The 57,471-nt window shown below is 66.9% G+C and carries 48 protein-coding genes (2 of these 48 cut by a window edge); 26 read left to right on the top strand and 22 right to left on the bottom strand.

The window, feature by feature from the left end:
• Positions 1-1,106, top strand: a protein-coding gene (locus ACSYS9_RS22255) for an IS3-like element ISStma2 family transposase (protein WP_132809301.1) whose coding sequence is annotated in 2 segments (ribosomal slippage) — positions 1-202 and positions 202-1,106 — 1,353 coding nt in all; it begins 246 nt to the left of the window's first position. Because the reading frame shifts where the segments join, the coding sequence is not laid out codon by codon here.
• Positions 1,107-1,592: 486 nt separating this feature from the next.
• Here ACSYS9_RS22255 and ACSYS9_RS22250 read toward each other — a convergent pair.
• From ACSYS9_RS22250 to ACSYS9_RS22205, 10 genes are all read right to left on the bottom strand, one after another.
• Positions 1,593-2,018: a DUF2752 domain-containing protein gene (locus ACSYS9_RS22250; protein WP_071229337.1), complete on the bottom strand. Its 426-nt coding sequence runs from the start codon at positions 2,016-2,018 to the stop codon at positions 1,593-1,595.
• A gap of 43 nt (positions 2,019-2,061) precedes the next feature.
• Entirely contained in the window at positions 2,062-2,340 is a 279-nt protein-coding gene (locus tag ACSYS9_RS22245; protein WP_049401660.1) for a CD225/dispanin family protein, read from the bottom strand.
• A 34-nt stretch (positions 2,341-2,374) separates the two neighbouring features.
• Positions 2,375-2,662 (bottom strand): CD225/dispanin family protein, encoded by a 288-nt coding sequence (locus ACSYS9_RS22240; RefSeq protein WP_005419784.1) that lies wholly within the window; start codon positions 2,660-2,662, stop codon positions 2,375-2,377.
• A 181-nt stretch (positions 2,663-2,843) separates the two neighbouring features.
• Entirely contained in the window at positions 2,844-4,733 is a 1,890-nt protein-coding gene (locus ACSYS9_RS22235; protein WP_071229338.1) for an MFS transporter, read from the bottom strand.
• Between the two features lie 97 nt (positions 4,734-4,830).
• On the bottom strand, positions 4,831-5,625 hold the full coding sequence (locus tag ACSYS9_RS22230) for an SDR family NAD(P)-dependent oxidoreductase (protein WP_049461643.1): 795 nt from the start codon (positions 5,623-5,625) through the stop codon (positions 4,831-4,833).
• 140 nt (positions 5,626-5,765) lie between these two features.
• Positions 5,766-7,943 carry a YccS family putative transporter gene (yccS, locus tag ACSYS9_RS22225; RefSeq protein WP_032127180.1) on the bottom strand — a complete coding sequence of 726 codons (2,178 nt, stop codon included), beginning with the start codon at positions 7,941-7,943 and terminating at the stop codon, positions 5,766-5,768.
• A gap of 129 nt (positions 7,944-8,072) precedes the next feature.
• Positions 8,073-10,130 (bottom strand): TonB-dependent siderophore receptor, encoded by a 2,058-nt coding sequence (locus ACSYS9_RS22220; RefSeq protein WP_071229339.1) that lies wholly within the window; start codon positions 10,128-10,130, stop codon positions 8,073-8,075.
• 337 nt (positions 10,131-10,467) lie between these two features.
• Entirely contained in the window at positions 10,468-13,590 is a 3,123-nt protein-coding gene (locus ACSYS9_RS22215; RefSeq protein ID WP_071229340.1) for an efflux RND transporter permease subunit, read from the bottom strand.
• Positions 13,591-13,621: 31 nt separating this feature from the next.
• Positions 13,622-16,855, bottom strand: a complete 3,234-nt coding sequence (locus ACSYS9_RS22210; protein ID WP_071229341.1) for an efflux RND transporter permease subunit — start codon at positions 16,853-16,855, stop codon at positions 13,622-13,624.
• Positions 16,856-16,929: 74 nt separating this feature from the next.
• Positions 16,930-18,171 carry an efflux RND transporter periplasmic adaptor subunit gene (locus ACSYS9_RS22205; protein WP_032127184.1) on the bottom strand — a complete coding sequence of 414 codons (1,242 nt, stop codon included), beginning with the start codon at positions 18,169-18,171 and terminating at the stop codon, positions 16,930-16,932.
• Positions 18,172-18,357: 186 nt separating this feature from the next.
• Here ACSYS9_RS22205 and ACSYS9_RS22200 point away from each other — a divergent pair, with 186 nt between their 5' ends.
• The 11 genes from ACSYS9_RS22200 to ACSYS9_RS22150 all read left to right on the top strand — a co-directional run bounded on the left by ACSYS9_RS22200 (position 18,358) and on the right by ACSYS9_RS22150 (position 30,172).
• Entirely contained in the window at positions 18,358-19,677 is a 1,320-nt protein-coding gene (locus ACSYS9_RS22200; protein ID WP_071229371.1) for a M20 family metallopeptidase, read from the top strand.
• A gap of 554 nt (positions 19,678-20,231) precedes the next feature.
• On the top strand, positions 20,232-21,050 hold the full coding sequence (gene queF / locus ACSYS9_RS22195; RefSeq protein ID WP_071229342.1) for an NADPH-dependent 7-cyano-7-deazaguanine reductase QueF: 819 nt from the start codon (positions 20,232-20,234) through the stop codon (positions 21,048-21,050).
• Positions 21,051-21,269: 219 nt separating this feature from the next.
• Positions 21,270-21,563, top strand: coding sequence for a LysM peptidoglycan-binding domain-containing protein (locus ACSYS9_RS22190; protein WP_005419771.1), 294 nt, complete (start codon positions 21,270-21,272; stop codon positions 21,561-21,563).
• Positions 21,564-21,607: 44 nt separating this feature from the next.
• Positions 21,608-22,120 (top strand): hypothetical protein, encoded by a 513-nt coding sequence (locus tag ACSYS9_RS22185; RefSeq protein ID WP_032130280.1) that lies wholly within the window; start codon positions 21,608-21,610, stop codon positions 22,118-22,120.
• Between the two features lie 363 nt (positions 22,121-22,483).
• On the top strand, positions 22,484-24,706 hold the full coding sequence (locus ACSYS9_RS22180) for an NADP-dependent isocitrate dehydrogenase (protein WP_071229343.1): 2,223 nt from the start codon (positions 22,484-22,486) through the stop codon (positions 24,704-24,706).
• Positions 24,707-25,014: 308 nt separating this feature from the next.
• Positions 25,015-25,980 carry a hypothetical protein gene (locus tag ACSYS9_RS22175; protein WP_071229344.1) on the top strand — a complete coding sequence of 322 codons (966 nt, stop codon included), beginning with the start codon at positions 25,015-25,017 and terminating at the stop codon, positions 25,978-25,980.
• Positions 25,973-26,521 carry a GTP-binding protein gene (locus ACSYS9_RS22170; RefSeq protein WP_071229345.1) on the top strand — a complete coding sequence of 183 codons (549 nt, stop codon included), beginning with the start codon at positions 25,973-25,975 and terminating at the stop codon, positions 26,519-26,521. Before ACSYS9_RS22175 ends, ACSYS9_RS22170 begins: the two co-directional genes overlap by 8 nt.
• Positions 26,514-26,930 (top strand): roadblock/LC7 domain-containing protein, encoded by a 417-nt coding sequence (locus tag ACSYS9_RS22165; protein WP_071229346.1) that lies wholly within the window; start codon positions 26,514-26,516, stop codon positions 26,928-26,930. The genes ACSYS9_RS22170 and ACSYS9_RS22165 overlap by 8 nt, the downstream gene beginning before the upstream one ends.
• 53 nt (positions 26,931-26,983) lie before the next feature.
• Positions 26,984-27,343 (top strand): hypothetical protein, encoded by a 360-nt coding sequence (locus ACSYS9_RS22160; protein WP_005419760.1) that lies wholly within the window; start codon positions 26,984-26,986, stop codon positions 27,341-27,343.
• A gap of 146 nt (positions 27,344-27,489) precedes the next feature.
• The gene (gene aceK / locus ACSYS9_RS22155) at positions 27,490-29,220 is read left to right on the top strand and encodes a bifunctional isocitrate dehydrogenase kinase/phosphatase (RefSeq protein ID WP_071229347.1); all 1,731 of its coding nucleotides are present in this window, start codon (positions 27,490-27,492) and stop codon (positions 29,218-29,220) included.
• Positions 29,221-29,281: 61 nt separating this feature from the next.
• A complete protein-coding gene (locus tag ACSYS9_RS22150; RefSeq protein WP_032130286.1) occupies positions 29,282-30,172 on the top strand; it encodes an energy transducer TonB in 891 nt (296 codons plus the stop codon).
• 34 nt (positions 30,173-30,206) lie between these two features.
• Here ACSYS9_RS22150 and ACSYS9_RS22145 read toward each other — a convergent pair whose 3' ends face one another.
• The 3 genes from ACSYS9_RS22145 to trxA form a co-directional block, all read right to left on the bottom strand.
• A complete protein-coding gene (locus ACSYS9_RS22145) occupies positions 30,207-31,781 on the bottom strand; it encodes a sensor domain-containing diguanylate cyclase (RefSeq protein WP_071229348.1) in 1,575 nt (524 codons plus the stop codon).
• 210 nt (positions 31,782-31,991) lie between these two features.
• Positions 31,992-33,734, bottom strand: coding sequence for a transcription termination factor Rho (gene rho / locus ACSYS9_RS22140; protein ID WP_029379723.1), 1,743 nt, complete (start codon positions 33,732-33,734; stop codon positions 31,992-31,994).
• 228 nt (positions 33,735-33,962) lie between these two features.
• Positions 33,963-34,292, bottom strand: a complete 330-nt coding sequence (gene trxA, locus ACSYS9_RS22135; RefSeq protein ID WP_005411275.1) for a thioredoxin — start codon at positions 34,290-34,292, stop codon at positions 33,963-33,965.
• Between the two features lie 510 nt (positions 34,293-34,802).
• Here trxA and rhlB point away from each other — a divergent pair.
• From rhlB to ung, 5 genes are all read left to right on the top strand, one after another.
• Positions 34,803-36,527 carry an ATP-dependent RNA helicase RhlB gene (gene rhlB / locus ACSYS9_RS22130; RefSeq protein ID WP_071229349.1) on the top strand — a complete coding sequence of 575 codons (1,725 nt, stop codon included), beginning with the start codon at positions 34,803-34,805 and terminating at the stop codon, positions 36,525-36,527.
• A 132-nt stretch (positions 36,528-36,659) separates the two neighbouring features.
• A complete protein-coding gene (gene ftsE, locus ACSYS9_RS22125) occupies positions 36,660-37,346 on the top strand; it encodes a cell division ATP-binding protein FtsE (RefSeq protein ID WP_032129538.1) in 687 nt (228 codons plus the stop codon).
• Positions 37,347-37,349: 3 nt separating this feature from the next.
• Entirely contained in the window at positions 37,350-38,297 is a 948-nt protein-coding gene (gene ftsX, locus ACSYS9_RS22120; protein WP_010481047.1) for a permease-like cell division protein FtsX, read from the top strand.
• Positions 38,298-38,304: 7 nt separating this feature from the next.
• Positions 38,305-39,147, top strand: a complete 843-nt coding sequence (locus ACSYS9_RS22115) for a response regulator (protein ID WP_032129540.1) — start codon at positions 38,305-38,307, stop codon at positions 39,145-39,147.
• 9 nt (positions 39,148-39,156) lie between these two features.
• The gene (gene ung / locus ACSYS9_RS22110) at positions 39,157-39,870 is read left to right on the top strand and encodes a uracil-DNA glycosylase (RefSeq protein WP_049400766.1); all 714 of its coding nucleotides are present in this window, start codon (positions 39,157-39,159) and stop codon (positions 39,868-39,870) included.
• A 37-nt stretch (positions 39,871-39,907) separates the two neighbouring features.
• Here the strand turns inward: ung and ACSYS9_RS22105 are convergent, their stop codons facing one another.
• The 3 genes from ACSYS9_RS22105 to ACSYS9_RS22095 all read right to left on the bottom strand — a co-directional run bounded on the left by ACSYS9_RS22105 (position 39,908) and on the right by ACSYS9_RS22095 (position 43,489).
• Entirely contained in the window at positions 39,908-41,443 is a 1,536-nt protein-coding gene (locus ACSYS9_RS22105) for a serine hydrolase domain-containing protein (RefSeq protein WP_223276861.1), read from the bottom strand.
• Between the two features lie 130 nt (positions 41,444-41,573).
• The gene (locus ACSYS9_RS22100; protein WP_071229351.1) at positions 41,574-43,100 is read right to left on the bottom strand and encodes a M56 family metallopeptidase; all 1,527 of its coding nucleotides are present in this window, start codon (positions 43,098-43,100) and stop codon (positions 41,574-41,576) included.
• Entirely contained in the window at positions 43,097-43,489 is a 393-nt protein-coding gene (locus ACSYS9_RS22095) for a BlaI/MecI/CopY family transcriptional regulator (RefSeq protein ID WP_032129544.1), read from the bottom strand. The genes ACSYS9_RS22100 and ACSYS9_RS22095 overlap by 4 nt, the downstream gene beginning before the upstream one ends.
• Positions 43,490-43,846: 357 nt before the next feature.
• On the opposite strand from ACSYS9_RS22095, the gene rpoH reads away from it, so the two are divergent.
• The 3 genes from rpoH to ACSYS9_RS22080 all read left to right on the top strand — a co-directional run bounded on the left by rpoH (position 43,847) and on the right by ACSYS9_RS22080 (position 45,598).
• Positions 43,847-44,722, top strand: a complete 876-nt coding sequence (gene rpoH / locus ACSYS9_RS22090) for an RNA polymerase sigma factor RpoH (RefSeq protein ID WP_071229352.1) — start codon at positions 43,847-43,849, stop codon at positions 44,720-44,722.
• A gap of 215 nt (positions 44,723-44,937) precedes the next feature.
• On the top strand, positions 44,938-45,282 hold the full coding sequence (locus tag ACSYS9_RS22085; protein ID WP_440568582.1) for a type II toxin-antitoxin system RelE/ParE family toxin: 345 nt from the start codon (positions 44,938-44,940) through the stop codon (positions 45,280-45,282).
• Positions 45,266-45,598, top strand: coding sequence for a helix-turn-helix domain-containing protein (locus ACSYS9_RS22080; protein ID WP_071229354.1), 333 nt, complete (start codon positions 45,266-45,268; stop codon positions 45,596-45,598). Before ACSYS9_RS22085 ends, ACSYS9_RS22080 begins: the two co-directional genes overlap by 17 nt.
• Positions 45,599-45,711: 113 nt before the next feature.
• On the opposite strand, the gene purD is transcribed toward ACSYS9_RS22080, so the two are convergent.
• The 3 genes from purD to purH are packed head-to-tail and all read right to left on the bottom strand — an operon-like array spanning position 45,712 to position 49,532.
• Positions 45,712-46,995: a phosphoribosylamine--glycine ligase gene (gene purD / locus ACSYS9_RS22075; protein WP_071229355.1), complete on the bottom strand. Its 1,284-nt coding sequence runs from the start codon at positions 46,993-46,995 to the stop codon at positions 45,712-45,714.
• Positions 46,996-47,053: 58 nt separating this feature from the next.
• Positions 47,054-47,932: a hypothetical protein gene (locus ACSYS9_RS22070; RefSeq protein WP_071229356.1), complete on the bottom strand. Its 879-nt coding sequence runs from the start codon at positions 47,930-47,932 to the stop codon at positions 47,054-47,056.
• 16 nt (positions 47,933-47,948) lie between these two features.
• On the bottom strand, positions 47,949-49,532 hold the full coding sequence (purH, locus tag ACSYS9_RS22065; RefSeq protein WP_071229357.1) for a bifunctional phosphoribosylaminoimidazolecarboxamide formyltransferase/IMP cyclohydrolase: 1,584 nt from the start codon (positions 49,530-49,532) through the stop codon (positions 47,949-47,951).
• Between the two features lie 209 nt (positions 49,533-49,741).
• On the opposite strand from purH, the gene ACSYS9_RS22060 reads away from it, so the two are divergent.
• From ACSYS9_RS22060 to ACSYS9_RS22035, 6 genes are read left to right on the top strand one after another with little or no spacing between them, the layout of a single operon-like run.
• Positions 49,742-50,359, top strand: coding sequence for a CDP-alcohol phosphatidyltransferase family protein (locus tag ACSYS9_RS22060; protein ID WP_071229372.1), 618 nt, complete (start codon positions 49,742-49,744; stop codon positions 50,357-50,359).
• Positions 50,360-50,393: 34 nt separating this feature from the next.
• Positions 50,394-52,145 (top strand): bifunctional alpha/beta hydrolase/class I SAM-dependent methyltransferase, encoded by a 1,752-nt coding sequence (locus ACSYS9_RS22055; RefSeq protein WP_071229358.1) that lies wholly within the window; start codon positions 50,394-50,396, stop codon positions 52,143-52,145.
• Positions 52,145-53,473, top strand: a complete 1,329-nt coding sequence (locus ACSYS9_RS22050; protein WP_071229359.1) for a phosphatase PAP2/dual specificity phosphatase family protein — start codon at positions 52,145-52,147, stop codon at positions 53,471-53,473. Before ACSYS9_RS22055 ends, ACSYS9_RS22050 begins: the two co-directional genes overlap by 1 nt.
• Positions 53,470-53,907: a hypothetical protein gene (locus ACSYS9_RS22045; protein ID WP_071229360.1), complete on the top strand. Its 438-nt coding sequence runs from the start codon at positions 53,470-53,472 to the stop codon at positions 53,905-53,907. Before ACSYS9_RS22050 ends, ACSYS9_RS22045 begins: the two co-directional genes overlap by 4 nt.
• A gap of 13 nt (positions 53,908-53,920) precedes the next feature.
• The gene (locus ACSYS9_RS22040; RefSeq protein ID WP_071229361.1) at positions 53,921-54,550 is read left to right on the top strand and encodes a lysophospholipid acyltransferase family protein; all 630 of its coding nucleotides are present in this window, start codon (positions 53,921-53,923) and stop codon (positions 54,548-54,550) included.
• Positions 54,547-55,542, top strand: coding sequence for a phosphatidate cytidylyltransferase (locus ACSYS9_RS22035; RefSeq protein WP_071229362.1), 996 nt, complete (start codon positions 54,547-54,549; stop codon positions 55,540-55,542). Before ACSYS9_RS22040 ends, ACSYS9_RS22035 begins: the two co-directional genes overlap by 4 nt.
• A 126-nt stretch (positions 55,543-55,668) precedes the next feature.
• Here ACSYS9_RS22035 and fis read toward each other — a convergent pair whose 3' ends face one another.
• The 3 genes from fis to prmA form a co-directional block, all read right to left on the bottom strand.
• A complete protein-coding gene (fis, locus tag ACSYS9_RS22030) occupies positions 55,669-55,944 on the bottom strand; it encodes a DNA-binding transcriptional regulator Fis (RefSeq protein ID WP_005419706.1) in 276 nt (91 codons plus the stop codon).
• Positions 55,945-56,058: 114 nt separating this feature from the next.
• Positions 56,059-56,829 (bottom strand): DUF3426 domain-containing protein, encoded by a 771-nt coding sequence (locus tag ACSYS9_RS22025; protein WP_071229363.1) that lies wholly within the window; start codon positions 56,827-56,829, stop codon positions 56,059-56,061.
• Between the two features lie 42 nt (positions 56,830-56,871).
• Positions 56,872-57,471, bottom strand: the 3' portion of a protein-coding gene (gene prmA / locus ACSYS9_RS22020; RefSeq protein WP_071229373.1) for a 50S ribosomal protein L11 methyltransferase. The gene runs 321 nt beyond the window's last position; the window shows 600 of its 921 coding nt (coding positions 322-921); the start codon falls outside the window, past its right edge — the gene reads right to left on this strand; the stop codon is at positions 56,872-56,874.

The raw sequence follows: 57,471 nt of genomic DNA, 5'->3' as shown, positions 1-57,471 counted from the left end.
ACCTACTTTCAAATTGGCGATGCCGGCGCGGTGGGGCGATGGCGGCGCCTGTATGCTCAAGGCGGTGCCCAAGCGTTGGCACCCCCTCCGCCGCCGCCCCGAAAGCCGATGAAGAAGACCCGTTCGTCCAAGCCGCCTGAAGATATGAGCCGCGATGAGCTGCTCAAGGAAGTCGCCTATCTGCGTGCGGAGACCGACTACCTAAAAAAACTCGATGCCTTGATCCGGGAAGAGCAGGCGGCGCAGGACGCAAAGCGCAAGCCGTCCAAGGATTGAGGCAGGTTCATACGCTGTCGCTTCTGCTCGAAGCAGCTGAGCTGTCACGCAGTACGTTCTATTACCAGAACCATGTCCTGGCCCATCCGGATCAGGATGAGGCAGCCCTGTGCGAGCGCATCCGTGCAATCTACGATCAAAGCCAAGGGCGCTATGGCTATCGCACGGTGACGCTGGAATTAGCCAATCAGGGCCATCGGACCAATCACAAGCGGGTTCAGCGCCTGATGGGGGAGATGGGGCTGAAATCGCGGGTGCGTGTGAAGCGCTACCAGGCCTTCAAGGGGGCGGCCAATGTTGTGGTTGGCAATGACCTCAATCGCCAGTTCCATGCAGAGCGGCCCAACCAGAAGTGGGTGACTGACGTGACCGAGTTCAAGGTGCAGGGCATGAAGCTATACCTGTCGCCGATCATGGACCTCTACAACGGCGAAATCGTGGCTTATCAGATCAAGCGTCGGCCCGTATTTGATCTGGTGGGTCAAATGCTGGAGGAGGCCATCAAGAAGCTTTCCCCGGATGAGCGCCCCATGATCCACTCCGACCAGGGCTGGCAGTACCAGCATGAAAACTACCGGCACATGCTGGAAAAGCACTCGTTGAAGCAAAGCATGTCCCGGCGCGGCAACTGCCTGGACAATGCGGCGATGGAGAGCTTCTTTGGAACGCTGAAGTCGGAGTTCTTCTACCTGAACAGCTTTGACAGCCTCGAGAGTCTGGAGGCTGGGCTGGTGGAATACATCCAGTACTACAACGAAGAACGCATCAAACTGAAACTGAAAGGTCTGAGCCCGGTAAAGTACCGGGAGCAGGCCCAATCGGCCGCCTGACCCCGTCCAAGTCTCGGGGGTCACTTCATCCTTGGGGGCTCGATGGCGCCATCCATGGCGCCAACGGTCCTGCAGCCCCACACCACCCCACCCCCGACAGTTTCCCGGCGGCTGTTGGTAGGTGTCGACCTTGGTCGACACGGTAGATCCACGCCATGCGTGGATGCAGAGCGAAGCGATCCGCTTGCGCTTTTGATCTTTTTTTCTTTTCCGTGGTGGACGCACACGGAAACTGTCCGTGGCCGGGTGGGTGGGCTGCGCAGGGGCGTGAGCCGCATGGGCCCGAGGCATGCCTCGGGCGGGTTGGGCAGGACGCCCAACCCTGGCCTTGCCGTGCGTGCAGGACTGCGCGCACGAGCAAGCGGCGACCGAGCTTACATGGACGTACTTGCAGCGCCCCCTGCGCAGCCCACCCACCCGGCCAACCCCAAGGCTTCTACCTTCAAACGCCGCCCACCCCGAGGGGCTGCGCCGTTGGCTGGAAACCTAGACCGGTGCCAGTGCGGTGAACGGTGCCCACGGCAGGTTGCGCAGCAGCGCATACCCGGGCAGCACCCAGAGCCAGAACACGGGATTGGCCAGCACCCGCATCAGCGGGTCGAGCGCACGCGGGCGGATGCCGGCGATGTTCAGCAGCATCAGCAGCAGGAACGGCAGGCTGATGACCAGCAGCGGGTTCATCGCCATCGCACCGGGAAGGTCGAAATGGACCAGGGAGTACAGGCAGCGCGTGCTGCCACAGCCCGGGCAGTACAGGCCGGTCAGCGCGTACAGCGGGCAGCTCGGCAGGGGATTGCCGGCGACATACGGATTGACGTTGCGCAGCACCACCGCGGCACCCACGGCCAGGCCGGCGGAAACCAGCAGCGGTGCCCAGCGGGCGAGTCGGGAACGAGCGGGAAGCGCGGACATGCAACAACGGATCCGGCGCAGGCGCCGGATCCGTCCAGGCGTATCAGTAGTTGCCGTTGCTCATCGCGCCCATGCCGCCGAGCACAACGAAGAACAGCACGTACAGCACGACCAGCACGACCCAGGCGATGGCCGACCACATGGCCCACTTCTTGGCCTTGGCGGCGGAGTCCTGGGCGCCGGCGATGTCGCCAGCGGCCAGCTTGCCGTTGACCTGGGCGGCGTAGACGATCGACACGATGCCGGCCGGCAGGCAGCAGAACAGGGTGCTCAGGATGGCCCAGACCAGATTGTTCGGGACCTGCGGAGTGGCGGTGTTCATGGGTTCAAGCTCCTTGATGGGTGGTGGTGGTGAATCATTGGTCGGAAAGAGCGCCCAGTACGGCCAAGCCGCCGAACAGCCCGAACCACAACAGCAACAGGACCGGCAGGGCCACGGCCGAAGCCACCGCCCACCAGCCCGCCTTGCGCGACGCGCTGTAGGCCCCTGGCAGGTCGCCGGCCGCGCGGCGGCCATCGACCTGGGAGGCATAGACGATCGACACCACGCCCAACGGCAGGCAGCAGAACAGCGTCGTCAGGATCGCCCAGACCAGATGGTTGGGGATGTAGACCGGACGGCTGAGCGGTGGTGGTTGATTCAAAGCGAGACTCCATTCCTTGGTGGCCGGCCATGATGAAACGGCCGGACCTCCCCCCTGTGGGTGCGTAATCTACCTCAACCCGCGTTGCATGTATGCGTTTACAGCCATGGCATGCCGTCTCCGCCACTGGACGCTGGCGTATGTGGAGAGGTCACTCGACCCGCCAGGCGGGCCGATTCCGTCAGGCGTGATCACCGCGCAGGGCCCGCACCTGGGCCTCCAGCACCGGTGCGCTGGTGCTGTGGCCATCCACGGCCGCTGCCGCCACCACCTCGACGGTGGCGCGGAAACGGCGCGGCACGCGCATGCGGCCCAGGCGGCTGTCGCGCCGGCTCCACATGCTCGACCACATGCCGCGCAGCGCCATCGGCACCACCGGCACCGGCCGCCGTTCGAGGATCTTCTCGACGCCGGACTTGAACGGTGCCATCGCGCCATCCTTGGTCAGCGCGCCTTCCGGGAAGATGCAGACCAGCTCGCCTTCGGCCAGCGCAGCGTCGATGTCATCGAACGCGCGCTGCATCAGCGCCGGGTCTTCGCGCGCACCGGCGATCGGGATCGCCTTGGCGGTCCGGAAGATCCAGCGCATCACCGGGATGTTGAAGATCTTGTAGTACATGACGAAGCGCACCGGGCGCGGGATCGTCGCCGACAGGATCAGTGCGTCCATGTAGCTGACATGGTTGCAGACCAGCAGCGCGGCGCCCTCGTCCGGCACGTTGGCCTCGATGCCGTGCGGGCGCAGGCGGTACAGGGTGCGCACCATCAACCAGCTGAGGAAGCGCATCAGAAATTCGGGGACGATGGTGAAGATGTAGATCGCCACCAGTGCGTTGGCGATGGCCAGCGCCAGGAACTGCTGCGGGATGGTCCAGTGCAGCAGCTTGTGCGCGGCCAGCGACAGCAGGGCTGCGCCGACGATGAAGCCGGAGTTCTGGATGTTCAGCGCCGCAAACACGCGCGACATCTGCGCCTTCGGCGTGCGGCTCTGGATCAGCGCGAACAGCGGCACCACGAAGATGCCGGTGAACAGGCCGATGCCGATCAGGTCGATGACGATGCGGATGCTGCCCAGCTGCTGCAGGAACGTCCCGATGGTCAGTCCGTGCACGGTCGCTTCGCCACTGCGGGCGAAATACAGGTCGAGCAGGAACGCGGTCATGCCGAACGCACCCAGCGGCACCAGGCCGATTTCCACCGTGCGCGCCGACAGCTTCTCGCACAGCAGCGAGCCGACGCCGGTGCCGACCGAGAACAGGGCGAGGGCGAACAGATACAGCTTGGGTTCGCCGCCGAGGTTGGCCAACGCGTAATTGGGCAGCTGCGAGGTCAGCACGGTACCGACGAACCAGAACCAGGATACCCCGAGGATGGCGTTGCGCACCGCCTTCTGCTGCCGTGCCATGCGCAGCACGACCCGCGACTCCGGCAAGGGGTTCCAGTTGATCTTCAGGCTCGGATCGCCGGCGTCGACCTTGGGAATCAGGCGCGCCGCGATGTTGCCGCAGATGGCCAGAGCGATCACCGCTGTGGCTGCCACGATCGGACCGTAGCTGCCCGCAAGCAGGAATACAGAGCCGCCGATGATCATGCCGGACAGGATCGAGATCGAAGTACCCATCTCGACCAGGCCGTTGCCGCCGGTCAGTTCCTCGGGTTTCAGCACCGAGGGCAGTACCGAGTACTTTACCGGGCCGAACAGGGTCGACTGCATGCCGGTACAGAACAGGGCGACCAGCAGGAACGGCAGGTTCTCGGTGATGAAACCGACAGCCGCCATCGACATGATCACGATCTCCATGGTGGTGGTGATCACGATCAGCCGCGATTTTTCCAGTTTGTCGGCGATCTGCCCGGCCAGCGCCGAGAACAGGAAGTACGGCAGGATGAAGATGGCTGGCGCCAGCGTGGTGTAAAGCGAACGCTGCTCCTCCGAAACGCCCAGATAGAACAACAGGCCGATGATCGCCTGCCGGTACACGTTGTCGTTGAACGCTCCGAGCGCCTGGACGACGAAGAACGGCAGGAAACGGCGCTGGCGCAGCAGGGCGAACTGGTTGTGACCGGACATGGAGCCTCCTTGACCGGCGCAGCCTAGCATTCCTGCCTATCCGCTGTGGGTGCGGACCTGTGGGTGCGGACCGTTGGTCCGCACACCTTGATAGGTCTCAGACGATATCGTCGACCACGCCGCCATCCACGCGCAGCGCCGCACCCGAGGTCGCCGAGGCCTGCGGCGAGGCCAGATACACCACCATGTTGGCCACTTCCTCGACCGTGGCGGTGCGCTGGATCACCGAAGACGGCCGGTGTGCCATCACGAACTCGCGGCCGATCTGCTCCAGTGGCTTGCCGCTGCGCTGGCGTTCATCTTCGAACATCGCCGCGAAACCGTCGGACAGGGTCGGGCCGGGCAACACCGCGTTGACGGTGACGCCGCTGCCGGCCACGCGCTTGGCCAGGCCGCGCGACAGCGACAGCTGCGCGGTCTTGCTGACACCGTAGTGGATCATGTCGGCCGGAATGTTGCGTGCCGATTCGGACGAGATGAACAGGACGCGACCCCAGCCGGCATCGACCATGGCCGGCAACAGTGCCCGCGACAGGCGCACGCCGGACATCACGTTGGTCTGCCAGTAACGTTCCCAGGTCGCGTCTTCGGTCTCGAAGAAGTCCTCGGGGCCGAAAATGCCGGCGTTGTTGACCAGGATGTCGACCTTGGGCAGGCCTGCCAGCAGCGTGTCGACGCCGGCCGCATCGGAGAGGTCGGCGGCCACGCCGAGCACGTCGGCACCCGGAACGGCGGCGAGCAGGCGCTGGCGGGCGCGTTCGACGCTGTCGGTGCTGCGGCCGTTGAGAATGATCCGCGCGCCCGCGTTGGCCAGGCCCTGGGCAATCGCCAGGCCGATGCCGGCGGTGGAGGCGGTGACCAGCGCGGTACGGCCGGTGAGTTCGATCTTCATGGAGGAATCCGGGGCAGGGGATCACCCAGTATCCGCGCGGGAACGTGATCGGGATGCATCGCCATACGCAACGCACGGTTGCACGCGATGCAGTAGATCCACGCCATGCGTGGATGGAATGTCCCACCAGCGATGAGGGATCAGGTCAGGCTGGTCACCGCCTCATTCGCCGCCGCCCGCACCTTCGGCAGCATCCGCAGCACCAGCGCCATCTGCGTGCGGATCAGCTGCAGCTTCGGCGGCATCGCCTCGTCGATCTGTTCCAGTTCGGCCGCCACCGCGCGATCAGCGTCGTTGTCGTCCTCGCTGACCGGCTGCCGAGCGCTCAGGGCCGTCGCCAGTTGCTGCAGCGCCTTGCGCACGCGCTCACCGGCAGCCAGCGCCAGCGGATCGCCGGCGTAGCTGTCCACCTGGTCGCGGTGCGCACCCAGGGCCGACAGGTGCCCGAGCAGTGTGTTGGACAGCGCCAGGAAGTGGAAGCCGGCATCCAGATTGCGGCGCACATGGCCGGGCTCACGCAGCATGTTCGACAACGCGGTGGATAGCGCGGCGTCGGCGTTGTGCATGTCGCGGCGGGCGATGCGGTAGGCCAGGTCATCACGCATGCCGCTGCGGTACTGGCCCAGTACCGAATCCAGATAGCGCGCGGCGGTGTCCAGCACCCGCGCCAGCACAAGATGCAGCTGCCGGCCCTGCCAGTCGGGCAGGATCAGGAAGGCGGCCGCGGCGGCGATCGCACAACCCAGCAGCGTATCGACCATGCGCGGCACGATCAGCACGAAGCCGTCGCCGATCAGGTTGAAGCAGGTCAGGGCCATCACCGTGATCGCCGCCGACGCCACCAGGTAGCGGTCGGTGCGGGTGAAGAAGAACAGCAGCGCCGACAGCAGCGCGATCAGCAGCTGTACGTGCAGCTGTGGGAACAGCTGCAGCAGTGCCCAGGTCAGCACCAGGCCGGCCACGGTGCCGACGATGCGTTGTGCAAGGCGCTGGCGGGTCGCGCCGAAGTTGGGGCGGCACACGAACACGATGGTCAGCAGCACCCACGAGCCGTTCTGTGCATTGAACAAGCGGATTGCCGCGAAGCCGGCGATCAGAGCCAATGCCATGCGCAGGCCGTGGCGGAACAGGACCGAGCCGGGCGTGAGCTGCTGGCGCACGCGCACGCCCATCTCGCGCAGGGTGTGCGGGTTGCTGTCGCGCAGGCGGGTATCGACGTTGTCCAGGCTGGCCTCGGAGCGCTCCGCATCCAGCAGGCGGCGCTCGATGCTGCGCAGGTTGTGCACCAGCAGATCCAGCGAGCCAAGCAGTCGCTGCCACTGCGGCCGCTGCTGGTCGCGCAGATAGGCCAGCGCATCGGCCAGGTCGCGCCCGGCCTGCTGGTTGCTTTCGCCATACACGAACGGACGGCGCAGGCGGATCGCCTCGCCCAGCCGTGCGCAGGCCTGCCCCTGCAGATCGAGCAGGCGCTGGCAGCGGTACAGCACATCGCTGTGGAAGAAGGCATCGACCAGCGCACCGTACGGGTAGTGCGAGGAGCTGGCGCGCTCGTGGAAATCCTGTGCCATGTAGTAGAGGCGCAGGTACAGGCCGGAGTTCACGCCGGGCCGCCCGGAACGGCCGAAGCGGGCCAGGATCGCGGTCTTGGCTTCATTCAATGCACCAACCACGCGCCGGTTCTGTTCGGCCAGGTCGAGCTGGCGACGCTGCAGGTCGGCCTCGCGCACTGGCTCGAACAGTGTTGCCTTCAACTGCAGGTAGCGGCCCAGTTCAACGTACAGTCGCGCCACGCGTTCGCGTACCGGACGGTTGGCGAACAGTGCGGTCCACAGGATCGACAGCAGGCCGTACCAGACCGCACCGGCCAGCAGGTGGCTGACCGCGTCCAGCGCGCTGTGCAGGTCGCTGGCGCCATGCTGCTCCAGCCCGATCATGGTGTAGATCGCAAGCGTTACCGTGGCCTGGGCGATGGACGCGTAGCGCTCGCCGAGCGCACCCAGCAGGGTCAACCCGAAGGTGGACAGCGCCAGCGCGCCGATGAAGATCCACGGCCAGGGGAACAGCCAGATCACCGAGGCGGCGGCGAGGCAGAAGCACAGCAGCGACAGCAGTACCGCCTTGGTACGGCCCCACCAGTTGTCATCGGTCTCGGCGATGGCGCTGGCGATGATGCCGAGGAACACGCCGGGCAGGGCAGTGAGCGCGTCCAGCTGCCAGCACACGGCAAGCGCTGCGGTCAGGGCGATGAACACCCGAAGGCCATAACTGGCCTTTTCGTGGGCCCACAGGCGGCTGAGGCGGGATTCGCGGGCGGGCATGCAGGCTCGGTGGAAGGGTCTCCCACCATTATTGCGGGTGCGGGGTGAAATATGGAGTGCGGACCAACGGTCCGCACCCACCGTCCATGTGCGGGCCCGTCGTCCGCATGGACGGCGGGGACCGGCACCTTACATCTCCCAGCGCACGCTCACCGCGAACGTGCGCGGCAGGCCGGCGCCGGCGTTGGACCAGTACTTCCGGTTGGCCAGGTTCTCGACGCTGGCACGCAGGGTCACCGGATGGCCGGACGCCAGCAGGCGATAGCCGATGCCTGCATTCACCAGCGTGTAGTCAGGCAGCTTCAGGGTGTTGTCGGCGTCATACCAGACATCGCCGTAGTAGCGCACGGCGGCGTAGGTTTCCAAGCCGTCTACCCACGGCAGCTGGTAGGTGGCGTGCAGTACCCCGCTCCAGCGCGCAGCACCGGCGGTGCGGTTGCCTTCCTGTGCGGCGCTGCCCGGGGACAGCTTGTCGTAGGTCGGATCCAGCCAGGTGACGCCGCCGCCGACGGTCAGTGTATCGTTGAGGTGCAGGTCAGCACTGGCTTCAATGCCTTCGTACAGCGTGATGCCGTCCTGCACCAGGCGCTTGCCGGCCGGCGTGAGCTCATCGATGTTGGCACCACGTTCCAGCCGGAACGCGGCCACGTTCGCATTCCAACGCGCCGCTTCGACCTTGGCCCCGATCTCGTACTGCTTGCTGATGGTGGGATCGAGCACGTCACCGGCGTTGATGTAGCTGTTGCCTACGCGGCTGCCCGCTTCGAGCGACTCGATGTAGCTGGCGTAGAGGGTGACCGCCTCGCTGGGCTTGAACATCACAGCGTAGGTCGGGGTGACCGGGTAGGTGTGGTACCGCCCCTTGGTTTCGAAGTCGTTGTAGCGCCAGCCCGCCAGCACCGACCAGCCGCTGCCGAGGTTCACCGTATCGCTTGCGAACACCGCCTGCTGCACCGTCTCGTCGCCGCGGGTCATCACCCGCGAACCAACGGCGTCGTGGCGGATGGCATGGCGCTGGTACAGGTTGGCGCGGCCAATCAGGTTCCACTCGTAGGGGCGGTCCCAGCCCAGTCCGGTCTGGTGGCTGATGCCCGCCACCACCTGATGCTGAAGGGGGCCGGTGCGGAAGCTGCCCTGCAGCATCGCCTGGGCCAGCTTCCACTCGCTCTTGCCACCCAGTTCGTAGACGTTGACGTCGTAGTCGCCGTTGAGATCGTCGATGTAGGCGAAGATCTTGTTGACGTCATTCCACGAGGTGGTGACGCCGTAACTCAGGCTGGCTTTCCAGTCGCTGTTGATCTGCCAGTTCAAGCCGGTCGACAGCAGGCTGGAGCGTGTGTCGTAGTAGGTGCCGGGCACGCTGTTGTCGGTATCTCCGGCGATCGGCCGCGGCAACGAGGTCAGGCCACGGAAGTAGTACTGCGGTGATTCCTCGCGCAGGTCGCGCGACTGGAACACTCCGTCGAAGGTCCAGGTGAGCGCATCGCTCAGGCGCGCGTCCAGCGACAGTGCGCCCACCTTGCGATCGATGTGTCCGCCATTGAAGGTCTCGCCTGTTTCCTGGAAGGCATTGAAGCGGTAGCCGAACATCTGCTCGTTGCCGAAGCGGCCGCCAACGTCGATGCCGCCGCTGACGATGCCCTGTTCGCGCCAGCCCAGCTGGGCGGAGAAGGTGGGCGTGTCCGTCGGCTTCTTGGTGATGTAATTGACGATGCCGCCGGGGGTGCCGAAGCCATACAGGAATCCGCCCGGGCCTTTCAGCAGATCGACCTGTTCCATCACTTCCAGCGGCCATTCGGTGCCCCAGGAAGAGACCTGCAGGCCATTGACCCGGTAGCTGTCGTAGTTCAGCTCCAGACCGCGGTTGCGGATGGGCGAGCTCCAGCCACTGGCATAGGCGCTGACCTGGGTGCTGACCGAAGGGTCGAGCAGGAAGGCTTCGCCCAGCGAGACCACCTGGCGCTGCTCGATCTGCTCGCGGCCAACAGCGGTGATCGCGAACGGAGTGTCGCGCAGGGCGCGGTCGCCCAGTGCGCCGGCGTCGGTATGGGTGCGTTCGGCGGTGACCTTCACCGCATCCAGATCGGTGGCGTTACGGCTGACGGCCGGCGCTTCGGCATGGGCAGCGCAGGCGGCTGACAGGGCGATGGCCAGCATGGCCAGGCGGGGAGAACGGGAAGGCAGCATCGATGGTGGTCCTCGACGGACGGCCACAGGCCATCCGCCCACGGGTGGGGGAAGGGGCAGTGGCTGGGATCACGCAGGCTGGCCGGAGATGGCAGCGGGGCGCCGCGAAGGGGCGCAGGACCATGGCTGGATGAGAATTGTTCTCTTTTCGTTACCGTGCGTCAAACCCGGAGGCATGCGGACCAACGGTCCGCACCCACCATCCGTGCCCACGGTTCGTACCCACCATCCGTGCGCACGGTAGTGCCGGCCGCTGGCCGGCAGATTGGCTGTACGGAGAACGCCGGCCAGCGGCCGGCGCTACCAGTAGATCCACGCCCTGCGTGGATGGGCCCTTCTACGCCCGTTGCGCGCGCTTGAGCAGCTTCGCTTCGCGCCTGCGTGCGCGACGTGCGCGCCAGCGCTCGGCCAGGCAGGAGAAGATCACGTACAGCGCCGGCGTGCTGAGCAGGGTCAGGCTCTGCGAGAACAGCAGGCCGCCGATCATCGCGATACCCAGCGGACGCCGCAGCTCGGACCCTTCGCCGAGGCCGATCGCCAGCGGCACAGCAGCCAGGATCGCCACCATCGTGGTCATCATGATCGGGCGGAAGCGCACGATGCTGGCCTCGCGTGCCGCTTCGCGCGGTGCCAGCCCATGTTCGCGCTGCGCCACCAGCGCGAAGTCGATCATCATGATCGCGTTCTTCTTGACGATGCCGATCAGCAGCACCAGCGCGATCATCGAGATCACCGACAGTTCGGTATTGGTGCCGAACAACGCGAGCAGTGCACCCACGCCCGCCGCCGGCAGCGTGGACAGGATGGTGACCGGATGGATCAGGCTCTCGTAGAGCATGCCCAGCACCAGGTACACGGTCAGGATCGCGGCGAACACCAGGATCAGCATGTCGCTGGGGTCGGAGTTGAAGCCGAAGCCCGCATCATCGGCCAGGCGGATGTCACCGGGCATGCGCATGCCGGCCACGGTCGCGTCGATGATCGCCTTGGCCTCGCCCATGCTCACGTTCGGCGCCAGGTTGTAGCTGAGGTCCATCGTCGTGTACTGGTTCTCGTGGGTGATCTGCGACGGGGCCAGGCCGGGCATCTGCGTGGCCACCGCGGTGATCGGCACCATGTCGCCATTGCGCGCACGTACGTACACCTCGTCCAGTGCGGCGGGGGTGGCGGTCTGCGAGGGCAGGGCGTTGACCACCACGCTGTACTGGTTGATGTCCGAATAGATGGTGGAGATCTGGCGCTGGCCGAACGCACCGTACAGAGCGCCGTCGATGGCGCCGACCGAAACACCCAGGCGGGCGGCCTTGGCACGGTCGATCTCGATGTTCTGGCGCAGCCCGGCATTGTCCACATCGGTGCCGACGTCGCGCAGCTTCGGGTTCTTCTTCAGCTCCGCCTGCAGCTTGGGCAGCCATTCCTGCAGTGACGCCAGGTCATTGCCCTGCAGCGAGATGCGGTACTGCGCACCCTGGCTGGAGCCACCGCCATCGTTGCTGGGCAGGTCCTGGATCGCGCGCAGGCGCAGCTGCAGGTCGGGGTAGCGGTCGGCCTTGGCGCTCAGTCGCGCCAGGGCATGTGCGGTGGTTTCGCGGCGGCCTTCCTTGCGTGATTTCAGCTCGACGTTGAACTGTGCGCTGGAGCCCTGGCGACCGCTGCCCAGGCGCACACCCACGGTCTTCACCGCCGGGTCGGCCATCAGCATGTCGGTGATGCGGCGCTGGCGGGCGACCATGTCCTCGAAGGAGACGGTGGCGCTGGAGTTGGCGCGGCCCCAGATCAGGCCGGTGTCCTGCGGCGGGAACGCGCCCTTCTTCACCGCGCCGAACAGGAAAACGGTGGCACCGATCAGCAGCAGCGGCGTCAGCGACAGCAGCAGCGCATGGCGCAGCGAGAAATCCAGGAACACGGTGTAGATGCGCAGCATGCGCTCGTGGCCGGCATCCAGCCAGCGGCCGAAGCGCGACGGCGGCGCGCTGTGGTCGTGGGCGCTGAGGAAGCGGCTGCACAGCGCCGGGGTCAGCGTCAGCGAGACGATCATCGAGACCACGATGGCCGCCACCAGGGTGACGGTGAACTCGCGGAAGAACGCGCCCATCATGCCGCTGGCGAACAGCAGCGGGATGAACACCGCCACCAGCGAGGCGGTGATCGAGACGATGGTGAAGCCGATCTCTCGCGCGCCGGTCAGCGCTGCCTGCATCCGCGGCATGCCTTCGTCGAGGTGGCGCATGATGTTCTCGATCACCACGATCGCATCGTCGACCACGAAGCCGATCGCGATCACCAGCGCCAGCAGGCTCAGGTTGTTCAGGGTGAAACCCATCACGTACATCACCAGCGCGGCACCGGCCAGCGACAGCGGCACGGTCACTGCGGCGATCAGCGTGGGTGCCAGCCGGCGCAGGAACAGCGCCATGGTCAGCACCACCATCGCCAGGCTGATCAGCAGAGTGATCTGTACTTCATGCAGCGACGAGCGGATGGTCGGCGTACGGTCGAAGTACGGCGTCATCGTGGTGCCCGGCTGCAGGTAGTCGCGCAGCGCGGGGATCTGTGCCTTGACCCGGTCCACGGTTTCGACGATGTTGGCGCCGGCGCGGGTGAACACGTACATCACCACCGCCGGTTTGTGGTCGAACCACGCCGCCTGGTAGGCGTCCTGCTGGCCGTCGTAGACGTTGGCGATGTCCTTCAACCGGATCACCCGGCCATCGCCCTGGGTCTTGACCACCAGGTCGGCGAAGTCGGCGGCGCGTGCCACCGAATCGTTGGCGATGATCGCGGTGGTGGTGTTGCCATCGCTGAGGAAGCCGGTGGGCGAGGTCACGTTGGCCGCACGCACCGCGTTGCGCAGGTCATCGGCGGTCAGGCCGAGTGCGTTCATCAGGCGCAGGTTGACGTCCACACGCACCGCCGGCGTCGAGGCACCGGCGATGTCGACCGAGGCGACGCCGCTGATCTGGCGGATGCGCTGCGCCAGCAGCGAGTCGGCCACGTTGTACAGCTCATCGGCCGACTGCGTCTGCGAGGTGAGCGCGATGGCGATCACCGGGTCGTCGTTCGGGTTCGCCTTCTGGTACATCGGCGAGCCCATGCCCGAAGGCAGGTCGGCCTGTGCCGAGTTGATCGCGGTCTGTACGTCCAGTGCCGCCGAATCGATGTTGTGGCCGCTCTGGAAGATCATGAACACCAGCGAGCTGCCTTCCGAGCTCGACGAGCGCATGCGGTCGATGCCCGGCAGCTGGCCGAGATGACGTTCCAGCGGCGCGGTGACCGTGGAGGCCATGGTTGCCGCATCGGCACCGGACTGGCTGGCGTGCACGAAGATCACCGGGATCTCGATGTTCGGCAGCGCCGACACGCCCAGCCGCAGGTAGCAGATCAGGCCGACCATGAACAGGCCGATGGCCAGCAGCGCGGTGCCGATCGGGCGGCGGATGAAGGGGCCGGACAGGTTCATCGTGCGGCCCCCCGCGGCAGCGGGGCGTGGATCATGCCTGCGGCTCCTGCAGCGAACCGTCGCGCAGTGCGCGCTGCTCGCGGCGGCGGGCCAGCCATTCGGAGAAGCGCTCCATATACAGGTAGATCACCGGCGTGGTGTACAGGGTCACCAGCTGCGACAGCAGCAGGCCGCCGACGATGGCGATGCCCAGCGGGCGGCGCAGTTCCGAACCGATGCCGGTGCCCAGTGCCAACGGCAGCGCGCCGAGCATGGCCGCGGCGGTGGTCATCATGATCGGGCGGAAGCGCAGCAGGCAGGCGCGGCGGATCGCTTCATGCGCGTTGGCGCCGGCGCGGCGCGCCTCGATCGCGAAGTCCACCATCATGATGCCGTTCTTCTTGACGATGCCGATCAGCAGCACGATGCCGACGATGCCATCCACCGACAGGCTCAGCCCGCACAGCATCAGTGCCAGCAACGCGCCGACACCGGCCGGCGGCAGCGTGGAGATGATCGTGATCGGGTGGATGTAGCTCTCATAGAGCACGCCCAGCACGATGTAGATCACCACCAGCGAGGCCAGCAGCAGCCACACCACATCGGTCTGGCTGCCGGTGAATTCGGCGGCCTTGCCGATGAATTCGGCATGCAGGTGGGTGGGCATGTCCAGGCTGTCCTTGGTCTCCTGGATCGCCCGCACCGCTTCGGACAGCGAATAGCCCGGCGCCACGTTGAACGAGACCGTCACTGCCGGCAGCTGCTGCTGGTGGCTGACCACCAGCGGTGCACTGCTGACCTTGCCTTCGGCCAGTGCCGACAGCGGAATGATGCTGCCCGCGCCGACGGTGATGCCGGTGTTCTGCGCGCCGATGCCGGTAGCCGTCGATGAGTTCGACGAGGTGACCTGGCCGAAACTGGTGGCATTGGTGCCGGTCAGTGCACCGGCACCATTGGAGGCAACGGCCAGCTGTTCCATCAGCGCGGTGCTGGTGCGGAACTCCGGCGCCACTTCCAGCACAACCCGATACTGGTTGAGTTCGGTGAAGATGGTCGAGATCTGGCGCTGGCCGAACGCATCGTAGAGGGTGTCGTCGATGGTCTGCATCGGCACGCCCAGCACGCTGGCCTTGTCGCGGTCGATGTTCAGTTCAAGCGCGCGGCCCTGGTTGGACAGGTTGTTGTCGACGTCGGTCAGTTCCGGGCGCTTGCGCAGCGCTTCGGTCAGGCGCGTGGCCTGGGTGGCCACGGTCGCCGGATCGACGTCCGACAGCGAGTACTGGTACTCGGTGGCGGCCACGCGGGTATCCAGCGTCACGTCCTGGACCGGCTTCAGGTACAGGGCCACGCCCGGAATACCGGCCACCGCCTTCTGCAGGCGCGGCAGGATCTTGTCCAGGCCGTCGCGCTCGCCGCGTTCCTTCAGCACGATCGACAGCTGGCCCTGGTTGAGCGTGGGGTTCATGCTGCCGGCACCGATGAACGCCGACACGCCGGTCACATCCGGGTCCTGGCGCAGCGCTTCGGCCACCTGCTTGGTGCGCTGTTCCATCTGCGGGAAGGCGATGTTCTGGTCGGCCTGTACCACGCCGGTGATCAGGCCGGTGTCCTGCTCAGGCAGCAGGCCCTTGGGAATCAGCACGTACAGCAGCACGGTCAGTACCAGCGCGCCGCCGGCCACGGCCAGGGTCAGGCGCTGGTGGCCCAGCACCCAGTCCAGGCTGTGCTCGTACAGGCCGACGGTGCGCGTCCACAGGTTCTGCTTTCCGGCCGCTGCCGCGCGCTCATGCGCGTCCTCGCCCTCGGGCAGGGCGTCGGGCTTGAGCAGGTAGGCGCACATCATCGGGGTGAGCGTCAGCGAGATCAGCATCGACAGCACCACCGCGATGCTCAGCACCCATGCGAACTCGTGGAACAGGCGGCCGGTGACGCCGGGCATCAGCAGCAGCGGCAGGAACACCGCCACCAGCGAGACGGTCAGCGACAGCACGGTGAAGCCGATCTGGCGCGCGCCGATCTCGGCCGCTTCCTTGCCACTCTTGCCCTGCTCGATGTAGCGCACGATGTTCTCGATCATCACGATCGCATCGTCGACCACGAAGCCGGTGGCCACCACCAGCGCCATCAGCGAGAGGTTGTCCAGCGACATGCCGGCGAAGGCCATCACCGCAAAGGTGCCGGCCAGCGACAACGGCACCGCCACCGAGGGAATGATCGTGGCCCACAGCCGGCGCAGGAACACGAAGATCACCGCCACCACCAGGCCGATGGTCAGGATCAGGGTGAACTGCACTTCATGCACAGAGGCGCGGATGGTCTCGGTGCGGTCGTTGAATATCTCCAGGTGCACGTCGGCCGGCAGCACGCCCTGCAGCTGCGGCAGGATCGCGCGGATGCGCTCGACGGTCTGCACGATGTTGGCGCCTGGCTGGCGGCGCACTTCCAGCAGTACCGCCGGCTTGCCGTCGGCCCAGGCGGCAAGCTGGTCGTTCTCCACGCCATCGATCACCTCGGCGACGTCGGACAGCCGCACCGGGCGGCCGTTCTTGTAGCTGATGATGGTATCGCGGTACTCGGCGGCACTGGTGAGCTGGTCGTTGGTACCGATGCTGTAGGACTGCGTCTTGCCGTTCAGCGAACCCTTCGGCGCGTTGACGTTGGCCTGGGTCAGCGCGCTGCGCAGCTGTTCCAGGGTCAGGCCCATGTTCGACAGCTGGGCCGGATTGGCCTGGATGCGCACGGCCGGGCGCACGTTGCCGGCGATCGAGACCAGGCCCACGCCCTGCACCTGCGACAGTCGCTGGGCCAGGATCGAGTCGGCGTAGTTGTTGACGTCGCGCAGCGGGCGCGTGTCAGACGTCAGCTTCAGGGTTACGATGGCCGCGTCGGCTGGATTCACCCGGTTGTAGACCGGCTGGTAGGGCAGCGACGAGGGCAGGGTGGCCTGGCGGATCGCCGCCTGCACGTCCTGCGCGGCAATGTCGATGTTCCGGTCCATCGAGAACTGCAGGATGATCGTGGACAAGCCGGCAGACGAGTCGGAGGTCATCAGCTCCAGCCCGGAGATCTGCCCGAACTGGCGCTCCAGCGGCGTGGTGACCAGCGAGGCCATGGTGGTGGCGTTGGCGCCGGGGTACTGGGTGGTGACCACCAGGCTGGGCGCATCGATTTCCGGCAGCGCCGACACCGGCAGCTTGCGGTAACCGAGGATGCCCAGCAGCAACAGGCCCGCCATCAGCAGCGAGGTGGCGATGGGGCGGCGGATGAAGATCGTCGAAAAGCCCACGGACTGATCCTTGCTGGCACTTCAATGTCGGCGCCGGCAGGCTTGCCGGCGCGAGGGAGGTCGGTAGCCTGCGCTCAGCGCGGGCCGCCGCCACGACGGCCACCGCCGCCGTTCTTCTGCTCGGCGGCCTTCAGCTCGGCTTCGGTCGGCACCGCCGGGGTTTCGCCCGGCTTCAGCGCGGTGACCTTGCTGCCCGGCTTCAAGCGGAACTGGCCTTCACTGACCACCCGCTCGCCGCCCTTCAGGCCCTCGGCGATCTGCACCTGGCTGTCACCCACTTCCACGCCGCTGCGCACGGTCTGCATCTTCACCGTGTTGTCGCCCTGCACCACATAGACGTACTCGCCGTCCGGGCCACGCAGCACCGCCTGGGTCGGAATGACCACGCCACCGGCAATCGTGCGCAGCTGCATGCGCACGTTGACGAACTGGCCCGGCCACAGGCCGTTGTCGGTGTTGTCGAAGATCGCGCGCGCCTTGAACGTGCCGCTGTCGGCACTGATCAGGTTGTCGACCACGTCGAGCTTGCCGTCGCCGGACAGCACGTGCGAATCGGCGCGGTCCAGTGCCGCGACGGGTACCGCACCGGCGGCCTGTGCCTGGCGCACATCGCCGAGCTGGCGCTCGGGCAGGTTGAACAGCACGTGGATCGGATGGATCTGGGTCAGCGTGACCAGCGCGGTGCCGGCGTTGACCACGTTGCCGGCGTCGACCGCGCGGATGCCGGCGATACCGGTGATCGGCGCGGTGACCTTGGTGTACTGCAGCTGCACCTGCGCCGAGCGCATGCTGGCCTCGTTCGCCGCGACTGCGCTTTCGTACTGTGCCACTTGGTTTCGCTGTGTATCCAGATCGGTCTTGGCGACGAACTGGCGATACTCCGGCGCGTTCGAGCGCTGGTAGTTGGAACGCGCGGTGGCCAGCAGCGCCTCGTTCTGGCGCTTGGAGGCCACGGCCTGGTCATAGCTGGCCTGGGCGGTGCGCGGGTCGATCACCGCCAGCACATCGCCCTTCTTCACTTCCTGGCCTTCGCGGAAATTCAGGCTCATCAGCTGGCCGCCAACCTGCGGGCTGACGGTGACGGTGTTCATTGCGGTCACCGTACCCAGCGCGCTGGCATAGACCGGCACGTCCTGGCGTGCCGCATCCACCACGGTCACCGGCACCGGGCCGGCATCCGGGTCTTCACCGCCCTGGCGCGCAGCTGCCGCCGGGCCACCGGCCTTGTCCTTGCCCCCGCCGAGTACGCGCAGGCCGACCACGGCCAGCACCAGTACCGCCACGACCAGCAGCACGATCTTCCAAACACGTGACATTCAAGGACTCCAAGAGGGCTGGACGGGGCACGGCCCCGGTTGGCAATGCGCAAAGCATACCTGCGCCACATCACGTTTCCTGCATGACGGATGGGACGGGCGCTAAGACCGGATCCGGCGGCGGAGGTTCCCGTAGCGGCGGTGTTGCCCTACATTCAGCTGGAACCCCCTGCCGTGGAGATCGTGATGCGCCGTTCGTTGCTGCTGTCCGCCCTGCTGCTGGCCTTGCCGGCTCTTGCCCACGCCCAGGACGGGCAGCGCCCGGAGGTGACCGCTGCCGCCCAGCGGCTGCAGGCCAAGGTGGTGGAATGGCGGCGCGACTTCCACCAGCACCCGGAACTGTCCAACCGTGAGGTGCGCACCTCGGCCGAGGTCGCCAAGCGCCTGCGCGCGATGGGCCTGAAGCCGAAGACCGGCATCGCCCACCACGGCGTGGTGGCGATCATCGAAGGTGGCAAGCCCGGGCCGAAGATCGCCCTGCGCGCGGACATGGACGCGCTGCCGGTGACCGAACAGACCGGCCTGCCGTTCGCCTCGAAAGCCACCGACCAGTACCGCGGGCAGACCGTGGGCGTGATGCATGCCTGCGGCCATGACGCGCACACCGCCACCCTGCTCGGCGTGGCCGAGGCACTGGTGTCGATGAAGAAGGATCTGCCGGGCCAGGTGATGCTGATCTTCCAGCCGGCCGAAGAGGGTGCACCGCCGCCGGAAGAGGGGGGTGCTGCCCTGATGCTGAAGGAAGGCCTGTTCGCCGACTTCAAGCCGGAAGCCGTGTTTGGCCTGCATGTGTTCTCCAGCGTGCAGGCTGGGCAGATCGCCGTGCGCGGTGGCCCGCTGATGGCGGCTTCGGATCGTTTCGGGATCAAAGTGATCGGTCGGCAGACGCATGGCTCGGCGCCGTGGAACGGTGTTGATCCGATCGTGGCCACCGCTGACCTGGTCGGCACCGCGCAGACCATCGTCAGCCGCCGCGCGAACCTGTCCAAGCAGCCGGCGGTGCTGACGTTCGGCGCGATCAACGGTGGCATCCGCTACAACATCATTCCGGATGAAGTGGAAATGGTCGGCACCATCCGTACCTTCGACGAAGGCATGCGGCAGCAGATCTTCGCCGACCTGCGCAACGTGGCCGAGCACACCGCCGCCGCGCACGGTGCCAAGGCGGTGACGGACATCTACGAGTCGGAGGGCAATCCGGCCACGGTGAACGACCCGGCGCTGACCGCGAAGATGCTGCCGAGCCTGCAGGCAGTGGTGGGCAAGGACAACGTGTACGAGCCACCGCTGCAGATGGGTGCGGAGGATTTCTCGCTGTACGCGAAGGAAGTGCCGGGGATGTTCTTCTTCGTCGGTTCGACCAGCGTGGGCATCGACCCGGCGACGGCACCGGCGAATCATTCGCCGAAGTTCCTGCTGGATGAGAAGGCGCTGGATGTCGGGTTGCGGGCGTTGCTGCAGGTGAGCCTGGATTACTTGAACGGTGCCGGCACTCCTGCGGGGTGAGGGTTTCCGGCAGGGCTTGCAGCCCTGCACCCGCAGAGGCCAAGGCAACAGCCGGAGCAACGGCAGAAGCCGGCTATCTGTGGGTTGGCGGGGCGGGTCCGGTGGCAGGGGACGGCGCAAGTACGTCCCTGTAGCCTCGGTCGCCGCATCCATGCGGCTCACGCCCCTGCCACCGGACCCACCCCGCCTTCGACAGTTTCCCGCGATCTGTCGGAACGGCGCTCTGCTTTGGTAGGTGTCGACCTTGGTCGACACGGGCAGACATCGAGAATGTCTGAAGGATCAGCTTTTGATTTTGATTTTCTGATCTTTCCCGTGGTGGATCGGCGGCAGAAATGTGTCCGGGGGCCGGGCGGGTGGGGCTGGCGGGGTATCCGCGCCATGGATGGCGCGGCTAAGCCTCCAGGGACGGATTCACGGCGTCCCCGCCAGCTCCACCCGCCCGGCCCGCTCCAGGGAACCTGAGCTTTCGGCGACCAACCGACACCACGGAGGGGCTCCGCCGTTGGCCGACCCGGCCGAAGGCCCGCCGTCCGCGCGATACAATGACCCCCATGAACACCCCACAGGATTCCAGCCTCGGTCGCGAGGTCAGTTACCCGTCGCAGTACGATCCCGGCCTGCTGTTTCCCATCCCCCGCAGCGGTGCCCGCGCCGAGATCGGCCTCGACGACGCCGCGCTGCCGTTCGTCGGCCATGACCGCTGGCATGCCTTCGAGCTGAGCTGGCTCGACACGCGTGGCAAGCCGCAGGTCGCCGTCGCCACCGTGCAGGTGCCGTGCACCTCGCCGCGGCTGATCGAATCGAAGTCGTTCAAGCTGTACCTGAATTCCCTCAACAGCACCCGTATCGACAGCGCCGAGGCACTGCGCGAGCGCCTGGTAGCCGACCTGTCAGCCTGCGCCGGTGCGCCGGTCCAGGTCGAGTTCGGCCTGCCGGGCCTGCGCGAGACGCCGCTCGGTGAATCCATCGACGGGCTGGACGTGGAGATCGACTGCTACGGTCCGCCGCAGGCGGACTTCCTCGCCGCTGATGCGGGCGAGGTGGTGGAGGAGACCCTGGTCTCGGCGCTGCTGAAGTCCAACTGCCCGGTCACCGGCCAGCCGGACTGGGCCACGGTCAGCCTGCGTTACCGTGGGCCGAAGATCGACCGCGCGGGCCTGCTGCGCTACCTGGTCAGCTACCGCGAGCACGCCGAGTTCCACGAGCAGTGCGTTGAGCGGATCTTCAGCGAGGTGTCTGCGCGCTGCCAGCCGGAGTGGCTGGAAGTGGAGGCGCGCTACACCCGCCGTGGTGGCCTGGATATCAATCCCTGGCGTGCCAGCCCCGGCATTGCCGCCCCGGCCGCGACCTACCGCGAACTGCGGCAATAACCGCCGCAGCCGGTTACGGGTAGTGCCGGCCGCTGGCCGGCAACCGCAGGGAACCCGCATCCAGGGCCAGGGCAAGCCGGCCAGCGGCCGGCACTACCGGGCACCGTCTCTCCCGATTGTTCAGCCGCCCCCGGGGGCGGCTTCACATCTGCACCATCCCCATTTAACAACCGCCATGGCAACGTGCGAACCACGTAGTCATGCAGACGGGAGTTGTGGATGAGTACCGAGAAGAAAGCCGATTTCTCCGGCGTCAGTGGCAGCGTCGACAGTACCGCCGAGCAGGTGCCGAAGGCGGACTTCTCTGGCGTCAGCGCTTCGGTGGACAGCACCGCAGACGTCGTCAGCGGCGGCACCTACACCGTGCAGAAGGGTGACTCGTTGTCGAAGATCGCCAAGCAGCATCTGGGCGACGCCAATGCCTGGAAGAAGATCTTCGAAGCCAATCGCGATGTGCTTGACGACCCGGACAAGATCTTCCCGGGCCAGACCCTGAAACTGCCGCCGAAGTAAACGGCGATCGAACGCCGTCCGACAATCCCTGGGAGGAACCCCGAATGATCAAGACCACCCCGCTCCAGACCGCCCTGATTGCCGCCCTGCTGGGCAGCGTTGCCCTGGTCGGTTGCAAGAAGAAAGAAGAGTCGACCGACAGCAACGCCGCCCCGGCAGCGACCGCTCCGGCCGAACCGGCAGCACCGGCGCCGATGACCGGCGCACCGCCGCCGATGGCAGAAGCCGCTGCCGTCAGCGTCTCGGCCGTCACCGTTGGCAAGACCGCAGCCGCCGACAAGTCGGTTGCAACGACAGCATTGTTCGCACCGAAGGATGACGTCATCGTCTCGGTCAAGACCGACGGTGCCGCCAACAACGTCACCGTTGGCGCGAAGCTGACCTACCAGGACGGCCAGGTGGCCGGCGAACAGAACGCCACCCTGAACACCAGCGGTGCGGAAACCACCAACGTCACCTTCAAGAATGCAAAGGGCTGGCCGGCCGGCAAGTACCGCGCCGAAGTCACCGTCGATGGCAAGGCGGCCGGAACGCCGCAGGAGTTCGAGGTCAAGTAAGTCCTGCCGACTCTCTCCCGGCAGGGCTCACGATGGACGCAGCCGCGAGGCTGCGTCCTTTTTTGTTGGGCGACGGTTGGCGCTATCCACGCATGGCGTGGATCTACTGACAACCGGGCCGTGCTTCATCCACACCGTGCGTGGATGGATCACAGCGTTGCCGGCACGCAGTACCGCCGCGTATGGCGCGGCTTTGCCCCGCGCGGCTGAAAACGCGACAATGCAGGGGTTTCCCCGCCGCGCGCCCACCCTGACGGCGACGGGGGAAAGCGCGGGGCCCCGCCTCGCGCGCGACACGGTTGCACGTGGCCCGGCGCTGGCGCCGGCCTTCCCCTGAGCATTGCTACAGAGTCCAAGTCCCCCATGTCCAAGATCCTCTACACGCTGACCGACGAAGCACCGTTCCTGGCCACCCAGTCGCTGCTGCCGATCGTCGACGCCTATACCTCCACTGCCGGCATCGCGGTGGAAACCCGTGACATCTCGCTGTCCGGCCGCATCCTGTCGCTGTTCCCGGAACTGCTGAGCGACGCGCAGAAGGTCAGCGACGACCTGGCCGAGCTGGGCCAGCTGGCGACCACCCCGGACGCCAACATCATCAAGCTGCCGAACATCTCCGCTTCGGTGCCGCAGCTGAAGGCGGCCATCAAGGAACTGCAGGACCAGGGCTATCCGCTGCCGGATTACCCGGAAACCCCGGCCGACGACCAGCAGCGCGACTACAAGGCGCGCTATGACAAGGTCAAGGGCAGCGCGGTGAACCCGGTGCTGCGCGAAGGCAACTCCGACCGCCGCGCACCGCTGTCGGTGAAGAACTATGCGCGCAAGCACCCGCACCGCATGGGCGCCTGGGCCTCGGATTCGAAGTCGCACGTCGCGCACATGGCCGCCGGTGATTTCTACGGCAGCGAAAAGTCGGCCACCCTGGCCAACGCCGGTTCGCTGAAGATCACCTTCCACGGCAAGGACGGCAGCACCGTCGTGCTGAAGGAAAAGACCGCGGTGAAGGCCGGCGAGATCGTCGACGCCGCCGTCATGAGCCGCAAGGCACTGGCCGCCTTCATCGGCGAGCAGATCGCCGATGCCAAGGCCCAGGGCGTGCTGTTCTCGCTGCACCTGAAGGCGACCATGATGAAGGTCTCCGACCCGATCATGTTCGGCGTGGCGGTCAACGAGTTCTACAAGGACGTGCTGGCCAAGCACGCCGACGCGCTGAAGCAGGCCGGTTTCGATGCGAACAACGGCATCGGTGACCTGGCCGCACGCCTGCCGTCGCTGCCGGAAGCCACCCGCGCTGCGATCGAAGCCGACCTCGCCGCCGAGTACGCACAGCGTCCGGGCGTGGCCATGGTCAACTCGGACAAGGGCATCACCAACCTGCACGTGCCGAGCGACGTGATCGTCGACGCCTCGATGCCGGCGATGATCCGCGACTCCGGCAAGATGTGGAACGCCGAAGGCAAGCTGCAGGACACCAAGGCGGTCATTCCGGATCGTTGCTACGCCGGTGTGTACCAGGCCGTCATCGACGACTGCAAGGCGCACGGCGCCTTCGACCCGGCCACCATGGGTTCGGTGCCGAACGTCGGCCTGATGGCGCAGAAGGCCGAAGAGTACGGCTCGCACGACAAGACCTTCCAGATCGCTGCTGATGGCGTGGTCAAGGTCACTGACGATGCCGGCACCGTGGTGTTCGAGCACGCCGTGGAAGCCGGTGACATCTGGCGCATGTGCCAGACCAAGGACGCGCCGATCCAGGACTGGGTCAAGCTGGCCGTCGAACGCGCCCGGCTGAGCAGCACCCCGGCCGTGTTCTGGCTCGATGCCGCCCGCGCCCACGACGCGCAGGTCATCGCCAAGGTCGAGCAGTACCTGAAGAACCACGACACCAGCGGCCTGGATATCCGCATCCTTCCGCCGGTGGAAGCCACCGCGTTCTCGCTGGACCGCATCCGCAAGGGCGAGGACACCATCTCGGTGACCGGCAACGTGCTGCGCGACTACCTGACCGACCTGTTCCCGATCATGGAGCTGGGCACCAGCGCCAAGATGCTGTCGATCGTGCCGCTGATGGCCGGTGGCGGCCTGTTCGAGACCGGCGCCGGTGGTTCGGCCCCGAAGCACGTGCAGCAGTTCGTTGAAGAGGACTACCTGCGCTGGGATTCGCTGGGCGAATTCCTGGCCTTGGCCGCGTCGCTGGAACACCTGGGCAACCGCTACGACAACGCCGCAGCCCGCGTGCTGGCCAAGGCACTGGACGAAGCCAACGGCCAGTTCCTGGACAACGACAAGTCGCCGTCGCGCAAGCTGGGTGGCATCGACAACCGCGGCAGCCACTTCTACATCGCGCTGTACTGGGCCCAGGCCCTGGCCGCGCAGAATGAAGATGCTGCGCTGAAGGCACGCTTCGCCCCGCTGGCCAAGGCGCTGACCGACAACGAGCAGAAGATCGTTGACGAGCTGATCGCGGTGCAGGGCAAGGCCGTGGACATCGGCGGCTACTACCGCCCGGACGTGGCCAAGGCCAGCAAGGCGATGCGCCCGAGCGCGACCTTCAACGCCGCGCTGGAGCAGCTGCGCGGCTGATCCATCGCCGCTCGGCCGTGACACCGGAACCCGCGCTTCGGCGCGGGTTTCTTTTTGGGCCAGGATTACTGCGGCCCTTCATCCACGCATGGCGTCGATCTACCGGGGACCAGAACCGTGACATCCATCGGCTGTCGGAATGCCGTCAAAGGGGCATGAAACTTGCCCGCGATGGCCGTCGCAGAACGGATAGGAGACAGCCTGCAACCGCCCTCGATCTGAGCAGTCGATCACGACGGCTGCCGCTGGCGATGCCCTAGCCTTGGCGACGCGAGGCCACCGGGGAGGTGGCCGCACGGGGAACACGGATGGCACGCGTGCTGGTAGTGGGAACCGACATCCAGGGCGAGCAGGCCCTGCTGCAGCGGCTGCGCGTGGCATCGGCCCTGCCGGACGGCCAGATCCGCCGCAGCCAGGACCTGGATGATTGCGATCTGCTGGTCATCCGCGATACGCCGGCGCTGCGCAACGCGGCCCAGCGCATGCGTCAGCAGCGTCCGCGACTGCAGTGCTGGATCGAAGACCTGGGCGGCCAGCTGCGTGACGGTGATGGGCACCAGGACGTGCTTGACGATGGTGCCATCGGCCGCGCGCTGCGCCGCATGCAGTTGGCACCGGAGCCCATGGCCATGCACGCACCCGCACCGATCCGTCTGGCCGATGGTGCACACGCCATCACCCGCCTGCTGCGCGAGCGGCTGCCGCTGCGACAGGGGCAGGCACTGTTGAGTGATGCGGGCGAGCCTCTGCTGCTGATGGATCTGGAGCACGACCAGGCCGTGCTGCTGCAGGAACCGGCTGCGGCGCTGGTGGAGCGTCTGGCCGATGCCTTCGAACACCTGCAACTGGATGCGCTGACACCCGCACGCCTGCAGGCGCTGGCCGGTGAGCGGCCACGCCAGCCACTGCGACCGCTGCTGTGGCAGTGGGCACAGCGCAGCCGCCATTGGCAGGCATTGGACGAACGCCTGCGTGGCGCTTCAGTGAAGCTGCTGCGCTGGCCGGACTTCCGCGTACTGGGCCACGACCATGATGGCTTCCGCCTGTGTTCGCTGCTGCTCAAGCGCGCGTGCACGGTTGACGAGTGCGTGATGCTGCTTGAGTTGCCGGCTGCGGCGGTACGCGATTTCATCCATGCCGCCTACCTGTGCGGCTACGCGCAGCTGCAGACTGCACCGGCGACGCCGCTGATGGCGACAGGTGGCACCCGCACCGACAACGGCCTGCTTGCCCGCCTGTGGCGGCACCTGCGCGGGAGCGAACGCAATGCGTGAGCACAAGGTGGTGGTGCTGGGCGGCATGGGCAGCGGCAAGTCGACCTTGGTACGCAGCATCGCGGTTGGCGCGGTGGTCGACACGGATGTGGCCAACAGTGATCGCCTTGGCGCCGACAAAGCGTCCACCACCGTGGCGCTGGACTACGCAGACATCGACCTGCCCAATGGCGAACGCCTGCGGTTATACGGAACACCCGGCCAGCAGCGTTTCGATTTCCTGTGGCCGATCCTGCTGCAGGGCGCGCGTGGCGCGGTGCTGCTGCTGGATGCGCGTCGTGCCGGGCTGGCCAGCGAGCTGGAGGACTACCTGCAGGTGCTGCAGCCGTTCGCATCATCCTTGGCACTGGTGGTGGCGGTCACCCACCTGGACCAGGCACCGCAGGCCGCACTGGATGACTGGGCCGCCCGTGCCAGCCTTGACGACCAACCACTGCCGCTGCTCGCCGTGGATGCCCGTGACCGCGAACAGGGACTGCTGCTGATGGATGTACTGATGAGCGAAATGGAAGCGCACGCACTGGTGGCGGCGCATGGCTGACGGGCAGGCGGCGGTACTGCCTGATGCCGGCCAGCGTGAGCGCCTGCAGCCGCTGCTGCAGGACCTGCAGCAGCGCGTGGAAGGCGTGCGCACGGTGGTGCTGGCCAGTGTCGATGGCTTCGCCCTGGTCAGTGCCGGGGCCGAAGGGCGCGGTGAGCGGCTGGCGGCGATGACCAGCGCGATGCTGGCGCTGGCCGCGGCAGTTGGCCGCGAACTGCTGCTGGGCGATCTGCAGACGCTGATGCTGGAGGCCGCGGGCGGCAAGGTGCTGATGCTGGCGATCCAGGCCGAAGGGCGCGCACCGCTGCTGCTGATGGCGGCCTGCGACCAGCGCAGCGTGATCGGCCAGGTGCTGTGGCAGAGCAGGGAATGTGGCCAGGCGATCCTGGCCGAAATCGGCGGATCGTGAGCCCGGCCGCAGGGGAACGAGGGGCTCGAACCAACATCGACAAGGGGTGCGACGTGGCTGGATTGAATGAATCGTTGAACGCACTGATGGGCATCGACGGCGCGCAGGCAGTGGCGCTGGTCGACTACGAAAGCGGCATGCTGCTGGGCGAAGCCGGTGCCGGCATGGACATGGAAGTGGCCGCCGCCGGCAACACTGAAGTGATCCGCGCCAAGATGAAGACCGCCGCGTCGCTGAACCTCAACGACAGCATCGAGGACATCCTGATCTCGCTGGGCAAGGCGTACCACATCATGCGCCCGGTGGCGAAGAAGAAGGGCCTGTTCTTCTACATCGTGCTGGACCGGACCAAATCCAACCTGGCGCTGGCGCGGCGCAAGGTGCAGGACGTAGAGGCCGAACTGGCGATCTGAGCCGGTAGTGCCGGCCACTGGCCGGCATCTGCATGGATCCATCGGCGGTCCAGGGGCTGCCGGCCAGCGGCCGGCACTACCTCTGCGCTCGACGGCATCACACACGCCAGCGTATGGTGAAGCCGGTCCTCCCGGATGAGCCCTGCATGTCCACGCCTGACATCGTTGCCGAGCTGGCGCCGCGTATCGCCGGTGCCATCCGCGATGGTTTCGAGCAGTACCATGCCCGCTTCGCGGCGATCACCGCGCGGGCGCGGCAGCGCTTCGAGCAGCGCGATTGGGCTGGTGCGCGACAGGATGCGGTCGAGCGCATCGCCCTGTACGACCTGTGCATCGCCGAGCAGATGGATGCGTTGCGCCGCCTCGCCGGTGACGCGATCGGCGAGCGTGCGCTGTGGCTGCAGGTGCACGCGCAGTACAGCGGGCTGCTGCAGGGCCTGATCGACGCCGAGCTGTACAAGACCTTCTACAACACGCTGTCGCGGCGCCTGTTCGCTACCCGCGGCGTGGACCCGGCGCTGGAATTCATTGCTTTCGACGTCGAGCCCTCCGATGCAATCACCCATCCTGTCGCGCGGCATACCTACGCGGTCTCGCCGACGCGGCCGGTGGAGGCCCTGCAACGCGTGCTGGCCGACTACCGTTTCGACATCCCCTATGCGCACCAGCTGCGCTGTGCGGCGGCCATCGCCGTGCGCCTGCAGGACGACCTCGCCCATTGGGGGGACACGCCGGTACGCAGCATCGAACTGCTCGACACGGTGTTCTACCGCGAGCGCCGCGCTTACCTAGTTGGCCGCGTGTTCGGCGAGCATCGCTTTTCGCCATGCGTGATTGCCCTGGTCAACGATGCGCGCGGCCTGCGTGCCGATGCGGTACTGACCCGGCGCCGCGATGTCGCCCATCTGTTTGGCGTGTCGCGCAGCTACTTCCAGGCTGACCTGGGCACCGTGGGCGACGCGGTGGTGTTCCTGCGCAGCCTGCTGCCGGGCAAGCCGATCGACGAGATCTACACGGTGCTGGGACGTGCCAAGCAGGGCAAGACCGAGCGCTACCGAACCTTCTTCCGCCACTTCAACGAGCATCCGCAGGAACGGCTGGTGCATGCCGAAGGCACGCCGGGCATGGTCATGGCGGTGTTCACCCTGCCCAGTTATCCATTGGTGTTCAAGCTGATCCGCGACCGTTTCGCCTGGCCCAAGGCAATGTCGCGGCAGCAGGTGGAAGAGAAGTACGCGCTGGTGTTCAATCTCGATCGTGTCGGCCGCCTGCTTGATGCGCAGCCTTATCGCCACCTGCGTTTCCCGCGCGAGCGCTTCGCGCCGGCCCTGCTGGAAGAGCTGCTGCAGCAGTGCGCGCAGAGCGTACGTGTCGATGGCGACGAGGTCGAAGTCGCACTGTGCTATGTGCAACGTCGTTTCCGTCCTTTGAATCTGTACCTGCGCGAGCAGTCCGGCGAGGCGGTGCGTGCGGCGGTGCTCGACTACGCGCAGGCGATCACCGACATGGCGCGCAACAACATCTTCCCCGGCGACATGCTGCCGAAGAACTTCGGTGTGTCACGGCACGGCCGGGCCGTGTTCTATGACTATGACGAGCTGTGCCTGGTCAGCGACTGCGTGTTCCGCGCCTGGCCGCAGCCACGCACGCCGGAGGAAGCGATGGCCGACGAGCCGTGGTTCCATGTCGGCCCGCGCGACGTGTTTCCCGAGCGCTTCGGTCCGTTCATGGGCCTGCCTGCTGCGGAGCTGGCAGCCGTGCGCGAGCACTACCGGCACCTGTTCGACCCGGGCTGGTGGCAGGGCCTGCAGGAACGCTTCGCCCGGGGTGATTATCCGGACACGCCGCCCTACGCAGGCGCACACCGGCTGGCGTGAACCGGCTGTCATCGCGGCTGGGACTGGGATAGGCTCGCCGTTCATCACCAAGGATCCGGCAATGATGCGTTCCCCACTGTTTCTCGCCCTCGCGCTGGCCGTAGGTGCCGGCGCCCCCCTGCTTGCAGGCGATGCAACTGCGCAGACCGCACGTGCTGTACGTGCGACTGCGGAAATGAGCATGGTGCTGTCCGGTCATATCGAGGTCACGCCGGAGGGCGCGGTCCGTTCGCTGGTGCTGGACCAGAAAGCCATGGTGGCCCCGAGCATCGCCTCCTTCGTGGAAGGCACCATCGGTGGCTGGCGCTTCGAGCCCACGCTGCGCGATGGCCAGGCGGTGGCCACGCGGGCCCCTTTGCGCGTTCGCCTGCGCGGCAAGGCTGCGGCCGATGGCGGTTATGAAATCAGCATGACCAGTGTCGACTTCAGCGAGTACGATCCGAAGGCTACCGATTCGGTGACCCAGCTGCACATGACGCCGCCGCGCTACCCGGAAGCGGCCTACCGTAACGGTGGCCAGGGTGAGGTGCTGCTGTTGGTCAAGGTGGCCCGTGACGGAACAGTGGCCGATGTGGCCGCCGAGCAGGTGAACATGGCCGTGGTCGCACCTGAGCGGACCCTGGCCAAGATGCGTGACATCCTGGCCAGAGCCAGTGTCAGCACCGCCCGCACGTGGACCTTCAAGCCGCCGACCACCGGCGAGGACAGCACCCGGGACAGCTGGACGGTTCGCATCCCGGTGAACTTCGCCCTGAACAACGATCCCAATGCAGTGGCGGAACGCTATGGCCGCTGGCGCGCCTTCATTCCGGGGCCGCGGCAGACCGTCCCGTGGCGCGAGGCGGACCCGGTCGAGCAGGTCGGCAGCGATCTGCTGCCGGAAGGCGGCGTCTACATGGTGGACGGCGCCAAGCGCGGCCTGCGCCTGCTGACCCCGCTGGCGCAGGGCTGAGACCCGCTGCGGAGCCGGGCAGCCCGGCTCCGCGTCAGTCCGCGTACGGGTAGACCACCACCCGGTTGCGGCCCTGTTCCTTGGCCATGTACAGGGCCTTGTCGGCCAGCCGCAGCGCCTGTTCTGCGTCGACATGGAAGCTGGGGAAGTGGGCCACGCCCAGCGATACGGTGATGGTGCCGACCGGTTCGAACGGATGGTCGGCGATGTGCTGGCGCAGGCGTTCACCGGCCTGGCGGGCCGATTCAGTACTGATGCCCGGCAGCAGCAGCAGGAACTCCTCGCCGCCGGCGCGGCAGAGGATGTCGCTGTCGCGCGAGTAGCGGCGCATCTGGTCGGCGATGTGGACGATGGCGTTGTCGCCGACGTCATGCCCGTAACTGTCGTTGATCGACTTGAAGCGATCGATGTCCAGCGCCAGGATCGCGAACGGAATGCCCTGCACCTGCAGCGCATCCAGCGCCTGCTGCAGCCCGCGGCGGTTGAGCAGGCCGGTCAGCGGGTCGGTGCGGCTGGCACGGTTGAGCGTGCCGATACGATCCTGCAGCGCATTGAAGCTGTGCAGCACCGCCTGTTTGAGCTGGGCGACCTCGAAGTACCAGGCGCGGATGCCGCTGACGTGGTTGATCGCGTTGCCGGTGTCCTCGCCGCCCTGCACGTTGCGCGCCAGTTGCCACAGGGGCATCGAAATGCGGCGCGCGAACCACCAGGTGACCAGCAGCGACAGCAGGCCGAGTGGAATCGCATTCCAGATCACTGCGGTCATCAACCGCGACAGCGGCTGCAGGGTGGCCTCGGTCGGGCGCTGCGCGATGATGCCCCAGCCGGTGGCCGCCACCGGTGCATAGCCGGCCAGCATCGACACGCCGCGGTTGTTGCGTACCTGCTGTGCGCCCCGTTCTCCGCGCACCACGGCCTTCACCGCCGGGTTGCCGACCACGTAGTCACCCACCCGCTTGCCATCGGCGTGGTACAGCAGGCGGCCATTGTGGTCCACCACGTACAGGTAGGAACCGTCGCGGTAGTAGTGCTTGCCCAGCAGCGTGTGCAGTGCACTGCGCTGGCGCAGGTACAGGGTGCCGCTGACATAGCCGCGATAGCGGCCCTGGCGGTCGAAGATCGGGTGCGACAGCGACACCAGCAGCTTGCCGGTGGCCGATTGGTAGGGATCGCTGATCATCGGCTGGCGCGCCGCCAGTGCCGCGTTGTTGCCGACACTGTGCAGGACCTCACCCTGCAGCTGCAGGGTCTGCGGCGAGGTGGCGATCACCAGGCCGTCGGCGTCCACCACCAGTGAGGAGTTGAAGCTGCTGGACTGCAGCTGCAGGCGGCTGGCTTCATCCTGGGCCTGCTTCGGATCAAGGTCGTCCTCGCCCAGGCGGGTCGCGGCATAGGCCAGCTGCTGCTGCGCGGCCAGCAGGAAGTTCTGGGTGGTCTCGGCCAGCTTGGTGGCGTAGACGCGGTTGGCTTCCAGGGTATTGCCGACCAGCTGGTCGCGCTGCACCCGGTAGCTGGCCAGCAGGGTGTTGGCCAGCGCGATGATGGCGCTGAGCAGGGCCAGGGCGAGGATCAGCTTGCCCAGGTTGAGGCGGGGAGACAGCGTTCGCATGCGTCGACGGATCCGGCAGGAGGCTGGACCCGACCGGTTCTCCGGAAGGGGCGACAGCGGGAATCGGTGGCCGGGCCCACGGGGGCCGGGCAGGGTATCGCGCGGATTATCGCCAAAAGCGGGCGCCAGCGAAGTGAAGTGCGTCGCCCTGCAGGTAAAAAAAAACCTGCCGCAGCGAGCGGCAGGTTCTTTTCGATGCAATGCCGTGGATCAGCGCTTCATCGAACCGAAGAACTCGTCGTTGGACTTGGTGTTCTTCATCTTGTCGAGCAGGAACTCCATCGCGGCCATTTCATCCATCGGATGCAGCAGCTTGCGCAGGATCCAGATTTTCTGCAGCAGCTCCGGCTCGATCAGCAGGTCTTCGCGGCGGGTGCCGGAACGGTTGATGTCGATGGCCGGGAACACGCGCTTTTCAGCGATACGGCGGCTCAGGTGCACTTCGCTGTTGCCGGTGCCCTTGAACTCTTCGTAGATCACCTCGTCCATCTTCGAGCCGGTGTCGACCAGCGCGGTGGCGATGATGGTCAGGCTGCCGCCTTCTTCCACGTTGCGCGCGGCACCGAAGAAGCGCTTCGGGCGATGCAGGGCGTTGGCGTCCACACCACCGGTCAGCACCTTGCCCGAGCTCGGCACCACGTTGTTGTAGGCGCGGGCCAGGCGGGTGATCGAGTCGAGCAGGATCACCACGTCCTTCTTGTGCTCGACCAGGCGCTTGGCGCGCTCGATGACCATTTCGGCCACCTGCACGTGGCGCGCGGCCGGCTCGTCGAAGGTCGAGCTGATGACCTCGCCGCGCACCGTGCGCTGCATTTCGGTCACTTCTTCCGGGCGCTCGTCGATCAGCAGCACGATCAGGTGCACGTCCGGATGGTTGGTGGTGATGGCGGTGGCGACCTGCTGCATCATCATGGTCTTGCCGGCCTTCGGCTGCGACACGATGAGCGAGCGCTGGCCCTTGCCCTGCGGGGCCATCAGGTCGAGGATGCGGCCGGTGATGTCTTCCGACGAACCGTTGCCGCGCTCCAGGGTGAAGCGGCGGCGCGGGAACAGTGCGGTCAGGTTCTCGAACAGCACCTTGTTCTTCGACGCTTCGATCGGCTCGCCGTTGATGGTGTCGACGATGTTCAGCGCGAAGTAGCGCTCGCCGTCCTTCGGGAAGCGGATGCGGCCGGAGATGTGGTCGCCGGTGCGCAGGTTGAAGCGGCGGATCTGGCTGGGCGAGATGTAGGTGTCGTCCGGGCCGGCCAGGTAGCTGGCTTCAGCCGCGCGCAGGAAGCCGAAGCCGTCCGGCAGGATTTCCAGCACGCCGTCGGCGGCGACGCCGTCACCGTGGCGGGTCAGCACCTTCAGCAGGGCGAAGATCACGTCCTGCTTGCGGGCACGGGCCACGCCTTCGGAGATCTGCAGCTGCTCGGCGATTTCCAGCAGCTTCTGTGCCGGCATGCGCTTGAGGTCGCTCAGCGAGTAGACCGGGAAGCCCTCGGGCACGTTGGCGTGCGGGCGCGGCACGAACGGCTGCTGCTCGCCGCCGTCGTTGGGCAGGCCATCGTCGCGGAAGCGGTTGTTGCGGTCACGGTCGCGGCGGTTGCGGAAGCGGTCACGGCGGTTGCCCTGACCTTGCCCCTGGCCCTGCTGGCCGTTCTGGTTGTACGGGTTCTGGCCCTGGTTCTGGCCACCCCCCTGGTGGTTCTGCTGGCGCGGCTGGCCGGATTCGCGACCCTCACCGCCTTCGCCACCGCCACTGCTGGCAGGGGCCTCGGCGGCGGGCGCGCTCGGTGCAGGGGCAGCAGCCGGTGCCTCGGGCGCGGCGGCCAGCGGCAGGGTCGGCTGCGCCGGCGCGGCGCTGGTTTCGGCGGCTGCCGGAGCGGCGGCCTTGCTCACGCGGGGCTTGCGCACGCGCTTTTCGGCGGGCGCATCGGCGCTGCCGGTTTCGGAAGTGTTATCGGACAAGAGCGTTATTCCTCGCTTGAAGGTGCGAGCGCCCGGCTGGGGCGGCGAACGTTGGGAATGGGTCTGGAAGAAACTGCGTCCAGAGGGTGCGGCACGCGAACGCGGCCGGATATGCCGACACTATCATCGGCCTGCGGCGCCACGCAAGGGTCGCCGGGAACAGCATTCATCATGGGCGCGGGGCGCCCGCCGGCAGCCGCGGTCGGCGGCTGCCGGAGAACAGCAGGATCAGGCCAGGGCCTTGTCCAGCAGGCCGGCCAGCTGGGCCTTGCCCACCGCACCGATCTGCTCGCCGACCTTCTCGCCGTCCTTGAACACGACCAGGTACGGAATCGAACGCACGTGGTACTTGGCGGCCAGCGCACGGTTGTGGTCGACGTTGACCTTGGCGATCTTGGCGCGGCCCTGGTAGGCATCGGCCAGTTCGTCCAGCGCCGGGGCGATCATCTTGCACGGGCCACACCACTCGGCCCAGAAATCGACCAGCACCGGTTCCTTGGAATTCAGCACTGCGCTATCAAAGTCGGCGTCGCCGACATGTACAACCTTGTCGCTCATCTTGGTTTCTCGTCTTGGATTGCACCCGGCCATGCCGGAGGTGGGTGAACTGGGCCATGCCCGGTGGCGCGACCCTCGTCGTTGCCTCGCGGCGCACTGCCGCGGTGCGTTCGGCGGGATGCCTGGACGCTCACGGCCGGCAGTGTACCCCTATCGCAGGGCGGGGACAGGCGCCGGCTGGAACCCAGCGTATCGTGATCGCTTCGATGCCTGGTATGTGTCGGATTTCACTGTCTTCCTGTACATGGGGCTGGCAGCGGGCGACACCAACGGCCCTGGCAGGGCCGTTCAAGTCCGGTGTGGCTGGGTGAAGGGTGCCGTCTCTTGACTTTATGAGACAGCTCATTCCGGTTTGCCGGCCCGAGTGCGTTAAACTGGGGCATTGTGCGGCGCGCGGACCGGGTGGTCCCAGCCTGCCAACCCGCCGCAGGGGCCGCAGTTTGCGACGGTGCCCCTAGACGATGAAGTGCCAGCCGCCCCACGGGCCGGCGGCCATACCAAGACGGACTCATGAGCGACAAACCGCTGACCGATTTGACCTTCTCCTCCTTCGAGCTGCATCCGGCCCTGCAGGCCGGCCTTGAAGGAGCCGGATTCACCCGTTGCACCCCGATCCAGGCGCTGACCCTGCCGGTCGCGCTGCCCGGTGGTGATGTTGCCGGCCAGGCCCAGACCGGCACCGGCAAGACCCTGGCCTTCCTGGTCGCTGTCGTGAACCGCCTGCTGACGCGTCCGGCCCTGGCCGACCGCAAGCCGGAGGATCCGCGCGCGCTGATCCTCGCCCCGACCCGCGAACTGGCCATCCAGATCCACAAGGATGCAGTGAAGTTCGGTTCCGACCTGGGCCTGCGTTTCGCCCTGGTCTACGGCGGCGTGGATTACGACAAGCAGCGCGAACTGCTGCAGCAGGGCGTGGACGTGATCATCGCCACCCCGGGCCGCCTGATCGACTACGTGAAGCAGCACAAGGTGGTCTCGCTGCACGCCTGCGAGATCTGCGTGCTGGACGAAGCCGACCGCATGTTCGACCTGGGCTTCATCAAGGACATCCGCTTCCTGCTGCGCCGCATGCCCGAGCGCACCACCCGCCAGACCCTGCTGTTCAGTGCCACCCTCAGCCACCGCGTGCTGGAGCTGGCCTACGAGCACATGAACGAGCCGCAGAAGCTGGTGGTCGAGGCCGAGACCATCACCGCCGCGCGCGTGCGCCAGCGCATCTACTTCCCGGCGGACGACGAGAAGATCCCGCTGCTGCTGGGCCTGCTGTCGCGCAGCGAAGGCGCGCGCACCATGGTCTTCGTCAACACCAAGGTGTTCGTCGAACGCGTCGCCCGTTCGCTGGAAAAGGCCGGCTACCGCGTCGGCGTGCTGTCCGGCGACGTGCCGCAGAAGAAGCGTGAGAGCCTGCTCAACCGCTTCCAGAAGGGCCAGCTGGAAATCCTGGTGGCCACCGACGTGGCCGCGCGCGGCCTGCACATCGATGGCATCAAGTACGTCTACAACTACGACCTGCCGTTCGACGCCGAAGACTACGTGCACCGCATCGGCCGTACCGCGCGCCTGGGCGAAGAGGGCGATGCGATCAGCTTCGCCTGCGAGCGCTATGCGATGAGCCTGCCGGACATCGAGGCCTACATCGAGCAGAAGATTCCGTCCGAGCCGGTCACCAAGGAGCTGCTGACCGCGCTGCCGCGCCCGGAACGCCCGGCCCCGGCTGCGGGCGAGGAAGGCGAGGACAACGAAAGCGTCGGCCAGATCTTCCGCGAAGCGCGCGAAGCCCGCGCTGCCGAGGAAGAGCGTCGTGGCGGTGGCCGTAGTGGCGGCCGTTCCGGCAGTGGCGGTGGCCGCGGTGGCCGCGACGGTGAGCGCAGCGGCGAGCGCCGTTCGCGTGGCCCGCGCAAGCCGCGCGTGGAAGGCGAGCAGGCTGCGGCCGCTCCGGTGGAAGGTGCTGAAGCCGCTGTCGCCCAGGCTCCGCGCCCGCCGCGTCCGCCGCGTGCCGAAGGTGCGCCGGAAGGTGCGGTGGATGGCGAGCGCAAGCCGCGCAAGCGTCGTCGTCGTCGCCACGGCCGTCCGGTCGAAGGTGCCGAAGGCGTGCAGGCCACGGCCGGCAATGGCGCCAGCCCGGTCACCCCGGTGCAGGTGGTGGCCAAGCCGGTGCGCACCGCGGCCGATACCGGTGATTCGTTCCTGACCCGCATCGGCCGCAAGATCCGCCGGATGCTGTCGGGCAGCTGATCGGCCGATGGTGGTGCCCCATGGGGCAGGGTAGTGCCGGCCGCTGGCCGGCAACCCACAAAGCTGCCGGCCAGCGGCCGGCACTACCGATGGCGCTACCGATCCGTCGCGCTGGTCCTGCATAATCGGGGCATGAGTGTCCTGCGCTTCGACAATGTCAGCAAACAGTACGCCGGTGGCCACGAGGCGCTGACCGATGTCAGCTTCGAGGTCGCGCCGGGCGAGATGCTGTTCGTCACCGGCCATTCCGGTGCGGGCAAGAGCACCCTGCTCAAGTTGATCCACCTGGACGAGCGGCCCAGCCGCGGCGCGGTGGTGTTCGACGAGCGCAACCTGCTGAAGGTGCGCGGTGGCGACGTGCCCCGCCACCGACGCGCGGTGGGGGCGGTCTATCAGGACCACCGCCTGCTGATGGACCGCTCCATCGCCGAGAACGTGGCGCTGCCGCTGATCCTGCGCGGCACCCGCCGTAGCGACATCAACAAGCGTGTGCGCTCGGTGCTCGAGCGGATGGGCCTGGGCCATCGCGAGAAGGCGCTGCCCTCGCAGCTGTCGGCCGGTGAGCAGCAGCGCGTCGGCATCGCCCGCGCCATTGTCGGTGAGCCCAAGCTGCTGGTGGCCGATGAGCCGACCGGCAACCTCGACCCGACCCTGGCGGCGGAGATCATGGCCCTGTTCGCCGAGCTGCCCGCGCGCGGCACCAGCGTGCTGGTGGTCAGTCACGACCTGCCGCTGCTGCGCCGCATGCGCAAGCGCGTGCTGATCCTTGACCACGGCCGGCTGGTGGATGACATCTCGCCGCAGGACCTGGCGGAGTAATCGATGGCGAAGAACGAAAACAGCGAAGCCGCCGCCCCGTCGCGTGTGGGCGTCTGGTTCCAGCACCACGTGCACAGCGTGGTGTTCAGCCTCGGCCGCGCCTGCCGCAAGCCGTGGGCGACCCTGCTGACGGTGATGGTCATGGCGCTGGCGCTGGCCCTGCCGCTGGGCCTGTCGATCGCGCTGGACAACCTCAAGCAGTTCGCCGGCAGCGTGCAGCAGTCGCGCGACATCAACGTGTTCCTGAAGGGCAACGTCGATGGTCCCGGCGCGCTGCGCCTGGCCGGCCAGCTGCGCGATCGCGATGACGTGGCCGAAGTGAACGTGCGCACGCCCGAGCAGGGCCTGCAGGAACTGCGCGATGCCGGCCTCGGCGAGGCGATCGATGCACTCAACGACAATCCACTGCCCTCGCTGCTGGTGATCACCCCCGGCCAGGGCAAGGACGACGCGCGCCTGGCGCGCGCGCTGGAAAGCCTGCCCGAGGCCGACCTGGTGCAGCACGATGCGCTGTGGCGCCAGCGCCTGGATGCCTGGCTCGCGTTCGGTGCGCGGCTGGTGCAGGTGCTGTCGGTGCTGCTCGGCGTGGGCGCCGCGCTGGTGGTCGGCAACACCGTGCGCCTGGACATCCAGGCCCGCCGCGAAGAGATCGGCGTGCTGCAGCTGCTCGGCGCCAGTGATGGCTTCATCCGCCGCCCGTTCCTGTACCTGGGCGCGTGGTATGGCCTGGGTGCCGGCGCAGTGGCGCTGGCCCTGATTGCTGCGGCCGGCGCTGCCTTGCGCGTGCCGCTGGCCGAACTCTCGCGCAGCTACGGCAGCCCGTTCGTGCTGCACGGCCTGGACCTGCTGCATGGCAGCCTGGTCCTGCTCGGCACACTGCTGCTGGGCTGGCTGGGCGCGTGGCTGGTGACCGGCCATTTCCTTCGCCAGACCCGCCCGACCGACACCTGAGACCGGCATGCAACCGCAAGCGCTGAAGCACCTTGAAGGGCCCGCGACGCGGGTGATGGTGGTCGATGGGTCAAAGCTGGTCCGCAAACTGATCGCCGACGTCCTGCAGCGCGATCTGCCGGGCGTGGAAGTGATCGGCTGCGACAGCATCGAAGATGCGCAGCTGGCGCTGGCGCAGGGCCCGGTGGATCTGGTGACCACCTCGCTGACCCTGCGTGATGGCGACGGCCTGGCACTGGCGCGGATGGTCCGCGAAGCCGCAGGCCAGGCCTATGTGCCGGTGATCGTGGTCTCCGGCGATGCCCAGCAGCATCTGGAGCAGCGCCGCTTCACCGAGTACGTCACCGACTATTTCGACAAGGCGCTGGGCCACGAGGCACTGGCGACCTTCATCCGCGGCTACGTGCAGCCGCAGACCATTCCCGGCGCCACCATCCTCTATATCGAGGACAGCCGCGTGGTTGCCGAGGCTACCAAGCGCATGCTGGAACGCCAGCAGTTGAACGTGCTGCACGTGGTCAGCGCCGAAGAGGCGTTCACCCTGCTCACTGCCGAGTCGCTGGGCCGCAGTCGCCACCGCATCGACCTGGTGCTGACCGACGTCACCCTGAAGGGCGAACTGAGCGGTCGCGACGTGGTGCAGCGCGTGCGCGTGGACTTCGGCTACGGCAAGCGTCGCCTGCCGGTGCTGGTGATGACCGGCGATGGCAACCCGCACAACCAGACCGGGCTGCTGCAGTCCGGTGCCAACGACCTGGTGCTCAAGCCGATCGAAGAACGGCTGCTGGTCACCAAGGTGCTGTTCCAGCTGCGCCTGGCCCGGTTGAACGATGGTCCCCTGATTCGATGAAGTGGCGTGATGATTGATGAAGTAGCCGGCACCCCGACGATCCAGCTCGAGCCGAGCTGGAAGCAGCATGTCGGCGATTACCTGATGCAGCCGCAGATGCGCGAGCTGTCCAGCTTCCTGCGCCAGCGCAAGGCCAGCGGTGCGGCGGTGTTCCCGCCCGGCCCGCAGATCTTCGCTGCGTTCGATGCCACGCCGTTCGAGCAGGTGAAGGTGGTGATCCTCGGCCAGGACCCGTACCACGGCCGCGGTCAGGCGCATGGGCTGAGCTTCTCGGTGGCGCCCGGAGTGCCGGTGCCGCCGTCGCTGCTGAACATCTACAAGGAGATCGAGAGCGATCTCGGTATCCCGCGTCCGGACCATGGCTGCCTGATCCCGTGGGCGCAGCGCGGTGTGCTGCTGCTCAATGCCGTGCTGACGGTGGAAGAGGGCCAGGCCGGTGCCCACCAGGGGCGTGGCTGGGAAGGTTTCACCGACCACGTGGTGGATGTGCTCAACCGCGAACGCGACGGCCTGGTGTTCATGCTCTGGGGCGCGTACGCGCAGAAGAAGGGCAAGGTCATCGACACCCGCCGCCACCGTGTGCTGAAGTCGCCGCACCCGTCGCCGCTGTCGGCCCACCGCGGCTTCCTGGGCTGCCAGCATTTCTCGATGGCCAACGAGTACCTGCAGCGCCGCGGCCAGGCCCCGATCGACTGGTCGCTGCCGCCGCGTTCGGCGCTCTGAGCGGGCCGGGCAGTAGCCCGGCGCCGCCAGCGATGGATCAATGGCCCGCTGCTGGCGCGATATCCGCGCGCCGATAGTAGGCACGCGCGCCTTCGGCGATCACGCTGAGGGCTTGGACCGTGCCGTCGCCACCACGGTGGAACAGCAGCTCCGCACCTACGCTGCCGGCGAGGAAGCGGACAGGGGTCAGTGCCTGGAGCATGACGGCCTTGCCCCGTCCTGGAAGGCGCAGTTCCAGTCCCGCTTGGCCTGCCTGTACGTCCAACGTCGTGGCTTCGAACCAGTCAGCGAGACCGCCGCGGACGTCCATCGGCAGCGCGCCATCGAGTACGAAGTGGCCGCTGAAACCTGGGTAGCTGTCGCGCAGAAGCGCCGGGTCAAGCGTGCGGATGACTGGTTTGGCATTGTGGCCGAGTGCGTCGGAAAGGGCATTGCGGATTTCCCCGCGCAGTGCGGGGCCGTTGTCGCCATTGGTCAGGATGACGAATCCATCGCCGCTCTCCGGGTAGCCTTCGATGCCGGCGTGATAGCTGTCATTGCTGCCATTGTGGAAGAAGCGGCGACTGGCGCCGTTGCCGGCGAGCTCCGGTCCCAGGCCACGACCGGCCGGCGCCACTTCGCTGACCATCTGCAGGGCCAATGACTGCGGCAGCCATCCATCCTTGGTGCGGATGCTGCGCAGCAGGGCCGCGACGAACAGGCCCATGTCGTTGGCGCTGGTCCACAGCCCGGACGCCGCCTGTTCCGGAAAGCTCTGCCAGCCGCGTGGCAGGGCCTCCGGCAGGCCTTTGTTGTCGTGCGCATGGGCAACGTTGCCGTAGCCGGCAGGCAAGGGGCTCTGGTACGTGCTGCGGGACATGCCCAGTGGCGCGAACACCTCGCGACGTGCGACGTCAGCGAATGCTCTGCCGGTCAGGTCTTCGATCGCCAGCTGCACCACCGTGTAGCCGCCACCGGAATAGTCGACCTGCTGGCCGGGCGCGTGGATCAGGCGTATCGGTTCATTCTTTGCAGGCGCCAGTCCATCCAGTGTCTGCAGCAAGGTCGGCAAGCGTTCGGCGGGCTGGTAGTCCTGGAAGCCATGCACATTGAAGCCGGCGGTGTGCGACAGCAGCATGCGCAGGTTGATCGGCGGGTGCAGTCCCTGCGCATCGGCAGGCACATGCCAGCGGCGCAGGCGTGGATCGATGTTCTCCTCCAGCGAGACCTTGCCGGCAGCAACCAGCTTCAGGGTGGTCGCCGCAGCGCCCATCTTGCTGACCGAGCCCACCGAGAACACGGTATCGGCATCCACCGCGTCGTGCGTGCCCGCTTGGCGCAGGCCGTATCCGGCGGCGTACACCACCTTGCCATCGCGGATCACCGCAACGGCGGCACCCGGCACCTTGTAATGGGCAAGGCGTTCCTCGATCGACCACTGCGGCAGCGCCGCGCCCAGCTGCGCGGTGCTGGGGCGCAGGCCATGGGCCATTGCCTGGGCAAAGCGCGCAGCGTCTTCAGCGCTGGCGTCAGTGGCCATCACGTGGAACGGGGTCAGGCAGACCAGCAGCGAACACAGCAACAGGCGGTTCATCATCGACATCCTTGCGGGAGTGGAAGAGGGTTGGGATCGGTGCAGGCGTTGCCACGTACGCCTGCCGCGTCCGATCGTTGCGGGTGGAACAGGTTGCCGCCGCAGCGCAGAAGGCGATGCGGCGGCGGAGTCAGCGTCGTTCGCGGCGGGCGCCCTGCGTCAGCAGGTAATCGCGTACGGCCGCGGTGCCGGCCTGGTTCAACGGTGTCCGCCAGCGGCCCAGCCAGCCGTCGGCTTCCACCCCCAGGTTGATATCGGCGCCGTGCGCGAGCAGGTACTGCACGGTGACCAGGTGCCCTTCGCGCGAGGCATTGATCAGCGGCGTCTCGTCATAGGTCACGACCCGGTTGACGTCTGCACCGGCCTGCACCAGTTGCTCGACGATGGGTTGCAGGCCCAGCGCGGAGGCGACGATCAACGGATTGCCTTCGCCCAGCGCAGCGCGATCAGGGTCGGCTCCCAGCTGCAGCAGGGCGTCGACCATCACCGGATCGCGTGCGCGGATGGCCTGGATCAGCGCCGTGCCATCGCCGAGCACGCGCGCATCGAGATCGACGCCCGCCACCGCCAACGCGTGGACCTGCGCGACGTCATGCGTGCTGGCGGCCTGGAGCAGAGTGTTGACGCGCGTATCGGAGGTGCTGGCCGCTGGTGAGGCCAGTCGTGGTGAGACAGCCACCGCGGTGCCGACGCAGGCCAGCAGAAGCAGCAGGCCCAGCATCAACAGACTGCGGCGCCGAGGGGCGTACGACGAGGCGTCCAGCAGTTGGTCGATGCGCTGCGCCAGCTGGCTGCGTGCACTGAACATGCCCAGTGCAAGCGTCGGCGCCTCTTCGCGCAGGGCCTGCAGCTGTTCGATACCGGCCAGCAGCGAGCCTGCATAGTCCAGCGGTTCGCGTGCCTGCATCGCAGCGCGTGCATCACAGGCCATTTCGCGCAGTAGCGCCAGGCGTGCCTGGGCAAGGTGCAGGAGTGGATTCCACCAGAACAGTGCTGTTCCCGCCCGCAGCAGCGTGCTTGTCCACAGATCGCGTCGATCCAGGTGTGCAACCTCGTGGCGGACGATGTCGCGCAGCACGTTGTTGTCCAGCCGTGCCAGCAAGGGGCGGGGCAGCAGGATCTGCGGGCGCCACAGGCCGACCACCATCGGCCCGTCGACGGCGCAGGTGGCGATCGTCACGTGGGCGGGCACGATGTCGGCCAGGACCGCGCGCAGTCCGGCGGACGCCGGTTGTGCCAGCCGCCGCAGCCGGCGCGCATGCAGCATCGCGTCCAGCAGGCGCATGCCCAGCCACAGGGTGCCCAGCAGCCACACCACTGCAAGCACTGTCGGCAGGGTCTTCGGTAGTTCGACGTAATAGATGTCGGGCTGCCGTCCAGCTTCGAAGATGGCCTCTCCCGCCGTTGCGCCTTCGCCGGGCATGGGGTGGAACGCGGCGGCGGGTGGCGCCGGTGCGGGCAGGGTGGTTGACCAGCCCGGCAGGAAGGCGCTGAGCGGCAACAGCAGGGCTGCTGCCATCGCGGCGGTCAGCAGCCAGGAGCGCTGTTCGGCACTGAGGGCCCGCCGCCGTGCCAGCCACAGCGCGGGCAGCAGCACAACGGCAGACAACAGCAACTGCCGAAGGCCCAGTGCCATCGCCATGTCGATGAGGTTCATTCCTTCCTCCCGGCCCTGGCATCGCTGATGCGCTGCTGCAGTGCCTGCAGTTCGTTGCGGTCGATTTCGCGTTCGTCCACCAGGTGCTGTGCCAGCACGTTCGGTGAGCCGTCGAAGAACTGATGCAGCAGATGGTCGAGCGCTTGCCGGCGGGCCTGCTCGCGGCTGAGCGTGGCGTGATAGATGTAGGCGCGACCTTCCTGGCGATGACTGACAAAGCCCTTCTTCGCCAGCACGTTGAACATGGTCAGCACCGTGGTGTATGCGACCGGCTTATGTTCGCCGAGCACATCCGCCACATCGCGGACGGACGCTTCGCCCTTGTCCCAGAGGATGTCGAGGATGGCCTGCTCGGCGGGGGTGGGATTCTGCGAGACAGGGCGGGCCATGCGCTTCTACGTATGAATTAGTTGATGCATCGGAGCATGCCGCCGGATGGCTGTCAACGGGTTTCTTAGTAGTAAAGGTGCGGCCCTCAGCCTTCGGGGCTGAACACCCGGCAACGTCTTTTGGCCTGAATGGGCTTCAAGAACGGCCCGTTCAGCTCCGCTTGACCGGAATCGGCCGGTTTCCGGCAGGTAATTGATTGAATTCCAAGGGATTGTGAATCCCGAAAAGCGTGCTCGCCACTGTCATCAAATCGCGCTACGGTAGGGTTCTGCTTGGGACCAGTGTTGCATCAATGGGACGCTGGAACTTTTTCCTCCTTTAGCAGTCCAAATGCCGGACTGCTAAGATGGGTGCCTATGAGCCAGAACACCTCTACTGCCCTTGTGGCAAACAATCTCCCGATTCCCAGTGCGCTCGGTTCGCTGGACGCCTACATCGGTGCCGTGCACCAGATCCCGGTGCTGTCGGTCGATGACGAACAGGACCTGGCCCGTCGCTTCCGCGACGGCAACGATCTGGACGCCGCCCGCGAGCTGGTGCATTCGCATCTGCGCTTCGTGGTGCACGTGGCCCGCGGCTACAACGGCTACGGCCTTGCGCTGGGCGACCTGATCCAGGAAGGCAACATCGGCCTGATGAAGGCGGTCAAGCGCTTCGACCCGGACATGGGCGTGCGCCTGGTCTCCTTTGCCGTGCACTGGATCCGTGCCGAGATGCACGAGTTCATCCTGAAGAACTGGCGCATCGTGAAGGTCGCCACCACCAAGGCGCAGCGTAAGCTGTTCTTCAACCTGCGCAAGTCGAAGACGCGCCTGGGCTGGATGAACGCGGCTGAGGTCAGCGCGGTGGCGAAGGACCTGAACGTGTCCGAGCGCGAGGTCATGGAAATGGAGTCGCGCCTGTCCGGTCGCGATATCGGTTTCGATGCGCCGGCCGACGAAGACAACGAACACGCGCCGCCGTCGCCGGCCGCGTTCCTGGTTGCCAACGACGAAGATCCGTCGATGGCCTACGAGCGCGAGGACAGCGAAGACAACCAGATGCAGCTGCTGCGCGAAGGCCTCGCCGAGCTGGACGCCCGCTCGCGCGACATCATCCGCCGCCGCTGGCTGGATGCGGACAGCAAGGTGACCCTGCAGGAACTGGCTGACGAATACGGCGTGTCGGCCGAGCGTATCCGCCAGGTTGAAGCGAACGCGCTGAAGAAGATGAAGGCGCTGTTCACCGCGTAAGCGGAAAGGCGTCGCAATTGTGAAAGGCTCGGCAGCAGTGCCGGGCCTTTTTCGTTTGTGGGGCTTAGCTACGCATGACGTGGCTCTACTCTGACGCCGGGGCGGTGGTTGCGCCGACCGGGTCATGCGCTGGATCCTGATGTTCACGCCGTACCACCAGGTGGCACGGTAAGATCATGCCACGCGTTTTCCGCACCCGAAGTTTCAATCGCAGCATGCGCAGGACCACCCTGTCCGATGCTGCGCTGTACCGGTCGGTACGTGAAATGGAAGCGGGTCTGGTGGATGCTGATCTTGGCGGCGGAATCTTCAAGAAGCGCGTTGCCTTGCCGGGGCGAGGAAAGCGCGGAAGCGCTCGAACCATCGTCGCCACACAGCGAGGCGGGCATTGGTTCTTCCTTTTCGGCTACGAGAAGAATGAACGTGCTGCAATCACGAATGCGGAACGCGATGCGCTGCAGCTGTACGCATCGGAGTTCCTGAAAATGAGTGCGGCGCAGTTGAATCGTGCCGTGCAGTACGGGGATCTACAGGAGATCGACCATGACGAAGACCCCTGAGCGACGGCGCGCGAAAAGTGCGCTTCTTGAGGCGGTGCATGATGCCGCTGTGAGTCTGCACGCGCATGGTTTCATCGATAAACGTCGATTGAGCAGCTACGAAGCGCTTTGCCTTGAGCCGGTGCCTGAGTACAGCGGTGCCCAGATACGTGCCCTGCGTACGTCATTGCAGCTCAGTCAGCCGGTCTTTGCGGGAGTTCTCAATACCAGCGTTTCCACCGTACGCAGCTGGGAGCAGGGCGAAAAGAAGCCCAGCGGACCGTCACTGAAGTTGCTTAACCTGATTGATCGGAAGGGACTCGAAGCAGTCCTGTAAAGCAAAGGCCCGGTTCTGCCGGGCCTTTGTTTTTCCGAGGCGTTCAATCCACGCATGGCGTGGATCTACCCAGTGTCAGTAGAGCCACGCCATGCGTGGCTGCGGCGCGGCCGTCACTCTTCGCGTGCGATCGCCCGCCAGCCGATGTCGTTGCGGTGGAACTCGTTGGCCCAGGTCACCTTGGCCACGCCTGCATACGCATTCGCCTGCGCGTCGCGCACGCTGTCGCCCAGTGCGGCCACGCACAGAACGCGGCCGCCGGCGCTGACGACCTGGCCCTGCGCATCCAATGCCGTACCGGCATGGAACACCTTGGCACTGGCGGGCACATCGCCCAGGCCGGAAATCACGTCACCGCTGATCGGCGTTTCCGGGTAAGGCTTCGCCGCCAGCACCACGCCCAGCGACGGGCGCGCGTCCCAGTGTGCTTCCACCTGGTCCAGGCGGCCGTCGATGGCGGCTTCCACCAGCTCGACCAGATCCGACTGCAGGCGCAGCATCACCGGCTGGGTTTCCGGGTCGCCGAAGCGCACGTTGAATTCGATCACCTTCGGTGCGCCGTTGGCATCGATCATCAGGCCGGCGTAGAGAAAGCCAGTGAACGGGATGCCGTCGGCGATCATGCCCTGCACGGTCGGGTTCACCACCTCGCGCATCACGCGGGCGTGCACATCCGGCGTGACCACCGGGGCCGGCGAATAGGCGCCCATGCCGCCGGTGTTCGGGCCGGTATCGCCGTCGCCGACGCGCTTGTGGTCCTGCGAGGTGGCCATCGGCAGCGCATGCACGCCGTCCACCATCGAAATGAAGCTGGCTTCCTCGCCGTCGAGGAATTCCTCGATCACCACACGTGCGCCGGCATCGCCGAACGCGTTGCCGGAGAGCATGTCACGCACCGCGTCTTCGGCTTCGGCCAGGGTCATTGCGACGATCACGCCCTTGCCAGCGGCCAGGCCATCGGCCTTGACCACGATCGGTGCGCCCTTCTCGCGGATGTAGGCCAGGGCGGCGTCCACGTCGGTGTGCACGGCGTAGAACGCGGTGGGGATGTCGTGGCGGGCCAGGAAGTCCTTGGCGTAGGCCTTGCTGCCTTCCAGCTGCGCGGCAGCGGCGGTCGGCCCGAAGATACGCAGGCCAGCAGCGCGGAAGCGGTCGACCACACCGGCCACCAGCGGTACTTCCGGGCCGACCACGGTCAGCGCCACGCCTTCGGCCTGTGCCAGCGCCAGCAGGCCGTCGATATCGGTGACCTTGACCGCCACGTTGCGGCACTTGTCTTCGCTGGCAGTGCCGGCGTTGCCGGGCGCCACGATCACTTCGGTGACACGGGAGGACTGGGCCAGCTTCCATGCCAGGGCGTGTTCGCGGCCGCCAGAGCCGATGACAAGTACGTTCATCACGAGATTCCAGATTGCGTGGGAAGGGAAGATCGATATCCCCGGCGGCGCGCGTGGTTCACTCGCAGCCTTCGCGTCGCAGCGATTCGGGGAAGGAATAGGCCCAGGTCTTCGGGTCCAGGGTGAAGCGGTGTTGCTGCCGGACCTGCTTGCCACCGCAGGTGGTGCCGGTTTCGTCGATCAGCAGCGGCCAGACCCGCGCGCTGCGGTCGCTGTCGTCGAAACGCAGGGCGAAATCGATGCTGAAGCGGCGGGTGCGGCAGTCATTGGCGGTGTCCGGGTCGGTACTGGCGTCGACCGTGTCGCACTCGTACTGGGCGTCATTGTCGATATGGCTGCGCACGCTGCCACTGGCCACCAGGCCGTTCGGGCCCGGCAGGATCAGCGACTGCGAGAGCAGCGAGAAGCCCTGCCCGAACCAGCCGTCCTCGACGCGGAAACCATAGAAGTCACTGCCGGCGCGGATGATGCTGGCGGTGCCGGGCTGGCCGCCGCTACCGAAGCGCTCGCCGGTCAGTTCGCTGGTCACCTCGAAGCCATCGCCCTTGGGGCGCAGCACAAAGAACTCGATGGTTCCCGGGTCGATGTGCGCGCCATCGACCAGCGCACCGCACACGGCCAACAACTGCTGCCAGCTGTCCCCGCTCACCACCGGTTGTTCCGCGCAGACCTGCCAGTCCACCGCATGGGTATCGCCATCGTCGGTCCAGCTGCCGCGCCATTCAGCGGAGAGCGTGGCGTTGCTGCCGTAGCGCTGGACCAGGAAAGCCTGCAGTCGTGCGGTGCGGCTGACATGCTGCGCCGGTGAGGCGGGGGCCATCGCAGGCGCATCTGCCTTCGGGCTCGCGCTGGGCTCGACAGCAGGCTTGCAGCCGGCCAGCATGGCCGCGCCCGCGAGGGCGAGGGCGGCCAGCGATTTCATTGAAACTGTGGACATCCGTGTCGCTCCAGGATCAATGGCGGAAGTGGCGCACGCCGGTGAACACCATGGCCAGGCCATGTTCGTCGGCGGCGGCGATCACTTCGGCATCGCGCATCGAACCGCCCGGCTGGATGACCGCCTTGATGCCGGCGGCGGCAGCGGCATCGATGCCGTCGCGGAACGGGAAGAACGCATCGGAGGCCATCACCGAGCCCTCGACCACCAGGTTCGCATCGGCGGCCTTGATGCCGGCGATGCGGGCCGAGTACACGCGGCTCATCTGGCCGGCGCCGACACCGATGGTGCGGTTGTCCTTGGCATAGACGATCGCGTTGGACTTCACGAACTTGGCCACCTTCCAGGCGAACAGCAGGTCGGTGAACTGCTTGTCGGTCGGCGCCAGCTTGCTGACCACCTTCAGTTCGTCGCGGGTCATGCCGCGGTTGTCCGAGGACTGCAGCAGCAGGCCCGAGCCGACGCGCTTGCTGTCGAAGTTGTTCAGGCCATCGCCGTGCGGGATGCGCAGCACGCGCACGTTGGCCTTCTTCTGCGCGTATTCCAGCGCGGCCGGCTCGTAGTCCGGGGCGATCAGCACTTCGACGAACTGGCGGTCCAGAATCACCTTGGCGGTGGCGGCGTCCAGCGGTTTGTTGAAGGCAATGATGCCGCCGAAGGCGCTGGTCGGGTCGGTGGCGTAGGCCAGCTCGTAGGCATCGCCATTGCCGGCACCGACCGCCACGCCGCACGGGTTGGCGTGCTTGACGATGACGCAGGCCGGCGCATCGAACTGGCGCACGCATTCCCACGCCGCGTCGGCATCGGCCAGGTTGTTGTAGCTCAGTTCCTTGCCCTGCAGCTGCTGGAAGGTCGCCAGCGTGCCCGGCACCGGGTACAGGTCGCGGTAGAACGCGCCGCTCTGGTGCGGGTTCTCGCCGTAGCGCAGGTCCATCACCTTCACGAAGGTGGAGTTCATCTGTGCCGGGTACTCGGTACGCGCCGGCACCGCAGCGTCGGTGGCGGTGACCGCCGACAGGTAGTTGCTGATCGCGGCGTCGTACTGGGCGACGCGGTTGAACGCGGCCACCGAGAACGCGAAGCGGGTGGCAGCCGACAGCTGGCCGTTGTTGGCCTCCAGCGAGGCCAGCAGCTCGGCGTACTGCGACGGATCGGTGGACACCGCCACGCGGGCGAAGTTCTTGGCCGCCGAGCGCAGCATGGCCGGGCCGCCGATGTCGATGTTCTCGACCGCGTCGGCCAGGGTGCAATCGGCCTTGGCGGTGACCGACTCGAACGGGTACAGGTTCAGCACCAGCAGGTCGATGGCGCCGATGCCGTGCTCGGCCATCACCGCATCATCCAGGCCCGAACGGCCCAGCAGGCCGCCGTGCACCATCGGGTGCAGGCTCTTGACCCGGCCATCCATCATTTCCGGGAAGCCGGTGACGTCGGCCACGTCCTTCACGGCCAGGCCCATGTCGCGAATGGCCTTGGCGGTGCCGCCGGTGGACAGCAGCTCCACGCCGCGTGCCGCCAGCGCGGTGGCCAGCTCGGCCAGGCCGGTCTTGTCGGAAACGGAGAGGAGGGCCCGGCGGACGGGCAACAGATCAGCAGTCATGGGACAGAATCGGCAGCGGAGCGGGGCCGATATTGTAGGCGGTGGGGGCCGGTGGCGGGCGCCGCCGGGCGAAATCGGCTGCCGGCGCGGGCCTGCGGCCCCCTTCGGCACAGCCCGGTTGGTTGCAGACTGCAAGCAATCCGATGGGGCGGCATCGCCCCGATCGGGTAGGCTGTGCCCGGACTGCCAAGGATCAGCAGGTACAGATCGTGTCGATCTATGCATTGAAAGGACGTTTCCAGGACCTGTTGCGTCCGGCCGTACGCGGCCTGTACCGCATGGGGATCACCGCCAATACGGTGACCGTGGCCGCCGCCGTGGTCTCGCTGCTGGTGGCTGCCGCCGTGTGGTGCTGCGCGCCGGCCCAGCCCCTGCTGTACCTGCTGCTGCCGCTGTGGATGCTGCTGCGCATGGCACTCAACGCCGTGGACGGCATGCTGGCCCGCGAGTTCGGCCAGCAGTCGCGGCTGGGCGCTTATCTGAACGAGCTGTGCGATGTGATCGCCGACGCGGCGCTGTACCTGAGCCTGCTCAGCGTGCCGGGCGTGCGCCCGGAAGCGCTGTGGCTGCTGGCCTGGACGGCGGCCCTGAGCGAGTACACCGGGGTGCTGGGGCTGATGGTCGGTGCCAGCCGCCGCTATGACGGCCCGATGGGCAAGAGCGACCGCGCGTTCGTCATCGGCGTGCTGGGCCTGCTGCTGGCGTTCGGCTGGGGGGCTGCGATGACTGTCACTGGCGTGGCCGCGGCCATGGCGGTGCTGTGCGTGCTGACGATGATCAATCGCGTCCGTCGCGGACTGCGGGAAGCGGCGGTTTCGCCGAATTAATCAAGCAGATACAAAAAGACAATCAGGAGATTGCATGCGTCAGGCGCAGGAACGGGAATTCCACAGCTTCGACCAAGTACCGCTGTTCTACCGGTACTGGGCGAGCACCACCGCGACCCCAGCCACCAAGGCTGTCGTGCTGCTGCATCGCGGCCATGAACATTCTGGCCGGGTCACCCACCTGGTCGATGAGCTGGACCTGCCCGACACCGCCTTCTTCGCCTGGGATGCACGCGGTAATGGCCGTTCGCCCGGCGCACGTGGCGATGCCCCGGGCTTCCCGGCGCTGGTGCGTGATCTGGACAGCTTCATCGCCCACATCGGCGCCGAGCATGGCATCGCGGTGGAAGACATCGTGGTGATCGCGCAGAGCGTGGGGGCGGTGGTCGCCGCCACCTGGGTGCACGACTACGCGCCGCGCCTGCGCGCGCTGGTGATGGCTTCGCCGGCGTTCAAGGTGAAGCTGTACGTGCCGTTCGCACGCCCGGGCCTGGCCTTGATGCAGAAGCTGCGCGGCAATTTCTTCGTCAACAGCTACGTCAAGCCGCAGTGGCTGACCCACGATCCGGCGCGAGTGGAAAGCTACCGCACCGATCCGCTGATCACCCGGCCGATCTCGGTGCGCGTGTTGCTGGGCCTGTACGAAGCGGCCGACCGCATCGTCGCCGATGCGCAGGCGATCAGCGTGCCGGTGCAGCTGCTGGTGTCCGGCTCGGATTTCGTGGTGCACCGTGGCCCGCAGGACCGCTTCTACGAGCGCCTGTCCAGCCCGATCAAGGAGCGCGTGCATCTGCCGGGCTTCTTCCACGATACGCTGGGCGAGCGCGATCGGGCGCCGGCGCTGGCGCGTATCCGCAGTTTCATCCAGGCACGTTTCGCCGAGCCGCTGCGCGAACTGTCGCGGCGCGATGCGCACCGCCATGGGCCGACTTTCGAAGAATCGGAGATCCTGGCCTGGCCACCGGAACGCAACAGCCTGGCCGACCTGCGCTGGCGCGTGGTACGTGGCGGCCTGCGCTTCGGCGGAACGTTGTCCGAAGGCATCGCGCTGGGTCTGCAGACCGGATTCGATTCGGGCAGCACGCTCGACTACATCTATCGCGATGAGGCGCGCGGCAAGGGCCCGTTGGGGCGCATGGTCGATCGCAACTATCTGGATGCGATCGGCTGGCGCGGCATCCGCATTCGCGGCCAGCACCTGCAGGAACTGCTGCGCGACGCTGCCCAGCGCCTGCGCGGGCAGGGCACGCCGGTGCGCGTGCTGGACGTGGCTGCCGGCCATGGCCGCTACGTGCTGGAAGCGCTGGGCCAGGGCGAACAGCGCGCCGAGCGCATCGTGCTGCGCGACTTCAGTGATCTGAACGTCACCCAGGGTCAGGCCTTGATCGAGCGCCTCGGCGCGACCGACATTGCCCGCTTCGAGCAGGGTGATGCGTTCGACCCGGCACAGCTGGCCAAGGTCGATCCAGTACCGACGCTGGCCGTGGTATCGGGCCTGTACGAACTGTTCCCCGACAACGATGCGGTGCTGCGATCGCTGCAGGGGATTGCTGCAACGGTGCCGGTCGGTGGCTACCTGGCCTACACCGGCCAGCCGTGGCACCCGCAGCTGGAGTTCATCGCACGCGCACTGACCAGCCACCGTGGCGGCGCCGCGTGGGTGATGCGCCGCCGTACCCAGCAGGAAATGGACGAGCTGGTGCGCCTGGCCGGGTTCGAGAAGGTGGCGCAGCGTATCGACGAATTCGGCATCTTCACGGTGTCGCTGGCGCGCCGGACAGAGTGATGGCGACGCTCGCCGCATCCCCGCTGGCCGCAGAGGGGCGCCCCTGGCGGCGCGCCCTGTTGTGGCTGGCCCTGCTGGGCCCATTCTTCTTCGCCAGCTATGGCTTCGCCAACTGGATGGCTGGCCGCCATGCCGAACTGCCGGTGATGGCGTTCGGATGGGAAACGCAGATTCCGTTCGTACCGTGGACGATCGTGCCGTACTGGTCGATCGATCTGTTCTATGCGGTTTCCTTCTTCCTGTGCCGGCAACGGTTGGAGCTGGACCGGCATGCGTTGCGGTTGTTCAGTGCACAGTTGATCGCGGTGACCTGCTTCCTGCTGTGGCCACTGCGCTTCAGTTTCGAGCGGCCGGAGATCGGCGGTGTGTTCGGCTGGTTGTTCGATGTGCTGCTGGGCTTCGACAAGCCGTTCAACCAGGCGCCATCACTGCACATCGTGTTGCTGATCGTGCTGTGGGTGAAATTCGCGCAGTACCTGCATGGGGTGTGGCGTTGGGTACTGCATGTGTGGGCGCTGCTGATCGGCGTCTCGGTGCTGACCACATTCCAGCATCATTTCATCGATATCCCGACCGGCCTGCTGGCCGGTTGGCTGTGCGTCTGGCTGTGGCCGGAGCAGGGCACGCCACCCTTGCGTGCCTGGCGCACCGCGCGTGACGCCAAACGTTGGCGCCTGGCAGCGCTGTACCTGCTGGGGGCCGCTGCATTGCTGGTGCCGGTGGTGCTTCTGCGTGGCGCGGCGTTGTGGCTGCTGTGGCCGGTGGTATCGCTGCTGCTGGTGGCGCTGGCCTATGCCGGGCTGGGTACGGCGGTGTTCCAGAAGCGCGCCGATGGACGTCTGGCAATGGCGGCACGCTGGCTGCTGGCGCCGTACCTGGGCGCAGCCTGGATCAATTCGCGGCTGTGGACGCGGCGTGCGCCGCAGCCGGTGCCGGTGATGGACGGTGTATGGCTGGGGCGTGTTCCCTGCGCTGCATTGCCGGCACCCTTGGTCGGCGTGGTCGATGCCTGTGCCGAACTGTCCTGCCGCGCGCCGGGCGCCGGGTATGCCAGCGTGCCGATGCTGGACCTGGTGGTGCCCACGCCAGAACAGCTGCGCGATGCGGCCGAGGCGATCGAGCGGCTGCGCGCGCACGGACCGCTGCTGGTGTGCTGTGCGCTGGGCTATTCGCGCAGTGCTGCCAGTGTGGCGGCCTGGCTGCTGCGCAGTGGTCGTGCCACCGATACCGATGCCGCGGTGGCGATCGTGCGCACGGCACGTCCGGGCATCGTGCTGGGCGCGGCGCATCTGCATGCCATCACTGCTGCAGCGGGAGCACGCACGTGAGTACGGTTCCCGATCTGGCGACCATGCAGCTGCTGCTGCGGCAGGGCCGTTGGCCGGCCGGCCTGTCGCTGGGCCTGCTGCTGGTGGCGCTGCTGCTGCTCGGCACCGAACCGGGCCTGGCGATGATTGCCGCCGGCCTGTTGCTGCTCAGTGTTGCCGCGGGCATCGCACAGATCTACCACGCGTGGCGGGTGGCGCTGGACGCCAGCCTGCTGCAGCTGCTGCGCGATGAGCGCCTGGACGGCGATGCCGCCGCGCGCCGCACTGATCAGCTGCTGCACGACAGTGGCCTGCGCCGCGCGTCGCCCGATGCGCCCCTGCGGGGCTGGGACGCGCGCTGGGCCGGCATGCGTCGCCTGCTGCTGCGCCAGTACCTGCTGACAGCGGTGCAGTTCGCACTGCTGGTGCTGGCCGTGTTGTGGCCGCAGACGTGAACGGGAGGGACCAATGTTCGCCGAACTGATTGCCCGCGCCTGCAGTGGTGCGATCCATGTAGTGACCGGTGCCCGCGCGCTGTGGATCGGTTGCGCGCCGTCCAGCGAGCGCCGCGTGTACTACGGCAACCACGCCAGCCATGGCGACTTCGTGCTGATCTGGTCGTCGATGCCGCCTGCGTTGCGGCGCCAGGTGCGGCCAGTTGCCGCGGCCGAATACTGGCAGCGCGACGGCCTGCGTCGCTACCTGATCGATGCGGTGTTCAACGGCGTGCTGGTCGAGCGCGAGGCCGGCCATCGCCAGCAGGATCCGCTGCAGCCCCTGCGTGACGCGGTGGACGAAGACTGCTCGCTGATCCTGTTTCCGGAAGGTACCCGCAACGTGGGCGATGAGCCGCTGCTGCCGTTCAAGAGCGGCATCTATCACCTGGCACGGCAACGACCGGAGCTGGAATTCGTACCGGTGTGGATCGACAACCTGAAGCGGGTGATGCCCAAGGGCCGGTTCCTGCCGCTGCCGCTGCTGTGCACGGCCACCTTCGGTACGCCGCTGCGGCTGCAGGCCGACGAGGACAAGGCGGCCTTCCTGGCCCGCAGCCGGCAGGCGCTGCTGGACCTGGCGCCGAACGGGGGGCGCGCATGAGTTTCCTGATCGATGTGTCCGGCGACCTGGCAGCGCAGAGCGTGGGCCAGCAGACCGGCCTGCTGTTTGCTGGCGTGGGTGCGGTGCTGGTGCTGGCCACGCTGGTGGCCGAGACATTGCGCTGGCGCCAGCGTGGGCAGCCCAGCGCGGTGATCGCCAACCTGGTCTCGCGCATCCGCGCGTGGTGGGTGATGGCGATCGTGGTCGGGCTGGCGCTGTTCTTCGGTCGTGCCGGGGTGATCGTGCTGTTCGCGATCATCTCGCTGTTCGCACTGCGCGAGTTCATCACCCTGGCGCCGACCCGCTCGGGCGACTACTACGCGCTGCTGGCCGCGTTCTACATCGTGCTGCCGTGGCAGTACTACCTGGTCTGGATCGACTGGTACGGCATGTACACGCTGTTGATTCCGGTCTATGCGTTCCTGTTCCTGCCGATCCTGTCGACCATTGGCGGTGATACCACGCACTACCTGGAGCGGACCGCGAAGGTGCAGTGGGGGTTGATGATCTGCGTGTTCTGCATCTCGCATGTGCCGCTGCTGCTGAACCTGCACGTGCCCGGCCATGACCCGTCGCGCAACGTGCTGCTGTTCGCCTTCCTGGTGATCGTGGTGCAGTCCTCGGACGTGCTGCAGTACATCTGGGGCAAGTTGTTGGGCAAGCACCTGATCGCGCCGAAACTTTCGCCTTCAAAGACGGTGGAGGGCTTCGTGGGCGGCGTGCTCTGTGCCAGCGCGCTGGGTGCGGCGCTGTGGTGGATCACCCCGTTCACGCCGCTGCAGGCGTTCGGCCTGTCGCTGCTGATCAACCTGATGGGGTTCTGGGGCGGCCTGGTGATGTCGGCGATCAAGCGTGACCGGGGCATCAAGGACTGGGGCCACATGATCGAGGGCCATGGCGGCATGCTCGACCGGCTGGATTCGGTGTGCTTCGCCGCGCCGGTGTTCTTCCACGTGGTGCGGTATTACTGGAAGGCGGGCGGCGGCGGTTGATTCTGCCGGGCTTCCATCCACGCATGGCGTGGATCTACCGGTAGTGCCGGCCGCTGGCCGGCAACTGCAACATCCTGCCATCGTTCGTGGGGTTGCCGGCCAGCGGCCGGCACTACCTGCGCGCGTTTACGCGCTGATGCCGTATTCCTTCAGCTTCTTGCGCAGGGTGGCACGGTGGATGCCCAGCATCGCGGCGGCGCGGCTCTGGTTGCCTTCGCAGTGGTTGAGCACTTCCACGAACAGCGGAATCTCCATCTCGCGCAGCACGATCTCGTAGACATCGTCCGCGTCGCAGCCATCGAGGTCACGCAGGTAACGGCGCACGGATTGGGCGACATGTTCACGCAGCGGTGGCCGGGGAGCGCCACGACTGTTGTCAGGACGAGAAAGGACAGCGTTCAAGGGGGTTCCCGATTCGGTTGGCCCGTGCGCGCGGAGCGCGCGGCCGGACGAGGTGGTGGCGGCCAGTCTAGCGCGAGCGTGCCCGGCCTGCCACGGCTGGTCGCCTCTCCCCGGTCAGAGGAAGTCGAAGGTGAATGCGACGGTGGACGCAGCGGGCTCCTGCACACGGAAGGCGACGCGCGCGCTCTGGCCCGGTTCCAGCAGGGCGGCGCCGGGGTTCTCGCCCAGGTACTGCGCGGGCGTGAACACGCCGCTGCCGATCACCCGGCCATCGGCATCGGACAATGACAACCGCAGGTCCGGCCACGCCTGTGCCCAGCGCGCATCGTTGCGGATGCTGGCCTGTACCTGCAGCACACCGGCCTGGCCCGGCAGGGGGCGGATCTCGCGGCTGGTCATGGTGAACGCAGCGGGTTCGTGCCAGGCAGGCAGGCTGCAGCGCAGCACGCCGCACAGCGTGCCCAGCCATGCGCGGTTGCCGGCGTCGGCGGCCAGCCGCGCGCGGTCGGCCAGCACGCTCTGCAGTACCAGCAGCAATGCCAGCCCGGCGACCAGCAGCCAGTGCCAGCGGGGTGTTGGCAGCGTGCGCGTGCGCGCGCTGCCGAGGAAGCTGGGGGCATCACTGGCGACCGCCGTTGCCTGCACCGCGACCGGCGCCGGCTCGATGGCCGCTGCTTCATCAACGATGACAACGTCATCGTCGTGTCGCATCTCTGTCGCCGGTGGGCGTGCCAGGTCGATGGGCTCGGCCTGCATCTGCTCCACGGGCGTTGCGTGCCCGGCTTCGTCCTGCATGCGCGCATCGGTCGCAGGCGCAGGCTCACCCTCCGGCGTCGTGCGCAGGAAGGTGGCCAGGGGACGGCGCGGTGGGTTCGGCTCGGACATGCTCAGGGCGCGGGCTCGGATCCAGCAGTCATTCAACCACGATCAGGCGCGGCGCACGCCGGTGATGCGCATCCAGTCGCCATCCTGGGTGGCCTGCAGATCGTCGAACCATGCTGCGTAGCGCTGCAGCAGTTCGCCTTCCTGGCCATGCAGGATGCCGGACAGGGCGATGCGGCCACCGGCAGCAACGCGCGCAGCCAGCAGTTCGGCCAGCGCATCCAGCGCCGAGGCGAGGATGTTGGCGACCACGATCGGATAGGTCGCGACCGGTTCGTCCTGCGGCAGGTACACATGCATGCGGGCCTGCTCGCCGTTGCGCTCGGCATTGTCGGCGGTGGCGACCAGGGCCTGCGGATCGTTGTCCACGCCGATGGCTTCGGCGGCGCCCAGCTTCAGCGCGGCCAGTGCGAGGATGCCCGAGCCGCAACCGAAGTCGAGCACGCGCTGGCCCTGCAGCAGGCCATCGACCGCCAACTGGTCCAGCCAGCGCAGGCACAGTGCGGTGGTCGGGTGGGTGCCCGAACCGAACGCCAGGCCCGGGTCCAACCGCACCACGGCGGCATCGGCGGCCTGTGCGGCCTCCGGCAGTTCATGGTTCCACGGCACGATCCAGGTGCGGCTGCCGAAGTCCATCGGCTGGAA

Origin of the sequence: Stenotrophomonas sp. STK17_22 (assembly GCF_051983905.1) — a bacterium.
GTDB classification, from domain to species: Bacteria; Pseudomonadota; Gammaproteobacteria; order Xanthomonadales; family Xanthomonadaceae; genus Stenotrophomonas; species Stenotrophomonas maltophilia_A.
The sequence above is the reverse complement of the archived record's forward strand: the minus strand, read 5'-3'. Positions and strand labels throughout refer to the sequence as shown.

Coding starts and splice junctions, on each gene's coding strand:
- ACSYS9_RS22250 (WP_071229337.1), bottom strand. CDS start 2,018: ATGTCCGCGCTTCCCGCTCGTTCCCGACTCGCCCGCTGGGCACCGCTG.
- ACSYS9_RS22245 (WP_049401660.1), bottom strand. CDS start 2,340: ATGAACACCGCCACTCCGCAGGTCCCGAACAATCTGGTCTGGGCCATC.
- ACSYS9_RS22235 (WP_071229338.1), bottom strand. CDS start 4,733: ATGTCCGGTCACAACCAGTTCGCCCTGCTGCGCCAGCGCCGTTTCCTG.
- ACSYS9_RS22230 (WP_049461643.1), bottom strand. CDS start 5,625: ATGAAGATCGAACTCACCGGCCGTACCGCGCTGGTCACCGCCTCCACC.
- yccS (WP_032127180.1), bottom strand. CDS start 7,943: ATGCCCGCCCGCGAATCCCGCCTCAGCCGCCTGTGGGCCCACGAAAAG.
- ACSYS9_RS22220 (WP_071229339.1), bottom strand. CDS start 10,130: ATGCTGCCTTCCCGTTCTCCCCGCCTGGCCATGCTGGCCATCGCCCTG.
- ACSYS9_RS22215 (WP_071229340.1), bottom strand. CDS start 13,590: ATGAACCTGTCCGGCCCCTTCATCCGCCGCCCGATCGGCACCGCGCTG.
- ACSYS9_RS22205 (WP_032127184.1), bottom strand. CDS start 18,171: ATGTCACGTGTTTGGAAGATCGTGCTGCTGGTCGTGGCGGTACTGGTG.
- ACSYS9_RS22200 (WP_071229371.1), top strand. CDS start 18,358: ATGCGCCGTTCGTTGCTGCTGTCCGCCCTGCTGCTGGCCTTGCCGGCT.
- queF (WP_071229342.1), top strand. CDS start 20,232: ATGAACACCCCACAGGATTCCAGCCTCGGTCGCGAGGTCAGTTACCCG.
- ACSYS9_RS22190 (WP_005419771.1), top strand. CDS start 21,270: ATGAGTACCGAGAAGAAAGCCGATTTCTCCGGCGTCAGTGGCAGCGTC.
- ACSYS9_RS22185 (WP_032130280.1), top strand. CDS start 21,608: ATGATCAAGACCACCCCGCTCCAGACCGCCCTGATTGCCGCCCTGCTG.
- ACSYS9_RS22180 (WP_071229343.1), top strand. CDS start 22,484: ATGTCCAAGATCCTCTACACGCTGACCGACGAAGCACCGTTCCTGGCC.
- ACSYS9_RS22175 (WP_071229344.1), top strand. CDS start 25,015: ATGGCACGCGTGCTGGTAGTGGGAACCGACATCCAGGGCGAGCAGGCC.
- ACSYS9_RS22170 (WP_071229345.1), top strand. CDS start 25,973: ATGCGTGAGCACAAGGTGGTGGTGCTGGGCGGCATGGGCAGCGGCAAG.
- ACSYS9_RS22165 (WP_071229346.1), top strand. CDS start 26,514: ATGGCTGACGGGCAGGCGGCGGTACTGCCTGATGCCGGCCAGCGTGAG.
- aceK (WP_071229347.1), top strand. CDS start 27,490: ATGTCCACGCCTGACATCGTTGCCGAGCTGGCGCCGCGTATCGCCGGT.
- ACSYS9_RS22150 (WP_032130286.1), top strand. CDS start 29,282: ATGATGCGTTCCCCACTGTTTCTCGCCCTCGCGCTGGCCGTAGGTGCC.
- ACSYS9_RS22145 (WP_071229348.1), bottom strand. CDS start 31,781: ATGCGAACGCTGTCTCCCCGCCTCAACCTGGGCAAGCTGATCCTCGCC.
- trxA (WP_005411275.1), bottom strand. CDS start 34,292: ATGAGCGACAAGGTTGTACATGTCGGCGACGCCGACTTTGATAGCGCA.
- rhlB (WP_071229349.1), top strand. CDS start 34,803: ATGAGCGACAAACCGCTGACCGATTTGACCTTCTCCTCCTTCGAGCTG.
- ftsE (WP_032129538.1), top strand. CDS start 36,660: ATGAGTGTCCTGCGCTTCGACAATGTCAGCAAACAGTACGCCGGTGGC.
- ftsX (WP_010481047.1), top strand. CDS start 37,350: ATGGCGAAGAACGAAAACAGCGAAGCCGCCGCCCCGTCGCGTGTGGGC.
- ACSYS9_RS22115 (WP_032129540.1), top strand. CDS start 38,305: ATGCAACCGCAAGCGCTGAAGCACCTTGAAGGGCCCGCGACGCGGGTG.
- ung (WP_049400766.1), top strand. CDS start 39,157: ATGATTGATGAAGTAGCCGGCACCCCGACGATCCAGCTCGAGCCGAGC.
- ACSYS9_RS22105 (WP_223276861.1), bottom strand. CDS start 41,443: ATGAACCGCCTGTTGCTGTGTTCGCTGCTGGTCTGCCTGACCCCGTTC.
- ACSYS9_RS22100 (WP_071229351.1), bottom strand. CDS start 43,100: ATGAACCTCATCGACATGGCGATGGCACTGGGCCTTCGGCAGTTGCTG.
- ACSYS9_RS22095 (WP_032129544.1), bottom strand. CDS start 43,489: ATGGCCCGCCCTGTCTCGCAGAATCCCACCCCCGCCGAGCAGGCCATC.
- rpoH (WP_071229352.1), top strand. CDS start 43,847: ATGAGCCAGAACACCTCTACTGCCCTTGTGGCAAACAATCTCCCGATT.
- ACSYS9_RS22085 (WP_440568582.1), top strand. CDS start 44,938: ATGCGCAGGACCACCCTGTCCGATGCTGCGCTGTACCGGTCGGTACGT.
- ACSYS9_RS22080 (WP_071229354.1), top strand. CDS start 45,266: ATGACGAAGACCCCTGAGCGACGGCGCGCGAAAAGTGCGCTTCTTGAG.
- purD (WP_071229355.1), bottom strand. CDS start 46,995: ATGAACGTACTTGTCATCGGCTCTGGCGGCCGCGAACACGCCCTGGCA.
- ACSYS9_RS22070 (WP_071229356.1), bottom strand. CDS start 47,932: ATGTCCACAGTTTCAATGAAATCGCTGGCCGCCCTCGCCCTCGCGGGC.
- purH (WP_071229357.1), bottom strand. CDS start 49,532: ATGACTGCTGATCTGTTGCCCGTCCGCCGGGCCCTCCTCTCCGTTTCC.
- ACSYS9_RS22055 (WP_071229358.1), top strand. CDS start 50,394: ATGCGTCAGGCGCAGGAACGGGAATTCCACAGCTTCGACCAAGTACCG.
- ACSYS9_RS22050 (WP_071229359.1), top strand. CDS start 52,145: ATGGCGACGCTCGCCGCATCCCCGCTGGCCGCAGAGGGGCGCCCCTGG.
- ACSYS9_RS22040 (WP_071229361.1), top strand. CDS start 53,921: ATGTTCGCCGAACTGATTGCCCGCGCCTGCAGTGGTGCGATCCATGTA.
- ACSYS9_RS22035 (WP_071229362.1), top strand. CDS start 54,547: ATGAGTTTCCTGATCGATGTGTCCGGCGACCTGGCAGCGCAGAGCGTG.
- ACSYS9_RS22025 (WP_071229363.1), bottom strand. CDS start 56,829: ATGTCCGAGCCGAACCCACCGCGCCGTCCCCTGGCCACCTTCCTGCGC.